This is a genomic window from Arenibacter flavimaris (genome assembly GCF_030291335.1).
GTDB lineage: Bacteria > Bacteroidota > Bacteroidia > Flavobacteriales > Flavobacteriaceae > Arenibacter.
The window spans coordinates 1-45,734 of the sequence record NZ_JASWIM010000041.1 but is presented as its reverse complement, the minus strand read 5'-3'; the positions used below and the strand labels follow the sequence as shown (position 1 = coordinate 45,734).

Sequence of the window (45,734 nt, the reverse complement as noted above, 5' to 3'; positions counted from 1 at the left end):
TTATGACTATAACATTAGTGCCTCCAAATATACAGGTCAGGTATTAATAGGAACAAACAACAGTGGCTCTTCCAATTATATAGATTTGGATAGCTCCAAATGGTCCAGTACTAATTGCAATTAAATATAATACAACCTACCGGCCAATCTAGTATATATTATTAAAACCAACTAGCGATCTCGAAATGGGTCCCTAGTTGGTTTTTAATTTTGTCTTAAGTATTGTGTAAATACTTCCATAATTTCTGATTAGCCTTTATGAAGACATTTTATATGGCCTTACTCACTTTCAACGAATACAAAAAGGTTTTTGCCATAGTTGATTTTCAAGAATTAATGGAGTGGATTTAAATTATTACGAATTACCAGAGCACTATTGCTTAAAACAACTTCAAAACCCAAAGGGCAACATATTTTCGTTACATAGATACCTTAAAACAAAATAGCGTATAAAACTATTGGTCTGATATGAAAGTCTCTGCAAAACTTTTTCACCCAATAAAAAACGAATATTTTTTGTTTAAAACACCTTACCATCCCAATACCACAAATACACTCTTCTTCCTATTTTAGGCCATTAAATTAGAATGATATCCAAACAATAGTCCAGATCTTCGACCTATTCATTAAAAAGTAAAATTACAGTTCAACGTTTTTTTTGGTCAAGTCTATAGGTTTATTTCTTTATGTAAAACAAAAATGCCAATTTTACTGCGTAAATCGGAAATGACACTATTCTAAAAATTCCAGTAATTTAGCGTATTTAATTATGTTTTTAAACACCTTCAATAAAATGACCCAAGCTTTACATGCATTGTCTTTTACAAAGCCGTGCATACTTTGAGACATAATGGTACTATGACATACATTTACAATCTTAAAAATCGCCTAAAGAACAGTAAGTTGGTCAATGATTCTTTCTGGGCTATTTTTGGAAATGTCTTGGGAAAGGGACTGTCACTACTTACGGTTATTATAATTGCAAGGATTTTAGGCAAAGAAGTGTACGGGGAGTACGGAATTGTAAATGGCACAATAGCCTCCATTTTGATCTTCACTAATTTTGGACTTAACTACACCTCAACCAAATATATCGCCGAATATAAAACTACAAAACCGGAATTATTATCACAAATAATTAAATCTTGCCGGCAATTAACGTTATTTTTTAGTGGATTTGCCACTTTGGTTTTATTCCTAGGGGCAGAATATATAGCAACTCATTTACTTAATTTACCCAAGTTATCTTTTTTTCTGCGTTTAATCTCAATTAATATTTTAGTTGGATCCCTATGTAGGACCCAGGAAGGCATACTTGCCGGTTTGGGAAAGTTCAAGGTTTTGGCCAAGATCAATACTATTATAGGTATTGGGAACTTTTTGATGGGTGTGGTCTTAACATATGTTTATGGACTAACAGGGGCATTCATATCTTCAATCTTTTTACAAATTCTATCTTATTTTCTTCTCAGGTACAACATTGTGAAAAATGTGGTACCCGTGGATAAAGAAATAAAAACGAAAATATCTTTACGAGAAATACTTAAATTCTCTACACCTGTTGCCTTGCAAGAAGCGTTTTACTCAATTATTACTTATTCAACAGGTTTATTATTGGTTCAATTATCAACTTATGGAGAGGTTGGACTAAGTTCTGCTGCCGTTTATTGGAGTGCCATAATACTATATATCCCCGGGATTTTAAGAAATGTTATACTGTCTCATTTATCTGCCACCCTGGGCAACAATAAGGCTAGATTAAGAATATTGAGATTGATTTTAATATTCAATTTTTGTGTAACTCTTTTACTTTCATTAACCGTATATTTCCTATCGGACTACATAGTAGCCTTTTATGGGGATAATTTCTCCGGACTAAAATTTGTTTTAAATATTTCCGTATTCACCACTATTTTTTCAAGCATGAGTAACGTCTATGCCCAGGCCTATATGTCGGAGAATAAAAATTGGCTCATGTTGTTCTTTAGAATTATTAGGGATGGCTCTATTTTTGGAATCGCCTATTTTTTGCTAACACAAAATGGAGGAATCGATGGTGCATTATCGTTGGCAAAAAGTTCTCTTTGGGCCAATATACTGTTCTTGATTTTGATAGCTGGATTTTATGAATTGATTATTAACAAAAACAAATCATCGACATGAAAAGATTGATTTTTATAATTTCTTTTTTTGTTTATAGCGGTTATTATGCAGGCCTTGCATTTATATTCTCCTTTAATCTTAGTTCGTTATCAAGGTTCTATTCCGTTCCGCTCAGAGTAGTAATGGCCTTAATTATGTTGGCTATCATTCATCGATTTAGGAAGCGTTTAGTGCAAAATACGAACTCACATTACGCTATCCTGTTCATTGTCTTTTGGATTTTTTATACCGTAAAGGTGCTATTTACGGAATCCACTACTTCAAGTCATGAGCTGGCAAGAATATGGATCGAGTATCCACTTTATGCTTTGTTGTATGTAGTAATTCCGTTTATGGCCTATTATTCCATAGACATAAAAAAATACCAAAAAGATATTATAAACGGCTTTATATCCTCTGGATTCATACTGGGACTGGTAAGCCTATACCTATATGGCAAGTTTTTGGCCCAGGGGATCGGTCGCCTTAATCTGGTTAGTTACCAGACCGGGGAAGAAGTTCTTAACCCATTGGCACTGTCCTATGCAGGTGTCTTGACCATCGTATTGTGCATTTATAGATTGTTGATCCTAAAAGAAAGGAGGAAGCTGCAAATAGTGTATTTAATCTCCACGATTATATTGTCCTTTATATTGTTCCTACTCGGATCATCCAGAGGATCTGTGATTGCTATTATGTTAACCTTACCTGTTTTTATTGCCTATAGCGGAGTGAAACAAAAATTCAAATTTATTACAGTTTCCATTTTGTCGATCCCCATAATTATATGGGCCATGGAAGCAAGTGGCAGTAGTCTATTTGAAAGGATGGGCAACACCGTTGAAGACAAAGGGGGAGGTAGGGAATCTCTTTGGGCCAATGCTTTCTCTCATTTTTTGGAAAATCCCATATTTGGGGGTAAAATTGAAATCGGCGGTATTTATCCCCATAATTTCATCCTAGAAATACTAATGTCTACTGGATTGCTTGGTATAATCTTGTTTATGACCGTTCTGATCAAAGGTTTTTTTCTTGGAAGAAAGAATGCCAGCATAGACAACACCAGTGTATTTGCCCTATTGTTATTAGTTGTGGGCTTTTCCCAATACTCGTTTTCAGGGGGGGTATATACCGCTATCAACCTATTTGTTCCCCTAGGTATTATTTTTGGCATTCAAAACAACAACACCTCCAATTAGATTTTAAAATAGCATAAATATGAACTTGGAGGCCCAGCCCTACTTGCCGATTTACCTACAAAATTCAATAAAAAATAATTTAGACCCCCGCATAAACAATATTAAAAGAAAGTTTCAGTTTATTAAATAAATGAAATTAAAAATAATTAATCACAATAATGGGTATTTTCAAAATACCATATTATATCCCCCTGAGATTAGTACGACAGACCATAAACTTCTTAAATAAAAAACATAACCCAAAACAACGGACACTGAATTTCAGATAAAAACGTATGAAAAGATATTTGAACTATTTAATTTCCATATTTTCATTGAGAAAAATAGTCTACAAGGATATTTCTATATTCTCCTACTGGGACAAAAAATCTGATTTTACTAAATACACTAGGTTGGGTTCACATGTTCGATTATTGAATTCCCAATTAGGTAAATACACTAGAATAAGTAAGGGTTGTTCTATAGTGTATACTAAAATTGGAAATTTTTGCTCCGTTGCCGGTAACGTTCAAATTGGTGCCGGCAGACATCCCTTGAATTATCTATCTACCAATCAGGTATTTTACAATTATAATAAGCTTCAGAATAAATGGGTACATAAAATAGACTTTCAAGAGAATTTACCCATTAATATTGGTAGCGATGTATGGATTGGAACTGATAGTTTTATCATGGGCGGAGTAAATATAGGTCATGGCGCAGTAATAGGAGCCAAATCGCTTGTTACCAAAGATATTCCACCCTACGCAATTGCAGTAGGAATGCCGGCAAAAGTAATCAAGTATAGATTCCCTCCCGAAGTAATAGAAAAACTTCTGAAAATAAAATGGTGGGATTTTGATGATACCATGATAGAGCAACATTTAGAACTATTTAGAGAACCAAATATAGACCTCACTACTTTAAACAAATATTTTCCGGATAATTAATTCACTTAACAGTGATCACCAATTAACAATTCAATGCAAAAAAACAAACCGAAAGTTGCCTTGATTCCAGCCATAAGCCCCCTTTACAGATTATATGTTTGGGAAAAACTGGCTGAATTAAAGTCGCTGGATGTTACATTCTTTTTAGAAACCGAAAACAACATTGATAATATAAAATATATTCCTCTGGATATTCTTAATGAAAAATTTCAATGGAAGCGTATTCAAAACACATACCACTTTAGGTTCTTATGGCAAAAAGGGGTGCTAAAACTTCCTTTTAGTGATTATGATATTTTGCTCTTTAGTGGGAACATTAGATGTTTATCCACCTGGATTTCGAGTATTCTTGCCCGAATAATGGGGAAGCGGGTCTATTTCTGGACCCATGGTGTGTATGGAAAAGAAAACAGGCTATCACTTTTTGTTAAAAGGATATTCCTATCCATTCCCACTGGGAATTTCTTCTATGGGGATCTATCTTTGCAAAAAGTTCTTTCCTGGAATTTTAACAAAGATCACAACCATGTGATTTATAATTCCCTCAATTATGATTTCCATAAAAAAATGAGGGAATCCCAAAGTAACGAAAATACATATATAGATCATTTTAACAACAAAAACCCAGTTTTACTTTTTATAGGCAGGTTGACCAGGATAAAAAAATTGGAGCAACTTTTATTGGCTGCAAAAAAGTTGGAAAATGAAGGGGAATTATACAACATCATCCTAATAGGTGATGGCCCGGAACGAGAGAGGCTACAAGAGATTTCCACTGACAATAACCTCCATACCTGGTTTTATGGAGAATGTTATGACGAGAATGAACTTTATAGTTTGATATCGCAGGCCGATCTTTGCATCTCACCCGGAAATGTAGGTCTCACCCTAATGCATTGCCTAAGCTATGGCACCCCGGTCATAACCCACAACGACTTCTCTTATCAAATGCCAGAGGCAGAAGCCATCGACCCTGGATTTAATGGGGATTTCTTTGAGAGGGATTCTATCGAGGATTTATCTCAGGCCATTAAAAATTGGTTTGATAAAAATAAAGCAGTGGATAGAAACATCATAAAACAAAGATGTTATTCCGTTATAGATGAGAAATACAACCCATACTATCAATCTACATTGATAGAAAAAGTGGCACTAAACAATATTTAAAAACAATTATTCCATGTTCAAAAACAAAACACTTTTAATTACAGGAGGGACAGGCTCTTTTGGAAACGCCGTATTAAACCGCTTTCTAGAAACCAATATAAAAGAAATACGCATATTTAGTCGCGATGAAAAGAAACAGGACGATATGCGGAACCAACTCAAAAACGAAAAAATTAAGTTCTATATTGGAGATGTAAGGGACTACAACAGTATAGCCAAAGCCATGCAAGGGGTTGATTATGTATTTCATGCCGCTGCACTTAAACAAGTACCTTCCTGCGAATTTTTCCCTTTGGAAGCAACCAAAACCAATGTCTTTGGCACCCAGAACACCATAGATGCTGCAGTGGCCAACAATGTAAAACGCATTATTTGCCTTAGTACGGACAAAGCGGCCTACCCTATTAATGCCATGGGAATCAGCAAGGCCTTAATGGAAAAGGTGGCCGTTGCCGCCTCTAGAAATATAAATAATGACAATACCATTGTTTGCCTTACCAGATATGGCAATGTGATGGCTTCAAGGGGGTCAGTGATTCCTTTATTTGTGAAGCAAATAAAGGAAAAAGCTCCCTTAACGGTTACGGATCCCAATATGACCCGTTTTTTAATGTCGTTGGAAGATGCAGTGGATTTAGTGATATTTGCCTTTTTAAACGGCAACCAAGGAGATCTCTTTGTAAACAAGGCACCGGCCAGTTCCATTGGTGATCTTGCTCAAGCTATTAAAGAAATCTTTAATTCCGACAGTGAAGTAAAAGTGATTGGTACCCGCCATGGTGAAAAACTATACGAGACTCTCTGTACCCGGGAGGAAATGCAAAAGGCCGAGGACATGGGAGAGTTTTATAGAATTCCTGCAGATAATAGGGATCTTAACTACAGCCGGTACTTTTCGGAAGGAGAAACCGACATTAATGTTATTGAAGATTATCACTCCCATAACACCGAGCAATTAACCCATCAAGCACTTAAAAACACCCTATTGAATTTAGACTTTATAAAAGAAAATTTATAATGGATAAAACCTTGGAAATTGAAGGGACTACTTTTTCTGACACCCGTGGGAAAATAAAATTTTTCAACACTTTTGATATGTCCCAGATTGTTCGCTTTTATGAGATTTCCCCAGACAATACTAGTATTATTAGGGGTTGGCAGGGGCACCATAATGAAAAAAAATGGTTCTATTGCCATAGCGGTAGTTTTGTGATCAACACTGTAAACATAATGCCAAAAGAAACTACACCCAACAATAGAATACCGCAAAGATTCGTTTTAAACGAAAATTCCCCTGTAATCTTGGAAGTTCCAGAAGGAAGTGCCACTGCCTTTAAATCCATTGAAGATGGTTCCAAGTTGATGGTGTTTTCTGATTTTACCTTGGACGAATCCATGAAAGATGACATTAGATTTCCCTTGGAAACATGGAACGCCCAGTGGTGATTTTAAAAATTAAATTATTTCTTTTGGCACCTTTTTGTTTAATTATGGCATATGCGATTATGGTATCATTAAAACTTTAATTTATGAAATCCAATAAATTTCTACTATTGCAATTAAATAATGACAATGAAACTAAAGTATTACAATAACCTGGACGGAATTAGGGCCATAGCAGCTTTAATGGTAATGATTTTTCATTTTTTCCAGGCTTTTGACCCAAATTCTTATTTCTGGCAAACTATTAAAAAAGTATCCGTTTTTGGACAAACTGGGGTGACCCTATTTTTTGTTTTATCAGGATTTTTAATAACACGAATCCTTATTAACACAAAAGAGACTGAGGGTTATTTCAAAAATTTCTATTTAAGACGGACTCTGAGAATATTTCCTCTATATTATTTGTTTTTGATATTATCATACTTCATTGTACCATATATTTTAGATGCCAAAATTCCAGATTTTAGTCAACAAATTTATTATTACCTATATCTACAGAATTTTGCCAGTACATTTAGTTGGGATGCGGTTGGTCCAAGCCACTTTTGGTCTTTAGCCGTTGAAGAGCACTTTTACTTGTTTTGGCCCTTAGTCATATATTTATTTTCAAGAAAAAATCTAATTAAGATAATCATAGGTATAATTGTGTTTGCCCTACTTCTCAGAATATATATGGTCAATAAGGACCTGGACGTCTTTAAATTTACATTTACCAGGTTCGACTCATTGGCTATTGGGGCAATTTTGGCAATTTTGGAATTAAAAAATTACTTTACAAGTGAAAACATAAAAAAGTTTGTCATACTACTTTGTGGAATATTTATTCCCACAATTACGATATGGCTGTTTATATCAGGTGATAAAAACACCTACATACAAATTTTTAAATATTTACTTATTTCATTTACCTATTTTTCATTGATTGGGTTTGTACTATGTTTAAAAAGCGACCATTTAATTAATAAGTTTTTAAGATCTCGATTTTTGGTTTATACCGGAAAAATAAGCTACGGTCTTTATGTATACCATCCATTGGCCTACGCTCTATGCGACAATTACCTGAACACTAATAGTCAAATTATCAATCTATTAATCCGCTTTACGGCAACATACATTCTTGCTGCCCTCAGCTATCATTTTTTTGAATCAGCTTTTTTAAGGTTAAAGAAATACTTTGAGTATTCCGATAAACGAAAAAATGAAAAAATAGAACGCAAGTTGCTTATGTAAATACAACGTATTTTAATAATGTTTTAATAATCTTAATGATAAATAAGATTTATTATCTTATTCGAATGATTGTTCCTAACGATAAACAAGCACATTTTTTTTAAAATTAACCTAAACTGTGTCAAATTTTAAATTTAAATGATAATGTTCAACATGACCAATTTAACACATGAATAAAAAAATAGGAATCACCGGTCAGGCCGGATTCGTAGGTAACCATTTATATAATACCCTGTCTCTGGACGAGACCATAACATTGGTTCCCTTTGAACGTACTTTCTTCGGAAACAAAAAATTATTGTGCAATTTTGTTGCTGAATGCGATGTCATAGTTCATTTGGCAGCGATGAACAGACACGTGGATCCCAATGTTATCTATGAAACCAATATCGATTTGGTTTCCCAACTAATAGATGCTTGTACAACAGAAGATGTAAAACCCCATATTATATTTTCATCCTCTTCACAGGAAGAAAAGGATAACCTTTACGGCCGATCCAAAAAAGAGGGGAAAGAGAAATTTATTATGTGGGCCCAGAAAGTGGGCAGTAAATTTACCTCCTTGACCATTCCCAATGTTTTCGGACCATTTGGAAAGCCAAATTACAACTCGGTGGTAGCCACATTTTGCCATAAAATAACACATAACGAAAATCCCACCATAATAAACGATAGTGAGGTTGGCCTCATCTATATCAACGAATTGGTAGAAATCTTTATACAGTCTATTAAAGACTTCAATAAAAATGGGCTTGCAGATGAAAATGTTAAGGAATTAAAGATTGCACCAACAAAAAACATAAAAGTTTCCGAAATCTTAAGGTTATTGCAACAATATAAAACCGACTATTTGGAAAATGGAATTTTCCCCAGTTTGGAACAGAACTTTGAGAAAGCACTTTTCAACACTTTTAGGTGTTATATTCCAACAAGCCATTATCCCGTTAAATTTAAAAAGAACACGGACAATAGAGGTAGCTTTGTAGAGATAGCAAGAACTAATACCAGCGGACAGTTTTCCTATTCCACCACTGTTCCCGGCATAACTAGGGGCAATCATTTTCATACCCGAAAAGCCGAGAGATTTGCGGTGATAAGTGGCAAAGCACTTATACAGCTTAGGAAGATTGGAACAGATGAAGTCCTTGATTATTATTTGGACGGGGATGAACCTGCTTATGTAGACATGCCCATATGGTATACCCATAATATAAAAAATATTGGAGACACAGAACTAATTACCCTATTCTGGATCAATGAGCCCTACAATCCTGAGGATGCCGATACTTACTTTGTAAACGTATAATAAACATAAAAAAAATAACCATTGAAAAAGCTTAAAGTATTAACCGTTGTGGGTACACGCCCCGAAATAATAAGACTGGCCTGTGTTTTAAATGCCCTCGATGCCAATAAAGCTATTGATCATACCTTGGTACATACTGGTCAAAATTACGATTATGAACTCAATGAAATATTTTTTGAGGACTTGGGAATACGAAAACCCGATCATTTTCTTAATGCAGCCGGTAAAAATGCCACCGAAACCGTGGGGAATATCTTAATTGCCATAGACCCTATATTGGAAAAACTGGCGCCGGATGCCTTTTTGGTGTTGGGAGATACCAATTCCTGTTTATGTGCCATTCCTGCCAAAAAACGGAAAATTCCTGTTTTTCATATGGAGGCAGGGAATCGTTGTTTCGATCAACGGGTGCCCGAGGAGACCAACCGAAAAATTGTTGACCATATTTCAGATATAAATTTGACCTATAGTGATATTGCCAGGGAATATTTATTGAGGGAAGGTTTATCGCCAGATCGGGTGATCAAGACCGGTAGTCCAATGTTCGAGGTATTGGGAAATTTCAAGGCCAAGATTGAAGCTTCCGATGTACTGGAAAAACTAAATCTTGAAAAACAGAAATTTTTTGTAGTATCCTCCCATAGGGAAGAAAATATTAGCAATCCCAAAAACTTTGAAGGGCTTATAACTTCCTTAAACCAAATTGCGGAAAAATACGATTATCCCATAATTGTTTCTACCCATCCCAGAACCAGAAACATGTTAAATGAGAAAAAAATAAAAACACACCCCAATATTCAATTTCTTAAACCTCTGGGCTTTTCAGATTACAATGCGTTGCAGTACCACTCTTTTGCCGTTTTGTCCGATAGCGGCACCATATCGGAGGAGTCCTCCATCTTAAATTTCAGGGCCCTGAACATTCGGGAAGCACACGAAAGGCCCGAAGCCATGGAAGAAGCTTCTGTGATGATGGTAGGTCTGAACCCGGAACGCATTATGCAGGCTCTGGAGGCTTTGGAAGTGCAGTCGCGTAATCCGAACAGGAATTTTAGGCCAGTTGCCGATTATTCTATGCCCAATGTGAGCGAAAAGGTAGTCCGTATCATTATTTCATACGTAGATTACATAAACAGAACTGTTTGGTCTAAAATTTAAAAATGAAAAAAATTATATTTCTTGCCCTAGGGTTTCCAAATGTAGAAAATAGCACCACTATCTGGACTGACCTTATAGGTGAGTTTAGCCAGCAGGGGCATGATGTCCTGGTAGTGGCACCCGCCTTGAAAAATAAAGAAGTTGGGGTAAAGATAGAAGGAGGTATTAAGGTTTTAAGGGTTTCTACCTTAGAATTGTTTAACACAGGGAAATTCAAAAAGGGAATTGCCAATGTACTGTTGCCCTATCAATATAAAAATGCACTAAGAAAAAACAAAATCGAACTGGATTTTGATCTTATTCTTATGCCTACCCCCCCTATTACCCTAACCAATGTTGCGAAATGGTTAAAGAAAAAATCGAAAACCAAAATGTACCTTATTCTTAGGGATATTTTCCCTCAAAATGCGGTAGATCTTAAAATGATGGCTCCAAATAGCCTTACGTATACTTACTTTCGGAAAAAGGAAATAGAGATGTACCAAGTCTCGGATGCTATTGGATGTATGTCCAATGCAAACGTGTCCTACGTTAAAAAACATAACCCGCAATTGGATCAAAGTAAACTGCATTTGTTGCCTAACTGGGAAAATGCACAAAGCCCTACAGCATCTGCCGATAATGAAAATATTAAAGAACAATATGGTTTAAAGAACAAATTTGTCCTCATTTTTGGCGGTAATATAGGCAAGCCACAAAAAATGGAGAATATCATTGAACTGGCCAAAAGCTGCTTATCTATTGATGATATCGTATTTATTATCATTGGAGAGGGTACCGAAAAGAAAAAAATAGAAAACCTTGCCAGCCAATACAATCTGAACAATGTCATCCTAAAAGATAAAATTCCACGTTCTGAATATAACGAATTATTGAGAATTGCAGATGTGGGGCTTATATCCCTTAGTGAAGATTTTACTATACCCAATTTCCCTTCCAAGGTCCTCTCCTATTTCAACCTCAAAAAACCAATACTTGCCTCAATCGATCTTTCTACCGATTTTGGCGACATGTTGGAGGAAACCAATTCGGGGTTTTGGGCAGAAGCCGGTAAAACAGATTTATTAAAGGAAAAATTAATGACCTTATACCGCGATAAGGACTTACGCCTTCAAATGGGCCTTAATGGTTATAATTACAAAAATAAATACTTGCTTCCAGAACATGCATATTCAACAATAATTTCACATGTCAACGAAAAGTAAATCTTTTCCCAATTTGGATTTGGCCCAAGTTACAACGTACTTATTTTCCTTTTAACGTTTAAACTTTTAATATTGAATCCAAAATTTTATTTTTATAGGCATTGCTATTTATGAAAGTAATAAACCCGGTTAATTTTTTAATATTTAGATTGTCTTATATTAACACGCTATAAGTTATCTTTGAAAACAGACCCAATTTATTTCCGATTAACATATTTAAATATCTATAATATATATTATTGAACATAATGCCAACTTATTTTATTAATCACTACTTAGATTAACCATGTACTCCACCTTTTTTAAACGTTTATGTGACATTCTCATATCATTGATGGGTCTACTTATACTATCTCCTATTTTTATAGTGGTCATGATTATCCTATTTTTTACCAATAATGGAAAGTCATTTTTCTATCAGGAAAGACCAGGAAAAAATGGAAACATATTCAAGATTATAAAATTCAAGACCATGAACGACAAGAAGGACGAACATGGGGAGTTTTTACCTTTTGATAAACGTGTTACCAAAACTGGTCTATTTATTAGAAAATATTCCTTGGATGAGATACCACAATTGATCAATGTCCTGAAAGGGGATATGAGCATCGTAGGCCCTAGACCACTATTGGTACAATACCTTCCATTATATAATGAAACCCAGAAAATAAGACATGATGTAAAACCTGGTATTACCGGTTGGGCACAAGTTAATGGTAGAAATGCCATTGATTGGGAAAAAAAGTTTGAATTGGATGTTTGGTATGTACAACATCTCTCATTTGCCCTGGATCTAAAAATTTTAGTTTTAACAGCCAAAAAAGTGATCCTTAAAGACGGCGTTAACAGTTCAGAAAACCTAAACATGCCCCCGTTTACAGGTTCACCCCAGAATTAAACTTATTTAAACCGACATATAAACTTTATTTAGATGGAGAACATATTAATTATTGGCGCCTCTGGACATGCAAAGGTTATTGTAGATATTATTGAAAAGCAAAAGCAATACAATATCTATGGCTTTTTGGATACTTTTAAAAAGAAAGGGGATAAATTGTTTGAATATACCATACTGGGTTCGGAAAATGATCTGAATGAAATCGTAGAAAAAAACAACATTAGTGGATGCTTTATAGCTATTGGAGATAATTGTACCAGAAAAATTATGTCCAGAAAAATTTCCACCTTAAATCCCAATTTAAAATTTATCAATGCCATTCATCCCAGTTCAATTATTGGCAAGGAAGTGACATTGGGCCATGGAATTGCCATTATGCCCGGTGTAGTTGTAAATAGTGATAGTAAAATTGGGGATTTCTGTATCCTAAACACCAACTCTTCGTTGGGCCATGATGGTGTTATGAATGATTATTCCAGTATCTCATCGGGGGTAAGGACAGGTGGAAATCTAAAATTGAATGAGTGTAGTGCAATATCAATTGGAGCTACCATAATTGAAAACATTGTAATTGGAAGGGATACGATTATTGGTGCTGGCTCTCTTGTAACCAAAAATATACCTAGTGAAGTTGTTGCCTATGGTATTCCCGCCAAAATAATAAAATCCCGAAGAGCAGATGACAAATACCTCTTTGGAGAAAAAAACAAGACCGGTAGAACTTAATCCCGGCATTACTGCAAGTACTAAGGTTTTCTTTAAAAGGGTATGATAGTCCTTTGGTCTATAAGCCTAACAAAATTGGAATTACCCATAGCCTTTCCCCGGAATTACTCCCAATACATCTTATCCGTTTCGTTCAAGTACTCCACACTCCGTAGTCACCCGCCAAGAAAATTTGACCTCAATAGTGATTATTTAATGATGTAAAGTCTTATGGCGCTTAGGCTATGTCGTACTTTTAAATTGTTAAACCTTTCTACCTTAATTCGCCGTAGGGAATCATCCAGCTTGTCCTTGGTCATGGCAGGAGTCCATCTACTCTTTGTATGTCCCTAGCAGTCCGTTGCAGACATCTTTATCAATAGCTGCAGATAACATTTGTGTACACCCCACAATAAAGACCTACATCATCCATATTTGTTTACTGACCCATGATGGCCGTACATATTTACGCACCGCATATGAGTCCTTTTCTATTGAATTACCAAAGCATAAAACATGGATAATGCACAATACTATATACCGTTATAGGTGGCAGGGTTTTCCCACTTAACTTTGGCCTAATATAAAATGATAAAGTAGAAAATACGGAATTTTATTATTTTCCGAGTTTTCTACTTTATCATAAAAAGATAGCGCCTTAGCACAAATGTACCCAACAAGAAATATATCCCATTTTTTACTTGGTGGACTCCAAGTCATAGCTACCTATGGGTGATTGCTGTGCTATGTCCTTTGTATAGTTATTTTTCTTTATGGCATTGTTAATGACCAATTTTCTTTTTCCAGAAAGTAACAAGGGGATATCCTTAACGTATTCTACCACAATATTGGCATTCTCTCCGAAATACGTTTTATACTTTTCTACGACCTTTGATTCATTGCTATAATCAAATTGATCGTTCACTTTTAGTTTAATGGTATAGCTAAAGTCGTCCTCTTCCACAAACTGAAATTGATCGATACCTTTAAATTGCAGAATGTGGTGAATTATATGTGATGATACAAATTCGCCTTTGGTGTTGGTGAACATATCCATTTTTCTGCCTTCAATGACCGTAAATACCAAGCGTCCACTCTTATCTTTTTGTACCCTCCCAACATCACCGGTATCATATCGAATAATGGGCATACAATAATTGAACAGATCGGTAATAACAATCCTACCGGACTCACCGGATTTAACGGGAATATCCCGATTTAAATCCAAGATCTCCACATAATAACTGGCCTCATTAATTTCAAAATCGCGACTCCCATAAAATTGCTGACCAATAATCCCATTTTCAGAATTGGAATACCTAGATAAGGGCTCTATTTTAAAATACTTTTTAATGCCTTGTCTAACGTAATCATCCATACCTTCCGCCATGGCTATCACGGAATTCGTCTTAGATTTAAGTGGTTCGCTATTAATCTTATCAAGATATTGAATAATGGACCTAAGTGCCGAGTTATAAGCTAGAATATTTTTGGAGGACCTATCTCTTTCAAAACGGGTAAACCATTTGTGCAAACTGTTATCATTAATGTCGTCCACAGATTGCATATCAATATTCTGAATCTTGGACAACCAGCCACTTTTTTTGTATTGCTTATCCCATAACCTCAAATAATATAACCTAGCTCCCAATTCGAATCCTGATCGTTTGGAAAAGAACAGTGTATCGGCAATATTTCGCTCCCGTTTGCCTTTATTTTGTAAAAGTTTAAACGGATTACCTGTTGAACCACTTGTAGACACCTCATGATTATGCTTATCCAGATATAAGGTACTGGTAAATTTTTCGTAATTTTCTCTTATAAATGCCTTGTCCACAACAGGAAAGTGCTCCAATTTTGTACAATGTCCCCCCATTAAGGACTTATAGAAGGGTACCGTTTCAACCGCATGTTCCATTAGTCTCCCCAAATGTTCACTTCGGCGTTTTAAGGCCTTTGGCGAATTGGGGTCCGACTGAATATATTCAATATCCTTGAAATGTCTCCTTACCCTACCCCCTTTTAAAAAATCCACGGTCCAGAACAGAACTTTTCTTGCAAATTCCAATACTTTCATCTAAAATTTTATTTAGTCATTGTTAAAAAATTTTGGGGGAAATTTATATCTGTAATCATCTCTATCTATTGATTCATTATAATTTTTTAATTCTCTTTTATGGAACCTACATAGAGAATCCCGTCATGGATACTATCTAGGGTATAAGTAAAATTTTCAACCTTGCTATCCGGTATCTTTAAATATCGTGCATAATTCTTATCACCAATGGAACAGTAAATCAATGGATCATCTGTAAGTTGATCATAATTCAAAGCCTTATAAGCCGTAGTATCATTGGGTCTTAAATCTTCAAACTTCATTGAAAACAACACAACATTGGTGAAACTTTCATTCGTCTTATTTACCACTCTAATCTGTGTCCCCTGCAACTTTGGCATATCATTTTTTCCAGCGCAAAACACTAAAAAAACAAACGCCCCAATTACATATAAAATTTTCATGAATACTTTGTTATATCAGTGAACCACAACACTTACCAAACAGGTATTAACCTCTTGACAATAATGTAAATTTACATTTTTTAATATCAGCCTTATTCCTTTATCTACCAATAGCCAAAATAATCTTTGAAATACAACCAAGGTATATATTATCCAAGAATATTAAAAATGAGAGATTTACTCCTGGTGGTCAATACTTAATTCAGAAGTAAAGCGTTAGTGTTTTAATAAAGGTAATTCATACATTAGCTACTGCAAACCATAGTGTCAACCACAATTAAAACAGAAAACCTATTGTACGCCGAACTAGCAGGTTCCTCAATAAAATATCCCAACATGAAAAGTAAATTTGTCTTGATTCTATTATTTCTCAGTTCTATAATTTACGGACAAATAGAAATAAAAGGAACCATTCTGGAATATGACGGGACTGGAAAGGAAAAAGTGCTTCCGGACGTTAATATAATATGGTTAAATAGTAGTGTTGGGACAACTTCCAATGAGTTGGGCGAATTTAGTATTCCTTTTAACAAGGATTATAAAAAATTGGTGATAAGTTATGTGGGCTATAAATCAGACACCATAACGGTCAACAGACCCAACCTTGGAAAAATCCGTCTGCAACCCGATATTGAACTTGAGGAAGTAGTAGTTCGCAAAAAACTTAATCCCATACAAAAATCCTTGTTCAATGTACAAAACGTGGTAACTGTGGATAGCCGGGAAATGCTAAAAGCCGCTTGCTGTAACCTATCTGAAAGTTTCGAAACCAATCCTGCCGTTGATGTAAATATTTCTGATGCGGTTACAGGTGCCAAACAAATTCAAATGCTTGGTCTAAACAGTCCATATCTCTTGTTTACCCAAGAAAACATGCCCTCCATTAGAGGAGCGTCACAAATCTACGGACTATCGTTTATTCCCGGCTCATGGATAGAAAGTATCCAAATTACCAAAGGTGCCGGAAGTGTACTCAATGGCTTTGAAAGTATTTCAGGACAGATAAACAGCGAATTGGTAAAACCTTTGATGGATCAGAAAGTCTTTCTGAATATGTACGGAAACAACTATGAGCGCTATGAACTAAACACGAGATATAACAAGGTGTTTTCTGATAAACTGGCCACCGGAATCTATTTACATGCCAATCTAAGGGATGGTATTATTGATAGGAACGAAGACAACTTTTTAGATACTCCTTTGGCAAAACAGATCAATTTTATGAACCGTTGGCAGTTCCTGGATTCAGAAAAAGGTTGGGTCAGCTTCTTAAATACGCAATTCCTATTGGATGAAAAACAAACTGGAGAAAAGGATTTTGACCCTAAAACCGATAAATTTACAAACAATGCCTGGGGCAGTGAGGTCAAGACTACCAGGCTGGACATTTCTGCAAAATTAGGCTATGTTTTTCCCGAACTACCCTTTCAAAGTTTTGGCTATCAAACCGCTTTTAGTACCCATGACCAAGATTCCTATTACGGCTACAATACATACAACATAGAACACACCTCCTACTATTCCAATGCTATTTTTAATAGTATTATAGGCAGTACCCAACATAAGTTTAAAACTGGCCTCAGTTTTAATTATGACCATTTTAATGAAAGAATCAATAATATGGATATGGACCGGGTAGATAATTCCGTAGGTGCCTTTTTTGAATATACTTATGACAATCTGGAAAAATTAAGTTTTGTTGCCGGACTTAGAATAGACAACCATAACAGATTAGGTTCGTTTATAACCCCTCGTTTACACCTCCGATATTCCTTATGGAACAAAGCTAGCCTACGTTTGTCCCTTGGCCGGGGAAAAAGAGCGGCAAATATCTTTGCTGAAAACCAACAACTTTTCGCATCTTCGAGGGCCTTAAACATAATAAACGGTAACGGGAAGCTATATACCTTGAATCCAGAAATTGCATGGAATTCCGGAATAGGTTTTATTCAAAAACTATATCTTTGGAATAGATCCTTGGATATTTCATTTGACTATTACCGGACAGTATTTACCGATCAGGTAATTATAGATTGGGAAAGTCCACAGGAAATTGCTTTTTACAATTTGGATGGTAAGAGTATATCCAACAGCCTACAAGTAGATTTAAATTATGAAATTATCCAGAACATGGATCTAAGGCTAACCTATAAGAATTATGATGTTAGATTGGATTACCTGTCAGGAACACTGCAAAAACCATTACAACCTGAACATCGCTTTTTTGGGAATCTAAGTTATGAAACATTGGAAAAATATAGAAAACGACATTGGAGAATGGATTTCACCTACCATTGGCAAGGGGAACAAAGATTGCCCAATACCAATACAAACCCTTCCATGTACCAGCTTTCAGAAACTGCAAGACCGTATAGCATAATAAACGCCCAACTTACCCGAGTACTTAATGAGAGGTTCGAAATTTATCTTGGGGGGGAAAATATAACCAATACTACCCAGAAAAAACCTATTATTGGTTCTGATGACCCTTTTGGCCCCTATTTTGATAGTACAATATTATTTGCACCAGTTTTGGGCGAAATCTATTATCTGGGATTCAGATACAAATTATAAAAGAAAAAAATAACCCTTGAAAATTTAATATATCAGACCATGTTCACAAAGCTTAAATTATCTAAAACAATACTTCTAACAGCTATTCTATTAATGGGACTTCAGTTAAATGCCCAAGAGAAAGGCAAAGATAAAAACAAGAAAACCACTTTTGAAGTTAAGGGCAATTGTGGAATGTGCAAATCAAGAATTGAAAAGGCTTCAATTAAGGTCAAAGGAGTAAAATATGTAAATTGGGATATTCCCTCAAAACAACTTACTTTAATAATGGATGAAAATAAATGTACCACCCTTGATGTCAAAAAAGCCATTGCCTTGGTAGGCCATGACACAGATTCCACCAAGGCAGATAGTACTACCTATAACAGCCTACCTCCTTGCTGCAAATTCAGGGATCCCAATAGTGTGCACATGGACCATGGCACCAAGCATTAAAAAATTAAAACATAAAAAAAAGCAACCCATAGGTTGCTTTTTTTATGTTAAAACGCTCTTATTATAACTTAACAACCCTTTTAGCCAATAGAATGTCCCCATTGGCATCTACAACCTTGATCACATAGAACCCAGCAGAAAGACCGTATAACTTATTAATAATTATATTATCGGTATTTTGAAAAGTCTCCTGCCTGATCAACATCCCCATCATATTATAAACCTCTACACTACAATTGGTGTTTTTATTAAGGTTAATGGTGATTTTTTCTGTAAAAGGATTAGGATAGGCCTGAATAATAACAGGAGAATCGTCCTTATTATCTTCTTCCCAGACTATAGGAGTGTTTATATTGGCATCGTAGTCATATGGCTTCTTAAGCCTGGCTACTTCACCCTTTCTTGATTTTCCTGCCAAATTGTTATTTACTTGATCAATAGTTGCCACAAAATTAGAGCCAGATGCTGCTTCAAAACCTGGCAGCAACCTAACCTCGTTTACGGATTCTATCCTGCAAGTAGTACCATTGGGCACTATAAAATTGTTTCCTGCTTCAATAACATACTGATAATAAAAAATTTCTTCGGCCCTATAGGTGTTGCTTACAATATAGTTATTTAAAGGAGCAAGTCCATTAGATCCGTAAAACACACCTAATGACCTCGTATCCGTAATGTCATTGGGGTTTACCAAAGGTAAGGTTTGCCCTCCAAAAGAATAGGTTCCATCATATCGGAGCATAGAAGTGGTCTCAAAAGAAGAGTTTTGATGCATTTCTTCCCAATTATACCAAACCCAATCCACAAAAGTATGGTGGAAATAGAATACCGGATCCCTTGGCGACAAAGGTGTAGGCATAGCCCCACCAGTCCATACGTGCGCTCCTCTATGCACCGGCCTTCTTTCCAGTTCGTTGGAAAACTCGAAGAAATTCGTCATAGCGTAGAGATTGGTCACATCCAAAGGTGTTGGCAAAGGCCCATTGCCCCCTAGATTTCTATTCAAACTCCAGTTGGCGTTAAAACTCCCCAGTAACTCCTGATCCCACAAGGGAGAAGTCGTGGATTGATCAGTGGAAGTATTCCACCATGCCAAACTAATTTTAGGATTTATGTCCTGTACAGCTTGTTCCATTTCAAACATTTGGCGTCTATGCCATGCCAAAAATATTTCCCGGCTCGGTTCATCTGGAAGGTTAAAGTGTAAATCCCTTCTTGTTGGATCGATGGTATTATCGAAATTAAAAAAGTCACTATGAAAATCCGCCAAATCAACAAATAAATCCGGACGTGTCCCATCCCTCAACGCATAAAAGGCATTGACCAACTCTGTTTTTTCATAATCCGTCATTTCCTGATAATTCTTTCGAATACTTTGCGCAAATACTGTATTGGCGAAGCATAAAAAAATTAAAATCCTGTAAATGTGTTTCATATATTGATGTGCTAAGACCTATTTTATTTATTTTCCTTTATAACCTCTTCCAATTTCTCCAATTTTTGGGCTAATGAGTCAATCCTTCTATTTTCCTCTTCAAGTAATTTTATTTTCTTTTCTTGTTGAATGGTATACAAGGTAAGCTCTTCGATCTTCCTCAACAATTTAGCATTCATTTGTCCTATTTCAATACCATTTTCCTCAACTTCAGAAGCACTAGGCATGTTCAACAAATACCCCTGCTCCAAAATATGATCTTCCACTTCTTGAAGTGAAGGCAGATTGTAGGTTTTTTCAAAAACATAATCGGGCCAGTTGACCTGTAATTTCACATTCACTTCCTCGGCGACCACGCTGCCCGCCACTGCAAGTCGATATCCTTGGGTATTAGTTGTTCCAATACCCACATTTCTATTCGCAAACAAATCCCTGGCTGTCCAATCAACTGTTTCGAGGTTGGAATTGGCAGAAGTATAATCTATCTCCCCACCACCATCTATGGTTGTAACATTGGCCGTATTACTAGCTGCGGATACATTTCCAGCAGCATCCCTGGCAATTACCGTAAAGGCATATGAAGTATTTTGCGCAAGTCCCGTTACATTAAATATCGTTTCCCCATCGGTAGTACCCACATTATTCCCATCTTGTAAAATAGTATATTGCGCAACCCCTACATTATCCGTTGAAGCCGTCCAAGTCAAATTCGTCGAATTAGTGGTAGTACCATTGGCCTCTAAATTTGTTGGAGCCGTAGGTGATTGATTATCAGTTGCCTCCAAAGTAGTTACGTTGGCCGTGTTACTGGCGGCGGACACATTTCCTGCAGCATCCCTAGCCGTTACCGTAAATGCATAGGACGTATTCTGGGTGAGCCCCTCTACGTTAAATGTATTAGCTCCACTGGTAGTACCAACAAGATTTCCTCCTTCCAAAATGGAATACTCAGTTACCCCTACATTGTCTGTCGAGGCAGTCCATGATAGGGTGGTTGTAGTGGTTGTAGTTCCTGTTGCTGCCAGATTTGTTGGTGCCGTAGGTGCCTGATTGTCTACTGCGGTCAGCGTGGTTACATTGGCGGTATTACTGGCTGCGGATACATTACCTGCAGCATCCCTTGCGGTTACCGTAAACGCATAGGACGTATTCTGGTCGAGTCCCTCTACGTTAAATGTAGTAGCTCCAGTGGTAGTACCAATAACGTTCCCTCCTTCCAATATGGAATACTCTGTAACCCCAACATTGTCCGTCGAAGCGTTCCATGACAGGTTGGTTGAAGTAGTGGTGGTACCATTAGCCGTTAAATTTGATGGAGCTGTTGGACTTTGATCATCAACTACGGCACCGGCAGGAAGTATGGATACATTATCTACTAAAATAGTATTGCCCGCGGTAAACCTGGATGCATAATTACTAGTATATATTCTAATCATTGGGTTGGCAGAAGTAGCCGTAACATTAAACACATATTCGGACCATTCAGTGCCAACAATAGGTGTCGTTTCAAATCCGGAAAGTCCCGACCAAACGGCAAAGGCTCCCGTAGTATTATTATTGACGCGAGGACCAAATTTAGCCCAAATTCTAATCGTATAATCCTGTCCAACAACCGCGTCAAAATTATAATCCAAGGTTCGACCACCATTGGCCGTTGAAACTACCACAAAGGAGAAGTTTCCGGATTGGGTATCAGTCCCGTCCACTGTTAAGGTAGCCTGTCCCGACCAACCAGCAGTACTATTGGATTCATTTGCCACCGAAACAGCATTTGCTTGTGTATGTAAGTCCTGTGCTACTAAACCTACGCTAAGAAAAAACAATAGTAAAAAAAGTAATTTTTTTGATTCCATAAATTTATCTATAAACAGTTTAAAATAATATGACCTTTTGGGAGGAAATTTTTGTTAAAATTATAATAAATCAAGCCTTGTTAAAAGAATAATCTATGAACTGCACTTAAATGGGTATAAATGGCAAAAAAAAACTTCCAAACCCTCGAAATAAAGTGAAGTTTAAACGATTAAAAAAGGTTGTATTTAAAATGTCAAATTAAGAATAGATATATTATAGGTATAGATGGGGCAATGCATGTCCTTTAAAAATATTAAAATCACATGCTTTTCCTTTCAATAAAAATGTAAACCCATATTCCTACAATGGATAATACATTACTTTTGTCGATTATATACATTCTTTTGGCTAAAGTTCGCCAAATTAACAGTCCCTATTTGTAACTTTAGGCCTTTAATCAATGTTATACCTTATTTTTTTTAAATATGCGCAACACTAGGTTTTTCAAATTTGTATTTATGCTGATTCTTTTTACCGGATTTACTGGTTGCAGTCCTGAAGATGGCACAGACGGTCTTAACGGCACCAACGGTATTGATGGCGCCGACGGAAGCAATGGATACAATGGACTGATCAAAACACTTGTAGAACAGCCAGGAGCGAATTGTTCCAATGGGGGATTCAGTGTTCAATCGGGTTTGGATATCAATGACAATGGTACTTTGGACACCAATGAAGTAAGCAGTACGGAATATTTGTGTAATGGGGACAATGCTGATTTTAATTATCAGTCCTATGTTACATTACTTAGTCAATCAGGAACTGAAAATCCAAGTTCGAACGTTCTGGAAAATACTTTGGAATTAAACATTGATTGGGTCAGGGAATCCCAGGGTAAATATGTGGGCACACTTGACAAAACAATAACCATAGGAAAAACCGTTATTTTCTACACCACTCCAACAACCCATACAGGGGTAAGGGGGGAAATAATTGGGGACAACCAGGTAAGAATAGAGTTACAAAACGGCATAAATGCATTTATGGATAATTTCACCAATTTATCCTTTGAATTAAGACAATATGAATAATCCTGTTAGGATCGGTTTTTACAATAACACAATCATGAAAAAAACACACATTGCACTCATAGCAGCATTCTTTTCCATCCTTTTCGGATATAGCCAAGGAAACTACTACCCAGCTTCGGGAAATGTAGGCATTGGCACACTGTCACCAAATTATAGCCTTGAAGTGGTTGGTTCTTTTAGTGCTTCTGAAATTTTTGTAAACGGAACAGAGTTTATAAGCTCCCCATGGAGTCTTAACGGTGCAAATACATTTTACAATTCTGGCAGGGTAGGCATAGGGACAAACAATCCAGGTTATGCCTTGGATGTTGCCGGAACCGTAAACGCTACCAATTTATTGATCAATGGCGCGCCACTTCCCGGTTCAACATGGTCCCTTAATGGTACAAACGCATTTTATAATGCCGGCCGGGTTGGAATCGGGACCAACACACCTAATTTTGAACTGGATGTTGCAGGCACTATAAATGCTACAAATTTATTGGTCAATGGGGCGCCGCTTCCCGGTTCTCCATGGTCCCTTAATGGTACAAGCGCATTCTATAACGCCGGCCGTGTTGGAATCGGGACCAACACACCTAATTTTGCACTGGATGTTGCAGGCACTGTAAATGCTACAAATCTATTGATCAATGGGGCTGCAATTCCTAGTTCACCTTGGTCCGTTGCAGGCAATGAAACTTTCTACAATAACGGTAATGTTGGGATAGGCAACAATAATCCTAATTTTGAACTGGATGTTACAGGTACTATAAATGCCAGTGAACTGAGAGTCAATGGAGCTCTTTTGCCCAGTTCCCCATGGACAGTGAACGGATCCAATACCTATATTATAAATGACAATGTAGGAATAGGCACCTCAAGTCCCGATTACAAATTGGATGTTGATGGAACCATCAACGCTACCAATGTATTGATCAATGGAGCTGCTCTACCAAGTTCGGTATGGACCACCTCGGGTTCCGATATTTTGTACAATACAGGAGGAGTAGGTATAGGCACCGTAAGTGTCCCTAACGGGTATCAATTGGCCATTGCAGGGGATGTCATCACCGAAGGGGTTACAGTTAAATTGCAAAGCAGTGGTTGGCCAGATTTTGTTTTTACAAATAGCTACGAACTTCCCTCTTTAAAGAAAGTTGAAAGTTTCATAGAAGAAAATGGCCATTTGGAAAATATTCCAAGTGCCGTTGAAGTCGGGGACAAAGGTGTGGAATTGGGAAATATAAGCTCTAAATTACTTCAAAAAATTGAAGAACTTACCTTGTATACCATTCAACAACAAAAGGAAATAGAGGAACTAAAGTCTTTCAACACCGAACTTATCAAGGAATACAAAACACTACTGTTGCAATTGGAGCCCAGAATCAGTGAATTGGAAAAAAAACAATAAAAGAAAGATAAATACTCCACAAGTATTGGATACCTAACCGAATCTCACATTAGGAGGAGTCATGTCTATTTTATTTATTACGGGAAACAAAAAAATAGTTGGTTGCATCCATTTAATTCAAAAAGCAACCTTATACCCAATTCTCTTCTAAAAAACGAGTTTCCACTTTGAACGTGCTGGAACGGAAGAACCAATATTATGGTAAACCCGAACCCAACAAGTGTTTTATTTAAACCCTTAATTTCATGTATCGGTACTTTCCCTACTTAAAGACAAGGGTTCATTATATATCGTTAGAATCATATTTAATGGAAAAGAACCGATAAAAACTACTCCAAAAAAGGGCTAAGGGACAAGTGGTTTCAATATTTGAAGATTCAAAAAAATTATCGACTCTTAACAAATATCGACTCTATTTTTTGGTATCTTTATCTGTAATGCGATTCATTCCAATCAAAAAAAATACAAATCAATAGTACTGCTATATGGTTGTGGGATTATAATATTTAAAGGATAGTTACAGGATTCGTCACAACTTTGAAATGGCAACCTCTATTTATTACCAATATAACCTTATAAATAGATTAAGAAATAATTACATGTTACCGTATTGATTTTGCACATAAAGCAAGTTTTTTCGATTTCATTATTATGGAAATCAAAGTATTAAAAACTTAATGGGATAATTAATTGGCGTTAATAGACTTATCAAAGTTTTTATGCGTTAAATATAGACCAGCACATTTAAGTACTATGAAATTTGTGCAAAAACTCTTTTTTTCGTAAATTGAACATAATAACCCCCCTATTGTATGGCTGTAGTACTATTTGAGACTGTCATAAAAAATTTGGCTCTTCAGGTCTATCCTCTTACGACCCAAAGTAACCTTGAAAAGTATAAGTCCCTATTAAAGCAATTTCCGAAAAATCCAATGTACAACATAGAATTGTTGTTGTCTAGCAAAAACGAGCATGAAGAGTTAAAGTATTTTGTTTTGATGAAAAACAATACTCCTGTGGTGCTTATGCCTTTTTGGTTTAGAAAAGTCATTTTTGAAGGGAACGAAACTGGTTATAGTGATATAAGCTCACCATATGGCTATAGCGGGCCGTTATACGCCGATAACATTGACAGTGATATTCCTTCTATATTCTGGCAAGAAGTTGATATATGGTATAAAGAAAACAAGGTAGTCTCTGAATTTATCAGATTCAACATGCAAAAGAACTGGATACATTATACGGGGCAAATTAAACCTACCTTGAATAACGTCCGGGGCAAAATACTTCCAGCCGAAGAACAGTGGAACAACTTTAAACCCAAGGTTAGAAACAATTACAGAAAATCGGTTAAGTCCGGTCTGACCAGTATCATTTACCACGATAATATTAATGCTGAAGTCATAGAACAATTTCACGATATTTATACCCGTACTATGAAACGTACAAAGGCAAGTTCTTTGTATTTCTATGATTTGAAATATTTCAAGGATCTCATTTTCAATAACCCTTCAACCTGTGCCATAATAATAGTTTATAAGGATAAAACCCCTATTTCTGCGGAGCTACTTCTCTTATCGGACACTACCATAAATTCATTTTTGGGAGGTACGGACGACAAATACTTTGATACGCGCCCAAATGATTTCCTAAAATTGGAAGTACTTAAATGGGCAAGGGAAAAAGGGTTTACTTATTATTTTCTAGGAGGAGGAAGAGAAAACAATGATAGCCTATACCATTACAAAAAGGATTTCTTCCCTTTGGATGAAGACACTATATTTTATACCGGCAGAAAAATAATTGACAAGGAGGGGTATAACATTTTAGTATCCAACAACCCATATTGTGTAGGTTGTACTTTTGGAAATTATTTTCCTCTATACAGGTGTAATCAAATCTGCTAAATGTGACCTGGACCATCAAAAAGGGTTTCCAATACCAAATTATTACTCCACTTACATAATCTTCAACCCCATAATTAACGAGTCTGTGCTTACAAATTATTTATAGGACCCTTATATCAAAGTGATGCCCTAATATATAAAAACACACTGGCCCTAAATAGGCGTATCTGCAAATGGGTATTGCCATAGATTATATTATATTTTATTGATTCAATATGATTTAAATTATCCTTCCCCTCCCTGGGTTCGGAAAGAATTACTATACAGTTTGAAACTATTTCATTTTGAAAAACTGCTCCCTATAAAAAATGCCCATTGCTAACGCAATTGGCATTTTTCTTATAAGTATTCTTTGAGTTTAAAATGATACTACCTCAAACTCCGATCTTCTGTTTAGTTTATGTTTAGATTCAGGACAGTAGGTATTGTTATCACATTCGTTTGTCAATTGGGTTTCTCCAAAGCCATCTCCAGTTAACCTTGCGGCATCTATACCTTTCTTAGCTATCAAATAATCCAAGGTCTGTTTCACACGCTTTTCAGATAGCCATTGGTTATATTTCTCAGCTCCTCGGGAATCGGCATGTGCTCCTACCTTTAAGGTCATAGTTGGATTTTCTTCCATTAACATGGCCAACCTATCCAATAATTCCTTGTACGGCTTGCTCAAGTATGAAGAGTTTAGACTAAAGTAAACATTGCCCAAATCCTTAATTTTATTTTCCAATTCTGTCCTTCTTCTGTTCTCTGCATCCAATCTAGCCTGTTCTTCAGCTGCCAGTCGTGCTTTTTCCTTTTCTTGTGCCAAACGTTCGGCCATAAGCCTTGCCTCTTCCTCTGCCTTTTTAGCGGCAGCTATAGAATCGGATACCCTTTGGTTTTCTTCGATCAACGCCAACTTCTCCAGTCCTTTTTTGGACAATTCCTTTTCTATACCAAACCTATATACCACACCAGCGGAATGTTGCAACTGTTTGGTAGAACCCTCCTCAATTCCCCATTTGCCCATGGTATTAAAGTTTAAGCCCCAACGATCATTGAACCAGGTATTAAATCCAAAGCCAGCGTTGGCCGTTGCTCTACCCACGGAACCTATATCACTATAGCCTGCACCCACTTGTAGAAATGGATCGAACCAGCCCGTTTCACCAATAATCTTATTAAGGTCATAGCTTACCATACCATCAATAGCATAGTAATCCCTTTCAACAGTATTAATTGCTCCATCTACCTTCTTACCTACATCATATTTATTGTAAGAACCAATGGCCTTGATACCCAGTCCATTTTTAAAAAATCTACCAATACTGATAGAGGATGGATAAGGAAGTGCATTCCAAGTATCCTTTATACTTAAAAAATCATCGCCAAATGGTGTAGCCGAGTCGTCTACAATATTGTAGCCCACTCCTAAGACCCATGAACTGGCAACAACACTGTCCTTGGCGGTAAGTTGTAATTCTTGGGCGCTACTAAAATTATAGGAAATAGCACATAAAAAGGTAATAGCAAACACATAGGTTTTCATAACATTGTAATTTTGGGATTCTTTAAAATCTTTGTCCAAAGCTATGGCAATGTTAAATGGACACCATTTAAATTCTACAAAAAGCCTTAAAAATCGTTAAGCGGTTTCCTACAAATCATCAATTCAAAAATTCAAAATCGCAAAAATTTTTCGTCCAAGAAAACGGTATTTTAACCGACGAAATAGGCCTATCATTTCAAAGGTAGGATATAGATACCTCCAGGATTCCTAAGTAAATCTAGAATTGAGCCTGTTTAGGGTTTTTATTACCGGCCAAGATGCCCAACCCTATTTCATTTTCCTGAAACTAATTTCTTTAGGGGTCAGGGGCATTTTATAAATGCTAAAGGGTGTGGTGGCAACCTCAGATGCTTTCTTGCTGGAAGGCGTTCGTGCCATTGGTCCAACCGCAATATTATTTTGTGATTCCTCAATAACGTACAATTCTGCTCCTCCAACACCAATGATTGTTCCTGCACAGTATATCAAGAGTTGTTCCTTGTTGAAATCTACCTGCGGAACGGGTAGGCCAGGTTTTCTGGTCTTGTTAATCTGGGCAAAAAAATTCCTCAATGTCTTTACATCCCTTACAACTTGAAATCCTGGTTGTTGCACTCCACTGTAATTATCCTCCAACACCAATTGGAGTTTTATCGTATTTTTCAAGGAACTATCATCCTTATCCTTAGGCACAGCTTTTTGCCCAGAACAGGAAGTTCCCAAAAGACATAAGAACAGTAGTATTGATCGCATTAATTCTGCTGCAAACTTTCGTGCCTTGCCAAAAAGGCTTTTTCATATATTGCTTCATACAGTGGCAATACCTTCAAGATATCAAAATCCATAGCCGCTTTGGCAGCATTGGATTTAAATCTTTCCAGGGTCTCATCGTTACTTAAAATCTTCAGTGCATTCAAAGCCATCTCATCCACATTACCAACATCACTTAAATAACCCGTAACCCCCTGTTTGTTCACTTCAGGAATACCACCCGCATTACTGGAAATTACCGCTACCCTATTGATCATGGCTTCCAAAGCGGCCAATCCAAAACTCTCCGTTTGAGACGGCAGAAGGAAGAGATCCGAAAAACACAATATCCTATCTATTTCATTGCTATTCCCCAAAAAGATAACCTTATTGGTCAACCCGAGTTCCTCACATAAACGTTCAGCCCCTTCTTTTTCAGGCCCCTCCCCTACCATAATCAACTTGGCGGGTATTTGTTTTTGAATCTTATTAAAAATATGGATCACATCTGGAATACGCTTTACCTTCCTAAAATTACTTATGTGGGTTATAATTCTTTCTTCTTCAGAGGCCATCAAGGAACGCTGACAGTCCGTGAAGTGCATACTGTACTTTCTTTTATCTATAAAATTCGGGATAACCTCAATTTCCTTTTTTATATCGAACAACTCAAGAGTACTGTCCTTGAGGTCTTGGGATACAGAGGTAACCACATTGGATTGATTAATACTAAAGTTAACTGCAGGTCTATAAAAAGGATGCTTTCCCACCAAGGTTATATCCGTACCGTGCAGGGTAGTAACCATAGGTACATAAATCCCTTCCTCCTCCAACATCTTCTTGGCCATATAACCGGCATAGGCGTGCGGAATAGCATAATGCACATGTAATAATTCAATGCCAAACAACTTAATAGTATCAACCAATTTACTGGAAAGGGCCAATTCATAGGGCTGATAATGAAACAAGGGATACTCGGGCACATGTACCTCATGAAAGTAGATCTTATTGCTCAGCAACTCTAGGCGCACTGGTTGGCGATACGTAATAAAATGAACTTCGTGTCCCCTATTTGCCAAGGCAATTCCCAATTCTGTTGCCACCACCCCACTACCTCCAAAAGTTGGGTAACATACTATAGCTATTTTCATTTATTTATTTTTAATTCAATTTAGAAATCACCAGTCAAACACTGATAGACCCCATGGATCCAAGTGTTGCTGGCACTCCAAAAAAGTCTTAGTCGGTTAAATAGGAATAAAATTTCAAATCGCTTTAAACAAAATAAGTACTTGATATTCCTTAACCCCAGTCAATACTTTTACAAAGTAAAGATTTAATTTATTATCGCTTCATAAATGGCCTTCTGAATCCGCGTTCTCAACCCAGATTTGACCAACAATGTATTGGAAGCCGAGGGGTAAGTTCTATTGGATAAAAAAACATATACCAAATCCTTTTCAGGATCGGCCCAAGTGTAGGTTCCTGTAAACCCGCTATGTCCAAAACTTTTTCTGGAAACCAAACTACAGGCCGGTCCCCCACCACGAACTTCCGGTTTGTCAAAACCTATTCCACGCCTCACATTTTGATCACAGAAGTAGCAGGTATTAAATTTCTTCACTGTTCTGGCCTCCAAAAATTGTTGGCCCCCATAATAACCATTTTGCAGGTACATCTGCATAATTTTAGCAACATCATTGGCATTACTAAATAGTCCGGCATGACCGCCTACTCCCCCCTGCATAGCCGCCCCCATGTCATGAACATAGCCCTGTACGGTCTGGTACCTATAATAATTATCTTCTTCAGAGGGTACTATATCTCTCTTTAAAAACTTATCCAATGGATTAAATCCGGTATGTGTGGCACCGATAGGCTTGTACAAAAAATCCTCGGCCAAGCTATCCAACCGCTCTTTATAAGTATCCTCAATATACTTTTTCATTACATAATAAGCTATATCGCTATATCGATATCTATTGGACTTAAGGTGTTGTCTACCAATCCTATTATAGATGGAATCCTTATAAACATCCTTAATGTACAATTGATCTGCCACCTTTAGGGAATAACCACTGGTCGGCTGCTGCCTGTAAAATTCACTGGAAGGTTTTCTTTTGTCATCCAAAGTATCGATATAAAAGGCAATCCAAGCAGGTAATCTACCGTAATGCGACAGTGCCTTAAGGACGGTGACATTTTTTAAGTCGGAATTGGAATAGTCCGGTATAAGTTCCTCAAAGGTATTATTCAAAGCAATTTTGCCCTCCTCCTCCATTTTCATTACCATGGGCAAGGTTGCCAATATCTTGGTTATGGAAGCCAAATCATAAATATGGTCCGGGGTTATTTTTTCGTTCGAATCATAGGTGGGCTTTCCAAACCCTTTGTTGTAAATAACTTTTCCTTTTCTGGCAACAACAATCTGTGCTCCAGGAAACATTAAGGAGTCGATTCCATTTTTAACCATCTCATCCACTCTTGCCAATTTGCTGGAACTTATTCCCACCCTTTCCGGAAAACTATATCCCAACCGCTTCAAAGATTCCAACTGAATGGATGTATTCACTGGAAAGTCGGCATGGGAGCTAACAGGCAAAATCCCTTTGGCCGGAAGGGCTCCAAAGATCACCTGCGCCGTTTTTTCTTGGGCCAATTTACTATTCTGGTATCCAACGACCACCGCGTCTATACTTTCAAAAATCGGCACGTCTAAAAGGGCATAGGGTTTTGCAAATACGGCCAATATAAGATTGGAAGTACGTTCCCTTGCTATTTCCCCTAACCAGGAGAGTTCGTTTTTGGTAAATTTATAGGCCTTCCAAGGGCTTTCGTTACTCTTGTGCAGACCAACGATTACCAGATTGTAATTACTTAACTTTTGCTTCAAGGTCGCTACATCCTTAGCGTTGATCTGTGTTACGGTAGCATATTTATTCAATTCCTTTAGAAAAGGATCACTTTCGGCATCCCCAAATTTCACATAAGCAATTTTCTTGTTTTCCAACTTTTTGATCGCCAATAAGGAAAAGTCATTTTTCACCACTGTGATGGCATTCTCAATAGCCTCTTCGTAAAGCAGATCATCCTCCAAGGAATTTAGATCTTCATATAGATTTTTGATATCTATGGGCCTATAATTGTGAAGGCCCACCTTGTACTTTGCCATTAGTATTTTCTTCACGGAAGTAGCCAATCTATTTTCCGTTATCCTTCCTTTATTATAGGCTTCCATAAGTTTGGACTTGGCTTTGGCAACATCCAAAGGCATTAATAGGATATCGTTCCCTGCCAAAAATGCGGACAGCTCCACCTCGCCTTCCTTGGCAAAATTGGATACTCCCTTCATGTTTAGTGCATCGGTGAATACCAATCCCTTAAAGTTAAGCTGTTCCTGTAATACATCCCCAATAATCTGTTCGGATAGTGATGATGGGTAACCTTCTTTTATTTCCAGGCTCGGCACACTTAAATGTGCAACCATTACACTACTTAGTCCCTCCTTAATCAGTTTTCTATAGGGATATAATTCTATACTGTCCAATCGCTCCCTTGTGAAATCTATTACCGGTAAGGCTTTGTGCGAATCCACTGCTGTATCCCCGTGTCCGGGAAAATGCTTCCCACTAGATAATACTCCCGCTTTTTCCATGCCCTTCATAAAGGAAATCCCTTTTTGGGCCACGTTTTCGCGGTCCTCACCAAAGGATCGATTCCCAATTATTGGATTACGAGGATTAATATTGATATCGATATCAGGGGCAAAATTAATGTGCACTCCCAATCTTTTTGCGTGTTTGCCGATCCGGTTTCCTACCCTTTCCACTAGGGAATTATCTTTTATGGCCCCCAAGGTCATATTCCATGGGAAGGCATAGGTAGAATCCAATCTCATGGCCAGACCCCATTCCGCATCCATACCTATCATGAGGGGAACTTTCGCATTCTTTTGAAATTCATTGGTCAATAGCGCCTGGCGAACGGGACCGCCCGTGGAAAAAATAACTCCCCCAATATGTTGATCCTTGATCAACTTTTTTGTTTTTTCCGTACTGGCCTTATCCTGATCCGAAGTAACCATAACCATGAACAGCTGTCCCAATTTTTCATCGAGGGACATTTGACCATAGGTGGTCTCTACCCAGTTACGTTGAACCAAAGTATCCTTGGTAACCAAAGGGTTTATTTGACCTTGTACAGTGTATATTGATATTGAAAATAGTAATATTAGGTAAATTATGCGCATAAAAAAATCCATCTCTGATGGTAACTAAGAATTATTTGAATTATTTCACTTATTCGAATAACAGCCTAAATCTATGGTTGAGCTGTATTTTCAACCAGGGCAGCTTACATAAAACGACCGTGCCAGCTTTCTTCAGCCGGTACTTCCCAATGATTCTGGTATTCGTGTTTATTGGTCACCAAATTATTAAATACAATGGTGTTCTTGGAAACGGCTTTTTGCTTGGCCATTTTTTTGAAGTCGACCAAGGGTTTGTAAGCCACAAAATCGCCCTGTTTATATGAAACATTCATTTTATCCAACAGTTCCACCTTGTATTTTTGCTCCAGTTGCTGAATAAAGCGTACGGAAGCATCTATGGAACACCCTGTAGCAGCGTTGAGGGTTTGGTCCAATGCAAGGACAATAAACCTGTTATACCTAATTTCATAGCCAGCACGCAAATCGCTCCCATGGGCGGTCCACTCTGCAATGAAGGCATCCAGTTCCTGTCTTAGTTGCTGTAATTCTTCTTGTGAAAAACTTCTACTGGCCTGAAAGATCCAAACTCTAGATTCATCCGGTAATGTGTTAAATTCTACGAGCATTTATTAAATTTTTAATGTTCACCCAAACGATTCTCCAATTAATATTATCGTTCGGTTCTATTCTACCTGGTTCCGATCTTGGTCTGTCTAATTCTAAAGTGTGGTTATTTACTTTTATTTTGTAATCTCCGTTTTATCCATTCTTGGTAATCCGGGGATATTGGGCTAATCGTTAAGACGAATTTACAAATCCTCTGCACTGGCAATCAATTCGGCAATATCCATTACAGCCACAGTGGCTTCTTTTTCCTTATTTTTCACTCCATCTGTCAACATAGTGTTGCAAAACGGGCACCCGGCGGCAATTATTTCCGGTTTAATGTCCAGGGCCTGTTCTGTGCGCTCAATATTAATATCCTTACTACCCTTTTCCGGCTCCTTGAACATTTGGGCACCACCGGCACCACAACACAATCCACGTTTTTTACAATTTTTCATTTCTACCAATTCGGCATCCAACTTGCGAATCAGATCCCGTGGAGCTTCGTATACATTATTGGCCCTCCCCAAATAGCACGGGTCGTGAAAAGTAATTCTTTTCCCCTTAAACTTACCACCTTCCATACTGATACGGCCTTCATCCAGCAACTGTTTTAGGAATTGGGTATGATGTACCACCTCGTAATTACCTCCAAGGCCCGGATATTCATTTTTTATGGTATTAAAACAATGAGGGCAGGCCGTTACTACCTTCTTTACCGCATAGGCGTTTAAAACTTCTATATTGGTCACTGCCTGCATTTGAAACAAGAATTCGTTACCGGCCCTTTTGGCAGGATCTCCCGTACAGCTTTCTTCGGTACCCAAAACAGCAAAGCTAACATTGGCCTTGTTCAAAATCTTGACAAAGGCCTTGGTTATTTTTTTTGCCCGATCATCAAAACTTCCGGCACAGCCCACCCAAAACAATACTTCCGGTTGTTGACCTGCTGCAAAAAGTTCTGCCATAGTAGGCACTCTCAATTCATTTTCCATGATAACGGTAATTTCTTTATGACTCCTTGGACCAATTAAGCCTATCCATTTGGTTGAATGGCCATGGTGCTCCATTATTTTCAATATTGCCCATCATATTATTTAAGTCCGACGGTGCGGCCGATTGCTCCATAACCAAATATTGACGCATATCCATAATAATGGACAAAGGGTCTATACTAACGGGACAGGCCTCAACACAAGCATTACAGGAGGTACAGGCCCAAAGTTCCTCATGGGTTATATAATCTCCCAACAATTGTTTTCCATCTGCAACGAACTCTCCTTTATTGGCATCAATATTCTTGCCAACTTCTTCCAGCCTATCCCTAGTGTCCATCATAATTTTTCGAGGGGATAATTTCTTGCCCGTTTGATTGGCAGGACACTCACTGGTACAGCGACCACATTCCGTACAGGTATACGCATTCAATAATTGCACCCATTTCAGGTCCATTACATCCGATGCGCCAAATTTTTCAGGTACCGTTGCATTCCCATCGGGTGCAGCAAATGGGTCCGCAGTAGGATCCATCATAAGTTTAACCTCCTTGGTCACGGCCTCCAAATTATCGAACTGTCCCTTGGGTCGTAACTTTCCAAAATAGGTATTCGGGAAAGCCAGCAAAATATGTAAGTGTTTGGAATAATATAAATAATTCAAGAACATTAAAATACCTACAATATGTAACCACCAAGCCGATCTTTCTATCCCTATGACAGAGGAAACGGACATTTCCTGAAACATGGGAGCTATAAACTGGCTCACAGGAAAAGCCCCTGCTTTGGTATAATGCGCCACGTTCATTTGCTGCAATTGATAATCAGCCGCGTTCATAGTCAGAAAAAGTATCATCAGGATCAATTCTATATAAAGAATTAAATTTCCATCTTTTTTTGGCCAACCCTTCATCTCGGGGTTGAGGAATCTCCTCACCTTAATAAGGTTTCTGCGGATCCAAAAAATAACCACCGCTACAATGACCAACAAGGCCAGTATTTCGAATGATCCGATTAAAAAAATATAAAATCCTCCCAGAAAGGCAAATATCCTATGAGTTCCAAAAAGACCATCTATAATGATCTCCAATACTTCAATATTAATAATAATGAAACCTAGATAAACTATGATATGAAGAATTCCAGGTATGGGCCGTACAACCATTTTGGTCTGTCCCAGTGCGATCCTGAACATATTGTTCCATCGTTGCGATTTATTATCACTGGTGTCGGCGGCTTTGCCCAATTTAATATTACGGGCCAGCTTTTTAATATTTTTTGCAAAAAATCCAATTCCCGCAAAAAGTATAATTGCAAAAATAATATTAGGAATATAATCCATATTGTGATTCTCTATTTTTCAGCCGGATCTTCTTCAGGAATGGCGTAGTCTATTTGTTTTTTACCAAATACAGAAACATTTACATAACGTTTTGGATTTAGGCGAAAATCCTGCAATAGCAAATCCAATTCCCTAGAGGCGTCGGCTAGATTGTTATAAAGCGCTTTGTCGTTTACCAATTTTCCCAAGGAACCCTCACCTCCTTCTATTTTCTCCATCATAGCATTAATTTTCCCCATGGTGGATTCAAGTCCTTTTATCGTCTGGCCCAATCCGGCATTGGCCAATGTATCCGAAAGTTTGCTAAAGTTATCGGTAATGGTCCCCAAATTAGTGATTGACTTGTCCAGATCATCCTTGTTCTCCGATAGGATTTGGTTTAAGGAATTAGCGCTTCCCTGAAAACTTTTCACCAATAGGTTCAATCCAGCAATACTTTCCCGTAAGTCCGTTTTGGTTTTTGGATCCAAAATATCATTAAAGTTCATCAACAAAGAATCTGCATTGGTTACCGCTCCTTCTACTTTCATTTGCAAGGGTGTCAGGCGTTGCTGTACCAATTCCGTAAGGCCTGGTCTGGTACTGGATGGCAGTGTATCCCCTGATTTTGCCATGTCGGCACCGTCAAAAACGGGCTTTATCTGTATTCCCTTTCCTCCTATGATTCCCGTGTCGTACAATTCCGCACTACTGTTTTTGGAAAAAGAGAAGCTATTGTCTACCGTAAAGGTGACCAATAGATTCCCAGAGGCATCATTAAATCTTATGTCGTTTACCGTACCTACCGAGAAACCGTTGATGGTAACCTGGGTGCCGGATTGCAAACCTCCCACATGATGATATACCGCATAGAAAGTTTTGCTATTATCAAAAAGAGGTGTGGATTTTAAATAACTAAAACCAAGTATGAATAAAAGGATACCCCCCAAGACTATAATACCCGTTTTTATTTCCCTAGATATTTTCAAAAGCTTTTATTTTCAGTTCCTAACAAAATTAGAAATAATTTTTAGAAGAGTGACTATTATTCAGAAACGTATTTAAGTGCCTCCGTTTCAGAAATACGCACCCCATCCTTATAAGCTACGATATAGGATGTATTATACCCTTTGGCATCTGCGTTGCTCTTAAGAAGTGTGGCTTGGAAATGGGAATCCGTATTCCCGTACATATAGCGATATAAATTTTTGTAAGGCTCTTTGGACAAGGTATTCAACCCTTTAAAATTCTCCGAATGCAATGGAATATTTTTTGAACTTGCAAAAATTTGAACCTTAAAAATAATATTTTCAGATTTCTTGGTCTCGCTTTCAACTGCCTTGGGTTCCTCTTTCTTAATTGGTTCCTTTACTATTTCCTTGGTAGTATTATCCGCTTCATTCTTTACCACTAACACTGTCTTGGGAATATTCTTTACAGGTTTTTGCTCTAGCACCAATTGTTCAGATTTCTTTTCCCCTGAATTGGCCACAGATTTTTCGGCCGATTTCTTAACCTCCCCCTGCTTTGGTTCAGGGGCTACAGGGGTATTGTTCATAGCTATCTGATCCGAACCCGAAATCATCTCGCCCTTATAGGCTAAAATAGCATCGGCAATGGCCTTGCCCATTTCATTATGTCCTTTTGGAGAATTCAAATAGGCCCCTTCATCCTTATTCGTCAAAAAGCCGGTTTCTACCAAAACGCTGGGCATAAAGGTCTGGTGGAGAACTATAAAACCTGCTTGCTTCACTTTTCTATCCGTTCTCTTCAATTTTTTTGAAAAATTATCCTGCATCAACTTGGCAAGGTTGATACTTTGATCCAGAAACTCCTCTTGCATAATGGTGAGCCCAATGATGGATTCCGGGGAATTAATATCGTAGGCCGCATATCGACTCTCATAATTATCTTCCAGATAAATTACCGAGTTTTCCTTCTTGGCTATTTCAAAGTTTTGCTTATTGGCGTGCAACCCCAGAACAAAAGTTCCCGCCCCATGGGCATCGGAACTATGGGAATCACAATGCACGGAAACAAATAAATCCGCGTTGGCCTTATTGGCTATTTCACCTCTGCGGTACAAATCCACAAAAGTATCGTCCTTACGCGTATAGATAACCTTGATATTGGGGTTCCTTTCCAAAATTTCCCCTACTTTTAGAACAATCTTCAAGGCTATATTTTTTTCCAAATATCCGTTCCCCAAATTGCCAGGATCATGTCCTCCATGCCCTGCATCCAAAACCACGACAAATGTTCCGTCATTGTCATCGGTCTCCATATTTTTATCAAAAGAGGTCAGGAAAAATGTTAAAATTATAAATGGAATAATATAAAACCGTTTCATATTCATATAACTAGAGATAATTTGATCTTTTAATTAGGTTAAATTTATTGCAATACCCTACAAGCGGAACAAAAAATATATGTAAGTTTGAACCCAAAATGTAGCTAAACCGTTACAAAAATAGGATATATAGCTTTGCAATCAAATAAACATCATGTACTTTTCCTATTGCTCCTATTATTTGGTGCATTTACTGCATCTGCCCAAGAAGATCAAATCAAGCCCCTGCCCATTGTTGCTTTTAGAGATACTATAAAAGCTCCCCTTTTGCCCGATCCCAAATTGCAGGATACCCTTTTAACAGATACTACAAAAGTAGACTCTTTAAACGGTAAAAAGCCGCTTCTTCTGGACAAAATAAAATACAAGGCCAAGGATTACGTGAAGATGAGTCAAAAAGATCAAAAAATATATCTTTATAACGAAGCCGAACTCTATTATCAGGATACCGAATTAAAGGCCGGAATCATTATAATGGACTATATAAAAAATGAAGTCTATGCCGGGCGCATCAAAGATTCTCTAGGGAATTATACGCAATTGCCTTTTTTTAAACAGGGAACAAATGAGGTGATCCCAGACTCCATACGGTTTAATTTTGATTCCCAAAAAGCAATAATTTGGAATTCCCGAACTGAACAACAGGCCGGATTGGGTCAATTGGGCAGCGATGCCATGAAGGTCTATGCCGAGATAACCAAAAAAGAAAACGATTCCGTTTATTTCCTCAGCGAAGGCAAGCTTACAACCTCCAAGGATACTGTAAACCCAGATTATTATATCCGTGTAAAAAAAGCCAAATTTGTACCCCAAAAGAAGGTTATAGCCGGATTTAGCAACCTATATATAGCCGATGTACCAACCCCCGTGGCACTTCCTTTTGCATATTTTCCTTTAACCGTTGGCAGAACGGCAGGAGTAATGATGCCTACATTTGGTAGTGACCCTACCAGGGGATATTTTTTGCAGAACGGGGGATACTATATTCCCATAAACGATTATGTAGATATTACCTTGACCGGCGATCTATATGCCAATGGTAGTTATGGACTTAGATCCCAATCCGTATATAGCAAAAGATATAAGTATAGGGGAAATGTGAATTTTAGATATGAAAATCTAGTAACAAGTCAAAAAGGATTTAGTGATTACAGTAGATCCACCATTTACAATATTCAGGTCTCACATGCCCAAGATGCAAAAAGCAACCCAAATTCCAGGTTTCAAGCCTCGGTAAACCTTGGTAGTAGTTCCTACTATAGGAATTCCTTGTTGCAGCAGAACCTACCGAACACCCAGGTAAACAATTTATCATCCTCCATATCCTACTCCAAGACGTTCCCCGAATATCCTTCCGTAAACCTAAGTTTAACGGCCACGCATAACCAAAATACCAATACCGGGGTAGTGGATGTAACCTTGCCTACCCTGCAAGCCAGTATGGAGCGTATATTCCCTTTTGCGCCACGCGAAGGCATTAAAAAGGGTATCATTCAAAATGTAAACTTTCAATACAACCTCAACGCCAGAAATAGTATTTCTACAACGGAAGAGGATTTTTTAACAAGTAGAATGTTCGAAAATTCCCGTTTCGGTGCCAGAAGTACCATTCCCCTAAGCACCAATTTCAAAGTAGCCAAACATTTTAGCGTAAGTGTAGGTGGCTCCTATGAGGATGTTTGGGCCATAGAAACCTATCAGCGGGGCTATGATCTGGACACAAAAAGGGAAGTTGTCACGGATACCATCAATGGATTTGACCGCTATGGCACCTATAATTTTAGCGCCAGTATCGGTACCACCTTGTACGGTTTGGTAAACTTTGGAGAGGATAAAAAAATTCAGGCCATACGGCACGTTATGCGTCCCTCCATTAGTTATGGCTATACGCCTTCATTCGATCAATATTATGACAGCTATATTGGTGCCGATGATGAATTGGAATTATATAGCAGGTTTGAAGGCACCTTAAACGGCGCTCCGGGCCTAAACAAGTCCAGTTCAATGAGCTTTTCCTTGGGCAACCAATTTGAAGCGAAGGTGCGCGACAAAGATTCCACGGCCACTAAACCGAAAAAAATATCGCTTCTAAGCAACCTTAACCTCTCAACCGGCTATAATTTTGAGGCCGATTCCTTAAAGCTAAGTCCCCTGAACCTCAGTGGAGGAACCAACATTCTCAACAATAAAATGGCCATTAACTTTGGTGCCAGTCTGGACCCCTATGCCATAGATAATAATGGAACCCGCATAAACACCTTTAATGTGGACAATGGCGGAAGCCTATTGAGGCTTACCACAGCAAGAGCCAACCTAAGCTATTCGCTAAGCAGTGAAACTTTTGGAAAAAAGAAAGACGAAAAGAAGGAGGACGATAAAGATGAATACGATTATGTAGCAGCAAGCGGTGGCAGGGATGACGACCTTTTTGGAAGGGCCAACGACTTTAACGAGAATAGGCCTGAAGATGAAAGGGATAAGGATTCCGGAGACGTGGAAAACCCAGTGTATGGCACAAAATTGCCTTGGGATCTAAGATTGGCATACGCCGTAAACTACAGCAATTCCAATAGACAAAACACCATTGGTAGCCATTCCTTAATGTTTTCCGGAAACATTCAACTTTCCCCGAGATGGAAAATAGGTGGTTCTTCCGGTTATGATTTCAAAAATAAAGGATTTACCCTAACCCAACTCCGGTTCGAAAGGGACCTTAAAAGTTTTAGAATGAACTTCAACTGGACACCCTTTGGTACGTACAAACGCTGGTATTTCTTTATTGGAATTAAGAGCTCCTTACTAAAAGACCTTAAATGGGAAAATAGGAGCAAAGCCAACTAATTAAATATTGGTCATGGGAGATTTGCCCAGTCAAGAAGCCCATTGATGACCAAAATTTCAAGGTGTACACTAAGGTGTTTATACCGCTTCCGGTGTTTAACCTATTGACCATTATCGGACCCTTTTTACCCTAATGCCAAGAAATGTACTTAAACTGCCATACATATTACAGCCTTCGATTCGGAACCCTATCCGAGGAGGAATTACTGGAATTGGCAAGAAAGAACCATATAGATCAATTGGCACTTACCGATATCAACAACACTTCGGCTGGATTGAACTTTGTAAGAAAGGCTCAGGAAAAAGGCATTAAACCTATCCTTGGAATCGATTTCAGAAACGGGGTAGATCAGTGTTTTATTGGTTTGGCCAAAAACAACGACGGATACCAGGAATTGAACAATTTCTTGTCCGAACATTTGCACGATGACAAAAAAATTGCTTCTAGAGCCCCTATTTTCAAGCATGCTTTTGTAATATATCCTTTCGAACAAGTATTACTGAATAAACAGGACTCTTTTTTGGAGCATGAGTTCATAGGCATATCTATTAATAATCTAAGAAGGTTACCCTTTAGTAAAATAATGGATCACAAAGACAAATTAGTGGTTCAACAAGCGGTTACTTTTCGCAATAAACGCGATTTTAACGCTCACCGACTACTACGTGCCATTGACAATAACATCCTCCTAAGCAAATTGCCCAAAAATCAGGAAGCCGATCCCGAAGAAAAAATGCTTTCCAAAAATGATCTGTTATCCGCTTTTTCCGAGTATAAATTTATTTTGGAAAACACCGAACAATTAATGCAGTCCTGCAATATCTATTTTGATTTTTCCGAAAATAGAAAACCACAAAACCTTATCTCATACCTTGGTGATACTAAAAAGGACGAGGCTCTCTTGGAAAAATTATGCCAAAAAGGTTTACCTGAAAGGTACAAACATATCAAAATAGGTCCGGAAATACTGGAGCGGCTCCAAAAGGAATTGGACTTGATAAAAAAAATGGGCTTTGTGTCCTACTTTCTCATTAATTGGGATATTGTTTCCCATGCTAAAAAACAGGGCTTCTTTTATGTGGGCCGGGGAAGTGGCGCCAACAGTATAGTGGCTTACCTTCTCCATATTACCGATGTAGACCCCATTGAACTGGACCTGTATTTTGAACGCTTCATTAACCTGTACCGTGTAAACCCTCCCGATTTTGACCTGGACTTTTCATGGAAAGACCGCGAAGCCATGACCCAATATATCTTTGAGCGTTTCCCCAACGTTTCACTCTTGGGTACCTATGTTACTTTTCAGGAAAAAGGAGTTGTGCGCGAACTGGGTAAGGTATTTGGACTACCCAAGGAGGAAATAGACATACTATGCGACAGAAAATATAATGTTTCCGAATTGGATGAAGTGGCTTTATTGGTTCTTAAGTACGGGCAACTAATCCAAGGAATGCCCAATTATTTAAGTATCCATGCCGGGGGCATCCTTATCACCGAAAAACCCATTCATCATTTTTCTGCCACCCACCTCCCTCCCAAGGGCTATCCAACCACACAATTCGATATGGTGATAGCAGAGGATGTAGGCCTCTTTAAATTTGACATCCTATCCCAACGCGGTCTGGCCAAAATTGAAGAGACCTTGGAAATAGTAAGTTATAACCAACCATCCGAAATTGGCAGCATAGATATCCATGACATTGTACGGTTTAAGAACGACCCCATCATCAACAACTTGGTAAGGAGCGCCCAATGTATGGGGTGCTTTTACGTTGAATCGCCTGCTATGAGAATGTTGCTGAAGAAATTGGAGGTAGATAATTACTTGGGATTGGTAGCCGCGAGTTCCATAATACGCCCCGGAGTGGCCAAAAGTGGGATGATGCGCGAATATATATTACGCCATCGAGACCCACAACGGGCCAAAGAAAGGGCACATCCGGTAATGCTGTCCATTATGCCAGAAACCTATGGCGTAATGGTGTATCAAGAAGATGTAATTAAGGTAGCCCATTATTTTGCCGACCTCACCCTGGGCGAGGCAGATGTCCTGAGACGAGGTATGAGTGGTAAGTTTCGCTCTAGGGATGAGTTCCAAAAGGTGAAGGATAAGTTTGTGGACAATTGTAGAAAAAAGAGCTATGACGATAAGCTGATTTTTGAAATATGGGACCAGATCGCAAGTTTTGCCGGCTACGCCTTCGCCAAGGGCCATTCGGCCTCCTATGCCGTTGAAAGTTATCAAACCTTATTTCTAAAAGCGTATTATCCTCTAGAATATATGGTGGCCGTGCTGAACAATGGAGGCGGCTTTTACAGTGCCGAATTCTATATCCACGAAGCACGCATGCTGGGAGCCAATATAAATTCTCCCTGTATAAACAAAAGCTTTATGGCCAATTGTATTTATGGAAAAGATATATACCTCGGGTATATGTACCTCAGGGATTTGGAAGAAAAAGTAGTAGAGCATATTATAACTGAAAGAAACTCCAATGGCCCATTTTTGTCGTTGACCAATTTTCTGGATAGGGTCTTTATATCCATAGAACAATTGAGTATCCTTATCCGTATCGGCGCCTTTGGATTCACAGGGGTCAATAAGCACGAACTTCTTTGGCAAGCCCATCTATCACTATCCAAAAATACCAAATTGGACCACCCCAAATTGTTTAATGCCTCCCAGCAACATTTCGAAATCCCAAAACTATACGCCACGGACCTGGAAATGGCTTTTACCCAATTGGAACTTATGGGGTTTACCCTATGCAGCCCGTTCGATATTTTGGCGGAACCGCCCAGCAACACCCTTGGAAAAAGAGATCTGGAGTCTTATCTAGGTAGGAATATTGACATATACGGTTATCTGGTAACCGTAAAAAATACAAGGACCCACCAAGGAACCCGTATGAATTTTGCCACCTTGGTAGATCAACATGGGGAAGTTTTTGACACTGTACTTTTTCCACCCATAGCCGCAAAATATTTCTTCAGGGGAAGAGGTATTTATCGGTTTTATGGAAAAGTGGTCAGTGAATTTGGCTTCCTGAGCATAGAAGTCTTAAAAATGCAAAAACAGGATTATATTCCGGACCCTAGATATGCCGATATGAAAACAAGTGTCTTAAGACAAAATTCCAAAAATAAAAGGTATTGAACCTAGATCCCACCGAAAAAAGGCGGGATCTATCCCCGATCATCAACCATAGACTATATGATAAGGTTCATAATTCTCGGGAATTTCCTAATAAATTGGTATCATCCACCTGGGCATTCCCTGTAACCCATCGCATGCATATCACTAAAATTTATTTAATATTACACTTAACAACTGGTTCCGAAAAGATAATTTCCCGAGAGTATTCCTATAAAAAGTATTTTCACTAGATTGGAGCCAACAAATCAATCGAACAAAGAAAACCTTAAAATTACCATGTCTTGTTTTTGTAATCGGTCCGGCTTATGAGGAAGCGTATAGAAGCAACATTAGGACAGGATATCCCCTATCTGGATTCGGCTGGGAGCAAACTACTCTTGATTGGCTTTATCTGTTTATATTCTTTCATTTTCATAAACATTTACGCCCCTTACAATATAAATAAATGGGGCAAAAATTATTATGCAGAATTTATCCTTATTGGCTTTAGCGTGCTAATCTTCAGTCAGTTTATAATCCGTACTTCCCTGGGGCCCAAAAGATTTAAAATTTATAGCTTGTTACCATGGGGTCTTATGGAAATGGGCTTAATGGCCCTTATATTCGATCTTGTCTATAGTCCGCCAGCGAGAACAACACAGGAACAGATTTCGGAATATTTAATTACGTTTAAACAAATAGGTTTTGTAGTAGTGGTACCATATACCCTTTTTTTATGGTATGCCCAGCTCCTGCAAAAATTATCCTCGTTTAAAGAGGAAATACAATTTAAAACCAAAAGTACCAATGCAGAAGGAAACAATGCATTGTTGATTTTGAATGGAGAGAACAATAAGGTAGTATTGGCCATTAAATATAAACAGCTATTATATATACAATCCGCAGGCAATTATTTGGAATTTTTCTATTTCACAGGGGAAAAAATCAACAAGGAACTCATTAGAATGAGTTTCAAGGAACTGGAGGAAATCATTGAGGACAACAAGCTAATCCGCATCCATAGATCCTATATGGTCAACACAGTACATATCAACACCGCAAAGAAAACCAAAAAGGGATATCTCTTAAGTATCCAACATGTGCCAGAAGAAAAAATTCCGGTTTCCCTGGGGTATAAGATCGAGTTTGAAAAAGCCCTCCAATCCAAATAAACGCCCTTTTAATCCCAAATAGGGATATTTCATCACAAAAGAACAATAAAATAACAGGGAGTTGGAACCCCATGGTTAATTTGTGCCAACATAAATTATTTGTCAAACTTGATCAGAGGCGTGGCCGCATCTGATTTTTGTCAATATTAGGATTTTTGGTTCAAACAAGGTAAATTAACGTGAGTTCGACTTAAGAAATGGGTGTTTTATATTGCAGGAAAAGCAGAAAATTGGTATATTTAAGTTATTGACATTCAAATATTTAACCAATTATCTGCTTATGATTTCTACCG

The 45,734-nt window shown here is 37.8% G+C and carries 33 protein-coding genes; 20 read left to right on the top strand and 13 right to left on the bottom strand.

Annotated features, from left to right (window positions below; all coding sequences use genetic code 11):
• The first annotated feature begins 858 nt into the window (after window positions 1-858).
• The 12 genes from QSE00_RS22010 (at window position 859) to QSE00_RS21955 (ending at window position 13,403) form a co-directional block, all read left to right on the top strand.
• Window positions 859-2,163: an oligosaccharide flippase family protein gene (locus tag QSE00_RS22010; RefSeq protein WP_286107527.1), complete on the top strand. Its 1,305-nt coding sequence runs from the start codon at window positions 859-861 to the stop codon at window positions 2,161-2,163.
• Window positions 2,160-3,341: an O-antigen ligase family protein gene (locus QSE00_RS22005; protein ID WP_286107526.1), complete on the top strand. Its 1,182-nt coding sequence runs from the start codon at window positions 2,160-2,162 to the stop codon at window positions 3,339-3,341. Before QSE00_RS22010 ends, QSE00_RS22005 begins: the two co-directional genes overlap by 4 nt.
• Before the next feature lie 275 nt (window positions 3,342-3,616).
• On the top strand, window positions 3,617-4,270 hold the full coding sequence (locus tag QSE00_RS22000; RefSeq protein WP_110355986.1) for a CatB-related O-acetyltransferase: 654 nt from the start codon (window positions 3,617-3,619) through the stop codon (window positions 4,268-4,270).
• A 33-nt stretch (window positions 4,271-4,303) separates the two neighbouring features.
• Window positions 4,304-5,437, top strand: coding sequence for a glycosyltransferase (locus QSE00_RS21995; RefSeq protein ID WP_110355987.1), 1,134 nt, complete (start codon window positions 4,304-4,306; stop codon window positions 5,435-5,437).
• Between the two features lie 13 nt (window positions 5,438-5,450).
• A complete protein-coding gene (locus tag QSE00_RS21990; protein WP_110355988.1) occupies window positions 5,451-6,455 on the top strand; it encodes a polysaccharide biosynthesis protein in 1,005 nt (334 codons plus the stop codon).
• On the top strand, window positions 6,455-6,883 hold the full coding sequence (locus QSE00_RS21985) for a WxcM-like domain-containing protein (RefSeq protein ID WP_286107525.1): 429 nt from the start codon (window positions 6,455-6,457) through the stop codon (window positions 6,881-6,883). Before QSE00_RS21990 ends, QSE00_RS21985 begins: the two co-directional genes overlap by 1 nt.
• Before the next feature lie 126 nt (window positions 6,884-7,009).
• Window positions 7,010-8,110, top strand: a complete 1,101-nt coding sequence (locus QSE00_RS21980; RefSeq protein ID WP_181422850.1) for an acyltransferase family protein — start codon at window positions 7,010-7,012, stop codon at window positions 8,108-8,110.
• A 169-nt stretch (window positions 8,111-8,279) separates the two neighbouring features.
• A complete protein-coding gene (locus tag QSE00_RS21975) occupies window positions 8,280-9,416 on the top strand; it encodes a polysaccharide biosynthesis C-terminal domain-containing protein (RefSeq protein ID WP_286107524.1) in 1,137 nt (378 codons plus the stop codon).
• A 21-nt stretch (window positions 9,417-9,437) separates the two neighbouring features.
• Window positions 9,438-10,574 carry a non-hydrolyzing UDP-N-acetylglucosamine 2-epimerase gene (wecB, locus tag QSE00_RS21970; RefSeq protein WP_110355992.1) on the top strand — a complete coding sequence of 379 codons (1,137 nt, stop codon included), beginning with the start codon at window positions 9,438-9,440 and terminating at the stop codon, window positions 10,572-10,574.
• Window positions 10,575-10,576: 2 nt separating this feature from the next.
• Entirely contained in the window at window positions 10,577-11,779 is a 1,203-nt protein-coding gene (locus tag QSE00_RS21965) for a glycosyltransferase family 4 protein (RefSeq protein WP_286107523.1), read from the top strand.
• Window positions 11,780-12,065: 286 nt separating this feature from the next.
• Window positions 12,066-12,677 carry a sugar transferase gene (locus QSE00_RS21960; protein ID WP_286107522.1) on the top strand — a complete coding sequence of 204 codons (612 nt, stop codon included), beginning with the start codon at window positions 12,066-12,068 and terminating at the stop codon, window positions 12,675-12,677.
• A 33-nt stretch (window positions 12,678-12,710) separates the two neighbouring features.
• Entirely contained in the window at window positions 12,711-13,403 is a 693-nt protein-coding gene (locus tag QSE00_RS21955) for an acetyltransferase (protein WP_286107521.1), read from the top strand.
• 676 nt (window positions 13,404-14,079) lie between these two features.
• Here QSE00_RS21955 and QSE00_RS21950 read toward each other — a convergent pair.
• Together QSE00_RS21950 and QSE00_RS21945 are read right to left on the bottom strand one after the other, a co-directional pair.
• On the bottom strand, window positions 14,080-15,459 hold the full coding sequence (locus QSE00_RS21950) for a phenylacetate--CoA ligase family protein (RefSeq protein WP_286107520.1): 1,380 nt from the start codon (window positions 15,457-15,459) through the stop codon (window positions 14,080-14,082).
• A gap of 86 nt (window positions 15,460-15,545) precedes the next feature.
• Window positions 15,546-15,902 carry a hypothetical protein gene (locus QSE00_RS21945; protein ID WP_110355997.1) on the bottom strand — a complete coding sequence of 119 codons (357 nt, stop codon included), beginning with the start codon at window positions 15,900-15,902 and terminating at the stop codon, window positions 15,546-15,548.
• A 336-nt stretch (window positions 15,903-16,238) separates the two neighbouring features.
• Here QSE00_RS21945 and QSE00_RS21940 point away from each other — a divergent pair, with 336 nt between their 5' ends.
• Both QSE00_RS21940 and QSE00_RS21935 read left to right on the top strand, forming a co-directional pair.
• Window positions 16,239-18,476: a TonB-dependent receptor gene (locus QSE00_RS21940; protein WP_110356079.1), complete on the top strand. Its 2,238-nt coding sequence runs from the start codon at window positions 16,239-16,241 to the stop codon at window positions 18,474-18,476.
• Window positions 18,477-18,515: 39 nt separating this feature from the next.
• Entirely contained in the window at window positions 18,516-18,911 is a 396-nt protein-coding gene (locus QSE00_RS21935) for a heavy-metal-associated domain-containing protein (RefSeq protein WP_258364813.1), read from the top strand.
• 61 nt (window positions 18,912-18,972) lie between these two features.
• Here the strand turns inward: QSE00_RS21935 and QSE00_RS21930 are convergent, their stop codons facing one another.
• A complete protein-coding gene (locus QSE00_RS21930) occupies window positions 18,973-20,346 on the bottom strand; it encodes a tyrosinase family protein (RefSeq protein ID WP_286107519.1) in 1,374 nt (457 codons plus the stop codon).
• 23 nt (window positions 20,347-20,369) lie between these two features.
• On the bottom strand, window positions 20,370-22,199 hold the full coding sequence (locus tag QSE00_RS21925) for a fibronectin type III domain-containing protein (RefSeq protein ID WP_286107518.1): 1,830 nt from the start codon (window positions 22,197-22,199) through the stop codon (window positions 20,370-20,372).
• 459 nt (window positions 22,200-22,658) lie between these two features.
• On the opposite strand from QSE00_RS21925, the gene QSE00_RS21920 reads away from it, so the two are divergent.
• From QSE00_RS21920 to QSE00_RS21910, 3 genes are all read left to right on the top strand, one after another.
• The gene (locus QSE00_RS21920) at window positions 22,659-23,231 is read left to right on the top strand and encodes a DUF7151 family protein (protein ID WP_146216298.1); all 573 of its coding nucleotides are present in this window, start codon (window positions 22,659-22,661) and stop codon (window positions 23,229-23,231) included.
• Window positions 23,232-23,265: 34 nt separating this feature from the next.
• On the top strand, window positions 23,266-24,624 hold the full coding sequence (locus QSE00_RS21915; RefSeq protein ID WP_286107517.1) for a hypothetical protein: 1,359 nt from the start codon (window positions 23,266-23,268) through the stop codon (window positions 24,622-24,624).
• Between the two features lie 812 nt (window positions 24,625-25,436).
• Entirely contained in the window at window positions 25,437-26,531 is a 1,095-nt protein-coding gene (locus QSE00_RS21910; RefSeq protein ID WP_110356003.1) for a GNAT family N-acetyltransferase, read from the top strand.
• Between the two features lie 358 nt (window positions 26,532-26,889).
• Here the strand turns inward: QSE00_RS21910 and QSE00_RS21905 are convergent, their stop codons facing one another.
• The 9 genes from QSE00_RS21905 to QSE00_RS21865 form a co-directional block, all read right to left on the bottom strand.
• Window positions 26,890-28,059: an OmpA family protein gene (locus tag QSE00_RS21905; protein ID WP_286107516.1), complete on the bottom strand. Its 1,170-nt coding sequence runs from the start codon at window positions 28,057-28,059 to the stop codon at window positions 26,890-26,892.
• A gap of 288 nt (window positions 28,060-28,347) precedes the next feature.
• Window positions 28,348-28,812 (bottom strand): hypothetical protein, encoded by a 465-nt coding sequence (locus QSE00_RS21900; RefSeq protein WP_110356005.1) that lies wholly within the window; start codon window positions 28,810-28,812, stop codon window positions 28,348-28,350.
• A complete protein-coding gene (gene bshA, locus QSE00_RS21895; protein ID WP_286107515.1) occupies window positions 28,812-29,960 on the bottom strand; it encodes an N-acetyl-alpha-D-glucosaminyl L-malate synthase BshA in 1,149 nt (382 codons plus the stop codon). Before bshA ends, QSE00_RS21900 begins: the two co-directional genes overlap by 1 nt.
• A gap of 185 nt (window positions 29,961-30,145) precedes the next feature.
• Window positions 30,146-33,058: a glycoside hydrolase family 3 N-terminal domain-containing protein gene (locus QSE00_RS21890; RefSeq protein WP_286107514.1), complete on the bottom strand. Its 2,913-nt coding sequence runs from the start codon at window positions 33,056-33,058 to the stop codon at window positions 30,146-30,148.
• Window positions 33,059-33,162: 104 nt separating this feature from the next.
• The gene (locus tag QSE00_RS21885; RefSeq protein ID WP_110356007.1) at window positions 33,163-33,645 is read right to left on the bottom strand and encodes an ABC transporter ATPase; all 483 of its coding nucleotides are present in this window, start codon (window positions 33,643-33,645) and stop codon (window positions 33,163-33,165) included.
• Between the two features lie 183 nt (window positions 33,646-33,828).
• Entirely contained in the window at window positions 33,829-34,620 is a 792-nt protein-coding gene (locus tag QSE00_RS21880) for a (Fe-S)-binding protein (RefSeq protein WP_110356008.1), read from the bottom strand.
• 16 nt (window positions 34,621-34,636) lie between these two features.
• Entirely contained in the window at window positions 34,637-35,962 is a 1,326-nt protein-coding gene (locus QSE00_RS21875) for a 4Fe-4S dicluster domain-containing protein (protein WP_286107513.1), read from the bottom strand.
• An 11-nt stretch (window positions 35,963-35,973) separates the two neighbouring features.
• Window positions 35,974-36,930: an MlaD family protein gene (locus QSE00_RS21870; protein ID WP_110356010.1), complete on the bottom strand. Its 957-nt coding sequence runs from the start codon at window positions 36,928-36,930 to the stop codon at window positions 35,974-35,976.
• 56 nt (window positions 36,931-36,986) lie between these two features.
• Complete coding sequence (locus QSE00_RS21865; RefSeq protein WP_181422851.1) at window positions 36,987-38,297, bottom strand: N-acetylmuramoyl-L-alanine amidase family protein; 1,311 nt, start codon at window positions 38,295-38,297, stop codon at window positions 36,987-36,989.
• A 129-nt stretch (window positions 38,298-38,426) separates the two neighbouring features.
• Here QSE00_RS21865 and QSE00_RS21860 point away from each other — a divergent pair, with 129 nt between their 5' ends.
• From QSE00_RS21860 to QSE00_RS21850, 3 genes are all read left to right on the top strand, one after another.
• Entirely contained in the window at window positions 38,427-41,132 is a 2,706-nt protein-coding gene (locus tag QSE00_RS21860; RefSeq protein WP_110356011.1) for a putative LPS assembly protein LptD, read from the top strand.
• Window positions 41,133-41,275: 143 nt separating this feature from the next.
• Window positions 41,276-44,290, top strand: coding sequence for a DNA polymerase III subunit alpha (locus QSE00_RS21855; protein ID WP_286107512.1), 3,015 nt, complete (start codon window positions 41,276-41,278; stop codon window positions 44,288-44,290).
• 305 nt (window positions 44,291-44,595) lie between these two features.
• Window positions 44,596-45,441 carry a LytR/AlgR family response regulator transcription factor gene (locus tag QSE00_RS21850; RefSeq protein WP_286107511.1) on the top strand — a complete coding sequence of 282 codons (846 nt, stop codon included), beginning with the start codon at window positions 44,596-44,598 and terminating at the stop codon, window positions 45,439-45,441.
• The last annotated feature ends 293 nt before the right edge of the window (window positions 45,442-45,734 follow it).

What these genes read in the sequence shown, in the direction of transcription:
- QSE00_RS21920 (WP_146216298.1), top strand. Translation starts at nt 22,659, where the DNA reads ATGCTGATTCTTTTTACCGGATTTACTGGTTGCAGTCCTGAAGATGGC.
- QSE00_RS21935 (WP_258364813.1), top strand. Translation starts at nt 18,516, where the DNA reads ATGTTCACAAAGCTTAAATTATCTAAAACAATACTTCTAACAGCTATT.
- QSE00_RS21850 (WP_286107511.1), top strand. Translation starts at nt 44,596, where the DNA reads ATGAGGAAGCGTATAGAAGCAACATTAGGACAGGATATCCCCTATCTG.
- QSE00_RS21955 (WP_286107521.1), top strand. Translation starts at nt 12,711, where the DNA reads ATGGAGAACATATTAATTATTGGCGCCTCTGGACATGCAAAGGTTATT.
- QSE00_RS21925 (WP_286107518.1), bottom strand. Translation starts at nt 22,199, where the DNA reads ATGGAATCAAAAAAATTACTTTTTTTACTATTGTTTTTTCTTAGCGTA.
- QSE00_RS21975 (WP_286107524.1), top strand. Translation starts at nt 8,280, where the DNA reads ATGAATAAAAAAATAGGAATCACCGGTCAGGCCGGATTCGTAGGTAAC.
- QSE00_RS21880 (WP_110356008.1), bottom strand. Translation starts at nt 34,620, where the DNA reads ATGGAAAATGAATTGAGAGTGCCTACTATGGCAGAACTTTTTGCAGCA.
- QSE00_RS21965 (WP_286107523.1), top strand. Translation starts at nt 10,577, where the DNA reads ATGAAAAAAATTATATTTCTTGCCCTAGGGTTTCCAAATGTAGAAAAT.
- QSE00_RS21950 (WP_286107520.1), bottom strand. Translation starts at nt 15,459, where the DNA reads ATGAAAGTATTGGAATTTGCAAGAAAAGTTCTGTTCTGGACCGTGGAT.
- QSE00_RS21900 (WP_110356005.1), bottom strand. Translation starts at nt 28,812, where the DNA reads ATGCGATCAATACTACTGTTCTTATGTCTTTTGGGAACTTCCTGTTCT.
- QSE00_RS22000 (WP_110355986.1), top strand. Translation starts at nt 3,617, where the DNA reads ATGAAAAGATATTTGAACTATTTAATTTCCATATTTTCATTGAGAAAA.
- bshA (WP_286107515.1), bottom strand. Translation starts at nt 29,960, where the DNA reads ATGAAAATAGCTATAGTATGTTACCCAACTTTTGGAGGTAGTGGGGTG.
- QSE00_RS21885 (WP_110356007.1), bottom strand. Translation starts at nt 33,645, where the DNA reads ATGCTCGTAGAATTTAACACATTACCGGATGAATCTAGAGTTTGGATC.
- QSE00_RS21875 (WP_286107513.1), bottom strand. Translation starts at nt 35,962, where the DNA reads ATGGATTATATTCCTAATATTATTTTTGCAATTATACTTTTTGCGGGA.
- QSE00_RS21945 (WP_110355997.1), bottom strand. Translation starts at nt 15,902, where the DNA reads ATGAAAATTTTATATGTAATTGGGGCGTTTGTTTTTTTAGTGTTTTGC.
- QSE00_RS21930 (WP_286107519.1), bottom strand. Translation starts at nt 20,346, where the DNA reads ATGAAACACATTTACAGGATTTTAATTTTTTTATGCTTCGCCAATACA.
- QSE00_RS21865 (WP_181422851.1), bottom strand. Translation starts at nt 38,297, where the DNA reads ATGAATATGAAACGGTTTTATATTATTCCATTTATAATTTTAACATTT.
- QSE00_RS21990 (WP_110355988.1), top strand. Translation starts at nt 5,451, where the DNA reads ATGTTCAAAAACAAAACACTTTTAATTACAGGAGGGACAGGCTCTTTT.
- QSE00_RS22010 (WP_286107527.1), top strand. Translation starts at nt 859, where the DNA reads ATGACATACATTTACAATCTTAAAAATCGCCTAAAGAACAGTAAGTTG.
- QSE00_RS21910 (WP_110356003.1), top strand. Translation starts at nt 25,437, where the DNA reads ATGGCTGTAGTACTATTTGAGACTGTCATAAAAAATTTGGCTCTTCAG.
- QSE00_RS21890 (WP_286107514.1), bottom strand. Translation starts at nt 33,058, where the DNA reads ATGCGCATAATTTACCTAATATTACTATTTTCAATATCAATATACACT.
- QSE00_RS21985 (WP_286107525.1), top strand. Translation starts at nt 6,455, where the DNA reads ATGGATAAAACCTTGGAAATTGAAGGGACTACTTTTTCTGACACCCGT.
- QSE00_RS21980 (WP_181422850.1), top strand. Translation starts at nt 7,010, where the DNA reads ATGAAACTAAAGTATTACAATAACCTGGACGGAATTAGGGCCATAGCA.
- QSE00_RS22005 (WP_286107526.1), top strand. Translation starts at nt 2,160, where the DNA reads ATGAAAAGATTGATTTTTATAATTTCTTTTTTTGTTTATAGCGGTTAT.
- QSE00_RS21905 (WP_286107516.1), bottom strand. Translation starts at nt 28,059, where the DNA reads ATGAAAACCTATGTGTTTGCTATTACCTTTTTATGTGCTATTTCCTAT.
- QSE00_RS21995 (WP_110355987.1), top strand. Translation starts at nt 4,304, where the DNA reads ATGCAAAAAAACAAACCGAAAGTTGCCTTGATTCCAGCCATAAGCCCC.
- QSE00_RS21855 (WP_286107512.1), top strand. Translation starts at nt 41,276, where the DNA reads ATGTACTTAAACTGCCATACATATTACAGCCTTCGATTCGGAACCCTA.
- QSE00_RS21915 (WP_286107517.1), top strand. Translation starts at nt 23,266, where the DNA reads ATGAAAAAAACACACATTGCACTCATAGCAGCATTCTTTTCCATCCTT.
- QSE00_RS21940 (WP_110356079.1), top strand. Translation starts at nt 16,239, where the DNA reads ATGAAAAGTAAATTTGTCTTGATTCTATTATTTCTCAGTTCTATAATT.
- QSE00_RS21960 (WP_286107522.1), top strand. Translation starts at nt 12,066, where the DNA reads ATGTACTCCACCTTTTTTAAACGTTTATGTGACATTCTCATATCATTG.